The sequence below is a fragment of the Bernardetia sp. genome (genome assembly GCF_020630935.1).
Taxonomy (GTDB): Bacteria; Bacteroidota; Bacteroidia; order Cytophagales; family Bernardetiaceae; genus Bernardetia.
Genome location: NZ_JAHDIG010000030.1, coordinates 1 through 52,398, shown reverse-complemented (window position 1 = coordinate 52,398; position 52,398 = coordinate 1). Strand labels below are relative to the sequence as shown.

The following is a 52,398-nucleotide window of genomic DNA, read 5'->3' as shown; positions in this document are numbered from 1 at the left end:
ATTTTATAGATATGCAAGATGAACAGGCTTTGAGAGATACAGTTAATTCAAATACAAAAATGATTTGGATAGAAACACCTTCCAACCCACTCTTACAAATTATTGACATAGAGAAAACAGTAAGTATTGCAAGAGAAAACAAATTGATTTCAGTAGTCGATAATACTTTTGCCACGCCTTATTTGCAAAATCCGATAGATATAGGAGCAGATATTGTTATGCACTCAGCAACAAAATATTTGGGAGGACATTCTGATGTAGTAATGGGAGCTTTGATGTTAAATGATGATACTCTTGCTGAAAAGATTTATTTTATTCAGAAATCTTGTGGAGCAGTTCCATCTCCTTTTGACTGCTTTTTGGTACTTCGTGGTATCAAAACCCTTCATTTGAGAGTAGATGCAAGCTGCAAAAATGCTGCAAAAATTGCTAATTTTTTAGTAAAACATGATAAAATAGAAGATGTATTTTATCCGTCTTTAACATCTCATAAAGGACATGAAATTGCAAAAAAACAGATGCAACAGTTTGGAGGGATGTTGTCTTTTTCTCTTAAAAACGACACACAAGAAAATGCACGTTCATTCTTTGAAAACATTAAGGTTTTTGCTTTAGCAGAATCTTTAGGTGGTGTTGAGTCACTAGCTTGCTACCCTGCTATGATGACACACGCTAGTATTCCAGCCAAAACGAGGCGAGAAATTGGTATCAAAGATTCACTCATTCGTTTGAGTATAGGCTGTGAAAATGTGGATGATTTATTGAGTGATTTAGAACAAGCTCTTTCTTTTGTGAAAGCATAAGTTTCAGAGCATAAAAAAACCGTTTTTATCATTTCTGATAAAAACGGTTCGTACTTTTGCAGAGGAAGAGGGATTCGAACCCCCGGTACCTCTCGGTACACCGGTTTTCAAGACCGGCGCATTCGACCACTCTGCCATTCCTCTAGTCGATGCTATCTTAAAGTGTTTTGCGTTTTTTTATTGCGTTTCCCTTAAGACGATACAAATGTAGCACGCTTTTTTTGAATATACAACCTTTTAACTCAATTTTTTTTCAAAAAGTTCGATATTTTTTCATTATTTATTATAAAATAATTGACTTTCAATAGGTTAGCTTTTCGTATTTTTTACAAAAAAAATCTAGTTTTTTGAATAACCGAATTTTTGATGAATTAGTTAGAGATAAGAATATACTTTTCTTTAAAAAAACAGGAATAAGTTTATACTAAAATTGCCTTCACAGATTAAATTCTTATCTTTGAAGTAGAAGTATCAGATTCTACTTTTTAGGCTATCTGAAGTATGTCTATGTAAAGAAAAAGAATCTGTACCATTAAGAATTTGAACAACAATACGCAACAAACCACATAAAATAATACGTTCTTATGGCTGAAATCCTTATTATGCCACGCCTTACCGACACTATGGAAGAAGGTGTTGTGGCAAACATACTCGTAAAAGAAGGAGATAAAGTAAAATCAGGAGACCTTTTGGCAGAAGTTGAAACTGACAAAGCAACAATGGAATGGGAAAGTTTCGTTGAAGGCGAAGTTTTATATATTGGTGTAAACGAAGGAGATGGAGTTCCTGTCAATGACCCTGTAATGATTTTAGGAAAAAAAGGAGAAGATATTTCAGACCTAAAAGCCAAATTTGGAGCAGAGGGAGCAAAAGAAACTAAAAAAGAGGAAGAGCAAGAAGAACAACCTAAAGAAGAAATACAGCCTAAGAAAGAAGAGCCTAAAAAGACAGTATCAGCTAAGAAGACCGATACTTCTTCTATCAAAGCTACTGTCTTACGCATGAGGAAGATGACAGACACTATGGAAGAAGGTGTTTTGGCATCTTGGCTTGTAAAAGTGGGAGATAAGGTAAAATCTGGCGACGTAGTGGCAGAAGTTGAAACAGATAAAGCTACTATGGACTTTGATATTTATGAAGATGGAGAAGTACTCTACTTGGCAGCAGAAGAAGGAGATAGCGTTGCTATTGATGCGCCTATCGCTGTAATTGGAGAAAAAGGAGCAGATTATCAAGCTCTTTTAGATAATGAAAGTAGTAGTACGACAAGTGAAAATACAGAAACAGAGGAAAAAGAAAGTTCACAAAAAGAGGCTTCTATGCCTTACGATAGAGATGAAAAACCTAAAAACACAAATTCTGATGCTGATGGACGTATTTTTATCTCTCCATTAGCAAAGAAAATGGCTGAAGACAATGGATACGACATTAGCCAAATAGAAGGAAGTGGGGAAAATGGAAGAATTATCAAAAAAGATATAGAAAACTTTACTCCACAAGAGACTTCTTCAACCAAGCAAGTTTCTGACAAGCCAACAAGCCAAGCACAAACCACACCACAAAAATCTGCACCAGCATTTGCACAAGAAGGAGTACGAGAAGAGAAAGTATCACAAATGAGAAAAGCTATTGGCAGAAGTCTTTCAGATAGTAAATTCAAAGCTCCTCATTTTTATCTGACCATTGCAGTTGATATGGACAAAGCCATTGAAACACGCAAAATGCTCAATGAGCTTTCAGATAGCAAAATTTCTTTTAATGATATTGTTATCAAATCAACAGCATTAGCTCTCAAAAAACATCCTAATATCAATGCTTCTTGGCACGGTGAGACTATCCGTTATTACGACAACGTCCACATGGGTGTGGCAGTAGCAGTAGATGAAGGGCTTTTAGTTCCAGTTGTTCGATTTGCAGAAATGAAAACGCTTTCCCAAATCAATAAGGAAGTAAAAGATTTTGCAGGTAAAGCAAAAGATAAAAAATTACAACCTTCAGACTGGGAAGGAAGTACATTTACTATTTCTAATTTAGGAATGTTTGGAATAGAAGAATTTACAGCAATTATCAATGCTCCGAATGCGTGTATTTTGGCAGTAGGTGCGATAAATCAAAAACCTGTTGTTAAAAATGGTGAGATTGTAGTTGGCAATGTGATGAAAATGACACTTTCTTGCGACCACCGAGTAGTTGATGGAGCAGTAGGTGCAGCTTTCTTACAAACTCTCAAAGAGTATATGGAAAACCCATTGAAGATGTTAGTTTAATCCATACGATTCTATAATTTTTTAGGTAAAAAAAATTAGGGTTTGACTTTTTAAAGTTGAACCCTTTTTTTTAAGTTGTTGTCTCGTACTAGTATAGTGTTACAACAAAACCTTTTATTTTATGAAAAGTAAGTATGTAAAACGCACACAAAAAGACTATACAATGCAACTCAAACTTCAAATTATTTGTGAGATAAAAGAGGGCATTTTTACCGTTACTCAAGCTCAACGTAACTACGATATTGAATCTTGTGCAATGGTAATAAGAAAATATCAAAATTAGAACCTACAAAAAAGCAAAATCAGAGCACCGAAAGACATCTAACTAAAATGTATCTCTAAAACTGTAACACTATTTCAAGACGAGGCATATGTTGGTCTCTGTAACGGTAAGCCAAAACGAAAGACCAACAACGGTAGAAAAATTACTTTATGTTGTTCAATTATTGCAATAGTATAGCCAAGAAAAAAGAACAACATAAACTACGATAGCTGTTAATATGTTAGGTCAAACTCTCCTTCCCTTATTTCAACAACTTTTCCCTCCTCATTAACGGCATCAAATTCAAATTTACCTCCCATTATATTATTTTCAATATCGTGGTATAAAATTTTTAATGTACCTTGATGAATGTTGTTTGTTTTATAATCAGTAATGGTAGGAATATTATTAGTATACTCCCCTTGATTTGGTTCGTTGCCGAGATTATAAATATTGCCAACCATTGAAGATGTTCTACTAATACCAGTAACTACCATTCCGACTGATTGATATATAAAATCTGGAGATTTACCTCTATTTGAAAAAGAAAGGTGCATATAGTCTGTACTATCAAACTGAGGATAAGATAAACCAAACCATATAGAATTAGCTCCTGGGCTTATTACTGGAGAAGGTTTTAAGAGCTTGCCATTCACTTTACACTTGACACCACCCCTACCGTCAAACACATAGTTTCGATTATCCAAATCAACTGATGCCATATCACAAGCAGTAAATGTTATCAACAATAATAAAAAAAGTAATTCCTTTTTCATAGTTCTATTTATTTTTAGATGTAAATCAATTTCCAACTTTACTAGTATTATGACGAACATAACACTAATTCTGTTGCTGGCTGATTAACAAAAAAAGGAAAGCTCCTATTATCTCATTTGTATTTTACTATGCAAATCCCAACTGCTTCCTAACTTTCTGCAAGACTTCAAAAGCTACTTTTCGTGCTTTTTCTTCACCAACTTTTAGGCTTTCTTCCAAATGTTTGTCATCTGCCATCAGTTTGTCAAAACGTTCTCTTTCAGCTTTGTATTTATCCAAAATGAGTTCTAAAAGAGCTTTTTTGGCGTGTCCGTAGCCATAGTTTCCACCTTCATAATTTTGTCTCATCGTTTGGAGTTCGCTCTCAGAAGCCAAAAGTTTGTAGAGTGAAAAGACATTACACGTTTCGGTGTCTTTTGGCTCTTCTAGTGGCGTGCTATCCGTTACGATAGACATAACTTGTTTTTTGAGCTTTTTCTCTGGTAAGAAAATATCAATCGTGTTTCCGTACGACTTACTCATTTTGCGTCCGTCCGTACCAGGGATAGTCATTATCTGTTCATCTACTTTTGCTTCTGGAATAACAAAAATTTCTCCGTATTGGCGATTGAAAGCAGAAGCAATATCTCTAGTAATTTCTAAATGTTGAATTTGGTCTTTTCCAACAGGTACAAACTCGGCATCATAGAGCAAAATATCAGCAGCCATCAAGACAGGATAGGTAAAAAGTCCTGCATTCACGTCTGAAAGCGAATCAGCTTTGTCCTTGAAGGAATGAGCATTGGCAAGCATCGGGTAAGGCGTAAAGCACGATAAATGCCACGCAAGTTCGGTTACTTCTGGGATTCTTGACTGACGATAAAATGTATTTTTTTCAATATCAAAGCCAAATGCCAACCACGCAGCAGCTACAGCATTGGTGTTTTGGATTCTTGTTTCGGCATCTTTTACCGTAGTGAGAGAATGCAAGTCAGCAATAAAAAAATAAGAATCGTTACCAGCTTTTTTAGAAAGCTCAATGGCTGGCAAAATTGCGCCCAATAAATTTCCTAAATGTGGACGACCAGAAGACTGAATACCTGTGAGAATACGAGACATTTTCTAATGATTAGTGATTAATGGTTAGTTATAAATGAAACAACCATATTTTTTATACAAACATTCAAAATTCAAAAAAAAGTTTGAAAAAGCCTAATTGATTTTATGATTCAATAGATAAATTCTGTTATTTCGTTTTTGATTCTAACATAATGTTCAAAGACAAGCCGTTTTACCTACTTTGTCGTTGTTGGTATTTTTACCAATAATTTAAACTTTCTCAAAATGAAAAATTATTTTCGCCTTATATTTTTAGTTTCGTTTCTTTTTTCTTGTGGCTCTGATAAAATGACAGACAAGGAAAAAAATGATGAGTCAGCTATTGAAAAGGAAGCATTAGAAAACCCTATTGATTCTTTAAAGTTGCTTCACGCCAGTCAGTTTGCTTCTTACGATTATGGAGGTTTTAAAACATTGGAAGTTTATGACAAAAATAAGAATCTACAACAGCGTTATCTTTTGTACAAAGGAGAAAAGCCACAGACCAACTTAGAGTATGATTTGGCTCTCCAAACTCCTCTCAAACGTATTGTTTCACGCTCTACCAAGTATGCTACTTTTTTTTCACTTTTAGAAAATGTAGAGAATGTAGTGGGTTTTGTGGGTTCACAGTATGTTTCAAACGAAAAAATTAGGCAACATTTAGAAACAGGAAAAATTAAAGAAGTAGGAAATGATGATGGCTCTGGAGTAAACTTCGAAGGGTTGGTTAGTCTAGAACCTGATGCTATTTTTACGTATGATGCTAGTCTGTACGGAGGGACAAGCGATACACAGCAAAAAATGAAAGAACTTGGTTTGCCAGTCGTGATTTGCAATGAAACTTTGGAAAGTTCGCCACTAGCGCAAGCAGAATGGATAAAATTCTTTGGCGTTTTGTTTGAAGAAGAGGAAAAAGCCAGTCAAATTTTTGGTGAAGTCAAATCAAATTACGACGCTCTCAAAAACTTGACAGCAAACATCAAAAAGGAAAACAAACCCACACTTTTTTTTAATGCGTGGTACAATGAAACATGGTTTATGCCCAATGGAGATAGTTATGTAGCGCAGTTTGCCAAAGATGCAGGTGCAATATATTTATGGGAAGATTTGGAAGGAAGTGGAGCTTCGCCATTAGCTATAGAATCTGTGTATGACAAGGCAGAACAAGCCGATTATTGGTTTCATGCCAGCGACTGGACAAATATGAATCAGCTTATCAGTGCAGACAGACGTTTTGTTTCTTTCAAATCAGTCAAAAATACAACTGTATTCAATCACAACAAAAGAAGACTCAAAAGTGGTGGAAACGATTATTTTGAAAGTGGTGTAGCTTTTCCAAACAAAATTTTGGAAGACTTTATCAAGATTTTACACCCTAATTTAATAAAAAACAAAGAGCTTTATTTTTATGAGAATTTGAAATAATCATTTAGAGTACTGGACATGAACAGATAGTTGCTGTTCTGTGAGTTACAGAATAGGGGAAAAATACCGTTCGTTGGTATTTTAGCATAGTGACACCAACAACTTTTTATCTTGTGTCTAGTACTCTAATAATAATTATTTTTTAACTCTCGTAAAACGCAAAAAAGGTTGGTTATTGAAATCTCCTCCCATATAGAGAAGGTCATCAGCAGTAGTTTCACCAATAGCAATAAAAACATTAAAACTTTCTGCATCTCCTAATGGGTCGCCATTTCTTTCTCTAAACCAAACTATATGAGGATTTCCACTCAAAACAGTTAAAAAATAGGGCGTATCTTCAGCATAAACTTTTGTTTCTGACTTTATCGTAATATAACCTGCTGAATAAATGGTTTTGTCTTCTAAAAAAGGATAATACTTTGAGGGAATTTGTTCTAAAACAGTTGTATCTTTTTTAAAAATGAGAGTATAACCTTCTTGCTTAGAAAACCACTTCCCTTCCATTGCAGAAGAGACTACATTTTCTTTGTCATTGACACAAACTAAAGGATTTTTAGATTCGTCTTGAGCAAAACCCTTAAACGAGATAAAACTAAGAACTAAAAATATAACAGATTGGTAAATTAGATAATTCATAATATTTTATTTGAATGAAAGAGATGCTGCTTTTTCTTTAAAAAAAGTTCAAGAATGGCATTTAAGAGTCTTGTTGCAATTCTGCTAAACCAGTAAAAATACGTTCTTTCAACAAGTTTATAATTCTTCTGTCTGTTCCAGTTTTATTTTGAGCATATAAGTTATACTCTTCCAAATCGAAATGTCCGATTATCATTCCTAACAACTGACTTTTAAATTTTATATCTTTTTGAAAAACGGTATCGATAAACTCTCTTTGTTTGGTGGCTGAAAGTCTAAAATACCCTCGTTGTTTTTCATTATTTTTAGTCTTCTTAGCTTCTTTTTCTGAAATGTAATCTCTGAAAATAGCGAGTAAAATCTTGTTTTGAAGTTTCAAGATAGGACGCAAGGTAACATTCTGAAAACGCTCTTCTCCTGTCATCGTCTCTGAAAGAACTACATTTTGAATTTCTGGACGAATAGATTTTTTAGGTGTTATGTTTTGGTCAGACAATTTTTTTAGTGATAAGAGTTAGCAATGAATGAAGAATTTTAACTGATAAATATTAGATAAGCATTTGAGCAAGTAGGTAGTCAGCCAAAAGAATAGCAATACAACTTGTTGTTACGGCTTTTGTACTTGCCTCTCCTACTTCTAATGCTCCTCCTCGTGTATAAAAACCCTTGTAAGCCGAAATAGTAGTAACTAAAAAGGCAAAAACAACTGATTTGATAAGCATAAAGGTAATATTAAACTCTACAAAATCTAAACGGATTCCATATACATACTCTACTGCTGTAAGCTGTCCAGTGAGCGTTCCAGCTAAATAACCACCACCAATCGCCAAAAAAGCTGCTAAAATTACAAGCAAAGGATAAGTAGCGATTCCAGCCAAAATTTTTGGAAAAACAAGATAAGAAGTAGCATTAATTCCCATTACCTCAATCGCATCAATTTGTTCTGTGATTCGCATTGTTCCCAAACCACCAGCGATATTAGAACCTACCTTACCAGCAAATACAATGGCAGTAATAGTTGGGGCAAGTTCCAAAACTGTCATATCACGCACAATCGTACCGATAAGAGATTTTGGAATGAGTGGACTCACAAGGTTATAAGCCGTCTGTACAGCCGTTACAGCACCAATAAAAGTAGATATAATAGTAACAATATAAACCGAACTGATACCAATTCGCATACATTCATCTACAAAAAGGCGAATATAGACGTGCCACGGTTCCATATCTGTTACCGTTCTACTCAAAAAAATCATGTACTTACCAATGCTTTTCATATAGGATAGCTTAGTTGAAAAAATGTGGATGTATTTTCTGTCTTTAAATAAACGAATAACTCAGCCTCAAATATACAAAAACTGAAGTTTATCTAAAGAAATAGAATTAAGAGAACTTAGTCAAGGCAGCTTTAAAACGTTCTTAGACCAAAACAGTTTATTTTTTTTAAATTTCTCTGATAAAATGGTTATTCTTTTTCTCAAAACCAATGCTTGTTGGATTTCCGTGTCCACAATAAATTTTTGTATCATCGGGTAGTTTATACATTACATTTTGAATCGTATCTCTCAAAACTTCCATATTCCCACCAGGTAAATCTGTTCTGCCAATGCTTTGAAAGAATAGAACATCTCCATTGATACAGAATTTTTGTGCTGCCGAATAAAATGCTAAGTGTCCAGGAGAATGACCAGGAACGAAAAGAGTTGTTAAGGTTGAATTACCAAATTTTATTTCTGTATTTTCATCTATAAAAACATCTACCGTAGTGGCTTCATACACTCCAAAACCATAAGATGGAGCATACAAGGGAACTTGGTTGAGTTGTTCTGATTCAATTCGGTGCGCTTCTAACTTTACATTGTAAGTGTCTTTTACAAATTTATTTCCCAAAACGTGGTCTATATGACAATGCGTATTGATAAGTCGTACAACCTTCAAATCATTTTGGCTGATAAAAGATTTCAAAATTTCTTTTTCATGTGGAGTATAACACCCAGGGTCAATGATAATGGCTTCTTTTGTTTCGTCGAATAAAATGAAAGTATTTTCTTGGAAAGGATTGAACGTAAATTGCTGTATAGAAATCATAGAAATATAAAAATTGGAGATGTTAATTTTTAACCATCTCACTTTATTGGTATCTTGTTTTGAATTAATAATTTACAAAATAAATGCTTCTATTATGAAATTCAAACTTTTACTTTTGGGCTTATCGATATTTTCTGTAATTAGTTTTTCAGCTTGTAAAACAACTGTTAAAAACTACTATGGCTCTCAAGACAAACAGCCTCCACTTTTAGGTTCTTGGGAAATGGTAGAAGTGCATTGGAAAACTAAAGATACCATTTATTCTATTCCAAAGGCTCAATACGGTTTGTTTATCTTCGAAAAAGACCGTTATTCTATTATGTGGACTCCTATAGACAAACCTAGAACTCCTTTCGCAAACCTTTCAAAGCCAACAGATGAAGAAAAAATGGCTGGTTTTAGCTCTGTGGTTTTCAATGGAGGAACTTATACCATGACAGATTCAACTGTAATTACCACAGCACGTATAGCCAAAGTACCTGGATTTGAGGGAGGAAAACAGTTTTACAGATACACTATAAAAGATGATTTGTTGAGGCTTATTTTTTTCGATGAAACCTATCCAAACGGGCAAAAACCAGAGTGGTATGGAAAATATGTTACTGAATTTGTAATGAGGAGAGTCAAATAAACAGAACTAAATAAACCTAACAAAGAAGTTAGAGCTTTTAAACTCTAACTTCTATAGTTTTATTTTACATAATTTGTTCGGCGTGTTCTTTTGTTTTGACTTTTTTAATCACGTCCTCAATTTTTCCCTCTTCATCAATGACAAAAGTAGTGCGCTGTGTACCCATATATTTTTTACCAAACATATTTTTTTCTTTCCAAACACCATATGCTTCATTGATAGAATGGTCTTCATCTACCAATAAAGGAAATGGTAAATCGTATTTTTCAGCAAATTTTTTATGAGAAGCAGCACCGTCTTTACTCACTCCCAATACTTCATATCCTTTTTCTTTGAGTGTAGTATAATTATCTCTTAGGTTGCAAGCCTGTGCCGTACAACCAGGAGTATCGTCTTTTGGATAGAAATAAAGTATGACTTTTTTTCCTTTGAGCTGAGAGAGTTTTATTTCGTGTCCGTTTTGGTCGTGAGCTGTAAATTCTGGTGCTTTATCACCTTTTTTAAGTTCCATAAGTTATATGAGGTTTAATTGAATAAACTAGAAAGCTATCGAACTAAAAAGCATAAAACAAAGTTTTGATAAAAAAATAATTGCTTGTTAAAATGCTGATTTGCAACAGCTTTCAACAACAAACAAAAATAATGAGACACTTTTTCTGTTTTTTTCTCTTAAATTATTTGGAAAAATAAAAAAAACACGTACCTTTGCACTCGCAATAAGGGAAAAGAAAATCACTTATTCATAAGATAAATAGTAAATGGCGAGGTAGCTCAGTTGGTTAGAGCGCAGCACTCATAATGCTGAGGTCGAGAGTTCGAATCTCTCCCTCGCTACTAAAATTAAAGTCTTTATTCTAAAAATGAATAAAGACTTTTTTTTATTTTAACTATTTTTATTCATAATCTTGTAATACCAAGTAAAAAACACTACTTTTGCAGACCAATCAAGAAATCTGTATTCAATTATAAAAATGTTGCCTACAAACTTTTTTACATCTTCTCGCAACCACTTTATGGGCTATTTTATGCTCCTATTAGTTGTCTTTTCGACAACAATGCGTTTTGCTAATGGAGAGGAAAAAACAGATGTAGTAGGAAATAATTTCATTAGCTTACTTGAAAATACAGAGGCTGATAACTATTCAGATACACAACTATCTGATGAAAACAAAGAGCAACGAGAAAAAGAGCCACTAACACTCAAATCAGCAACTTCTTCAGAAGCACTTCTGCAAGGATTTGTAATTACAGAATTATTCTATAACATAATTCTGACACCAAGCATAGAGTTTATATTTCCTTCTTTTTCTATTCAAAAACTCAATAGTGTAACCTACTACTTTTCTAGTTCAGGGTTCTTCAAGACACTATTCAACTGCTTTATTTCCCCAAATGCACCATAGTCAGTTGTCAGTAAACAGTTACCAATAATCAGTTAAATGCTTTTAAATCATTTAAGTGCATTATGTATCTGTTTTATCCCTATCGTAATTTTATTTCACATTTATATATTTCAATTTCAAACATTGAATTACCTATTGATTATGTTCGAAACATTATAATTGGCTATGCCAACTGTATTCGTAATTTTTAATTTGTAATTCGTAATTAATTAAAATCATGCAAAACAGAGGTTTTATTATATTCCTTGCTATCCTTTTTGCTGTTTTGTGCTTGTTTTCTCTCTCTTTTACACTTGTTTCTAACAATATAGAGAGTGAGGCAGCCGAATATGCTCAAGGTGATGAACAACTCAAAAAACAGTATTTAGACTCTATGTGGTCACAGCCTGTTTATCCAATTTTTGATTTTACTTATCAAGAAGTAAAAGAAAAAGAACTCAATTTAGGACTTGACCTTCAAGGTGGTATGCACGTAACACTTGAGGTTTCTCCAGTAGATATTTTGAAGTCTCTTTCTAACAATAGCCAAAACGAAGACTTTTTGGCAGCTCTTGCAGAAGCCAACAAACAACAGGCTTCTAGCCAAGACCGTTATGTAGAACTTTTCTTTGATGCTTACCAAGCGAAAGCTGGAGAAGGCAAACTCAAAGACGTTTTTGCTACTTCTGCAAACAGTGGAAAAATCAATTTCCGTTCTTCAGATAAAGAAGTAGAAGATTTTATCCGTTCAGAAGTAGATGGTTCGGTTCAAAGAGCTTTCGAAATCATTCGTACTCGTGTAGATAAGTTTGGAGTAACTCAACCAAATGTTCAGCTTATTGAAGGAACAAGCCGTATTCAAGTAGAATTACCAGGTGTGAATAATGCAGAACGTGTACGTGATTTATTGCAAGGTGTTGCAAAATTAGAGTTTTGGGAAGTATATCAGCCACAAGAATATCAACAAGTTCTTACTCAAATCAATACATTTTGGGTAGAAAATCGTATGGAGAAGGTTGAGACTCCAAATACAGATGATTTGACTCTTCAAGATACTACAAATACAGCAAGCACAGGAGACGATTTGATAATGGACACAAATGACAGTACTGATATAGCTGCAAATGAAGGTGATTCTTCTAAAATTGAAGATTCTTTAGCTGATACAGATACTACTCAAAATCAACAAGTTTCTCCTCTTTTCGAAAAACTTGTTCCAATCAGTCAAAACTACTTTACACTCACGTATGAGGCATTAGATACAGCTTCTATCAATCAGATATTGAATGACCCAGACGTAAAATCTGTTATTCCTAAAGATATGAAATTCTTCTGGAGTGTAAAACCAGATGTAGAAGCAGACGGAAAAGCATTCTACACGTTACACGTTATCAAGACAGCAGTAGGTGGAAAAGCTCCAATGACAGGAGAAGTTGTAACAGATGCTCGTCAAGACATCAATCCAAACGGACAAGTTGAGGTTTCTTTAGCAATGAACGGAGAAGGCGCACGTCTTTGGAAAAACCTAACAGGAAAAAATGTAGGTCGTCAGATTGCTATTGTTTTGGATGACTATGTGTATTCTGCTCCTAATGTAAATGAAGAAATTGGTGGTGGACGCTCATCTATCTCTGGTAGTTTTACAGTAGATGAAGCAAAAGACTTAGCTAACATTTTGAAAGCTGGTAAACTTCCTGCTCCAACTCGTATCGTAGAAGAAGCTGTTGTAGGACCTTCTTTGGGTGCTGCTGCACAATCTCAAGGTATTATTTCTATCTTGGTTGGACTTGGCTTGGTAGTCTTGTTTATGATTATCTACTATGCTAAGGCTGGTATTGTGGCTAACGTGGCTCTTGTAGCTAACATCTTCTTCATCTTTGGTCTTTTGGCTCAGCTTGGTGCTGCCCTTACACTTCCAGGTATTGCAGGTATCGTACTCACAATCGGTATGTCAGTAGATGCCAACGTTCTTATCTTTGAAAGAATCCGTGAAGAACTCGCACTAGGAAAAGGTTTGATGGCTTCTATTGAAGATGGTTTCCAACGAGCTTTGATTACTATCATTGATGCCAATGTAACAACACTTATCACTTCGGTTGTACTTTATGTTTTGGGAGCTGGTCCTATCAAAGGTTTTGCAGTAACTCTAATGATTGGTATTGTTTGTTCATTCTTTACTGCTGTTTATATCAGTCGTCTGATTATTTACTTAATGAGCCGTAAAGGAGATGAGAGCAATATGTCTTTCTCTACTCCATTTACTAAGAGCATGTTGGCAAATACGAACATTAACTTTATGGGCAAGCGTAAAATAGGTTATGTTCTTTCTGGTGTTGTGATTGCTGTTGGTGTAGTTGTTTTGTTTGTAAATGGATTAAATATGGGTGTAGATTTCACAGGTGGACGCTCGTATGTAGTAGCATTTTCTCAAAGTGTAACTCCTTCTGAAATTGAAGCAAGCATTGAGCAAAAACTCAATACATCAGTAGAAGTAAAAAGCTATGATGGAGATGACAAAGTAAAAATTACTACAAGTTACCGTTCGGAAGAAGAATCTACTGATGCAGATGAGCAAATTCAAGGTGAGATTATGGCTAGTTTGGGAGACAAATACACTGCTCTTAGTCCAGAAGTTGTAAGTACATCAAAAGTAGGTGCAACGATTGCAGACGATATTGCAGATTCGGCTCGTACGGCTGTTATTGTAGCGTTGATTTTGATGTTTGGTTATATTTCAGTTCGTTTTAGCAACTGGCGTTTCGGTGCTGGTGCTGTGGCTGCCCTTACACATGATAGTTTGATTGTAATTTCATTCTTTGCAATTGCTTATCTTTTAGGGTTTGCTGTAGAGATTGACCAAGTATTTATCGCAGCTATCTTGACTGTAATTGGTTACTCACTCAATGATACCGTAGTTGTATTTGACCGTATTCGTGAAGCTCTTAATGAAAGAGTAGAAGAAAGCCTACAAGAAACTATCAATGGTGCTGTAAACCAAACACTTAGTAGAACGCTCATCACTTCTGTAACGACGCTTTTAGTAGTCTTGATATTGTTTATTTTTGGTGGAGAAGCTCTCAAAGGGTTTTCTTTTGCTCTCCTTATCGGTGTAATTGTGGGTACATACTCTTCTGTTTTTGTTGCAACTCCTTTAGTTTTAGACTTATATTCTAAAAATGCTATTGAAAATGAGCGTAAGGCAATGGAACAAAGAAAAGAAAAATATGCTCAACAGTATGCAGACAAAGAGGAAATGGCTCAATACTTAAAAGAAATGGAAGAGGAAGCTAACAATCCTCAACCACAGCAAGAAGCACAGCCTCTTCGTAAGCCTAAAAAACCGAAGAAATACTAAATAATGATTAGTTGTTAATTATAAATGATTAATTAACTACTGTATTTCTCATAGTTAGAAAATCCCTTTTTACAATTTTTTGTAGAAAGGGATTTTTTGTGTATTTACAACGAAATATCTTGAATTTCTAATATTCCAATCCAAAAATAGAAATATCATCTATCTGTGTTTCCTCAGCCTCTTCCATCCAGTTTGTTATGGTAGTTCTTAAAAACTCTTCTTGTTTTTTCATAGGTTGTTGATGAATTTCTAAAAAAGTTTTTGTCAAACGCTTTGAACCAAATTTCTTGTTTTTTACTCCTCCAAACTGGTCTTGATAGCCATCTGTGGTTTGATAGATATATATTGTGTTTTTTGGAAAAATAGTATGAGTTGTAAAAGTTTTATTCCCTTGATTTCTCCAACCTCCAATGCTAAACTTGTCACCTTTTATTCTCTGTATTTCTCCATTTTCAATCAAATAGACAGAATTCATTGCTCCTGCAAGTTCTATTTTACGCTCATTTTTATACAGACAAACGATACTCATATCCATTCCGTCTTGTCCTTGGTTTTCTGATTGTTTTAAAGAGTATCTTACTAAATTATCCACTTCTGTAAGAATCTGACTTGGGTCTGTAATTTTTTTCATATTGACTATTTCTTCTAATATATTAATACCAATAACAGACATAAATGCTCCTGGAACGCCGTGTCCTGTACAATCTGATTGAATGGCAATTATCTTATCTCCCAAATCTGAAAACCAATAAAAATCGCCTGAAACAATATCTCTTGGCATATATAATACAAAATGGTTTTTCATTGATTCAGCCATACGTTTTTCAAAAGGTAAAAGTGCTTGCTGAATACGCTTTGCATAGTTAATACTAGACGTTACACCCTCGTGCAGGCGAGTTATTTTATCGTTTTGAGTAGTAATTATACTCAAAGATGTTTCTAGCTCTTCCACAGTATCTTTTAGCTCAATGGTGCGCTCCTCCACTTTTTGTTGTAATTCTTCTTTTTGATTTTTTATTAGGTCTTGATTTAATTTAAGCTGTTTGAGTTCGTTTTTCTGAGCAATAGCTTTTTCTTTTCTGTATTTATTTATTCGCATAGCTAGTGCAATAGAAAATAAAATAACTTCAGTAGCAGAACCTATAAAAATGGCATTTTTAGTAATAAAATTGGAAGGTATTGCTCCATTGATTTGTAAAATAAGTAATGAAATGCCTGTTAAGTATCCTGTCCAAGCCAATACGTAGATTCTTGCTTGTTTTTGTTTCTTAAAAATAAGTAGATAAATGCCTAGTAAAATAAGGTACAGGCTAATAATTAAGCTCAACACTTGAGATAAAGCAATTAAAACGACATTATCTAAAAATACATCAGCTAAACCTAAAATCAAGCATAAAAATACTATGAACTTAGATACCCAATAATTTTTCTTACTATTTTCTTTCACTTTTAAATATTGGGAACAAAACTCTATGATAAAAACCATTCCTACAGATAAAATAGTAACTAAATAAGAATTGAATTTTGTCTGATTAGGAAATAAAAATGCTTGTGCATATCCTGTAAGCATTGCATAAAATAAGCCCACAAATACTAAATAACCCAAATAATAAATATAAACTTTCTCTCTGACAGAAAAGAGTAAAAAGAAATTATACATAAAAAGGGCGAACAAAATCCCAAAGTATGCTCCAAAGAAAAAATTACTAGCCGTTTGGTTTTTATTGAACTCTTTTTGGTTAGTTAGATTGATTGGAATTTCTAGGGGAAATCTTCCACTACACATTAGATAAATTACTTCGCTATCATTTACATCAAATAAAAACGTGCGAGTTTCATATTCACCTTTACTGAAAGGGAGATACACACCATAACGTTCTTTTTCAAACTTTCCTTCTATTTTTCTATAAATATCAAGTGTATCAAGTAAGGGGTTGGCGACTTCTAAAAGAGTATTTTTATTATTTTGTGGTAGTTGTATCTTTATCCAAATGGCATCATTTGTATTGGCAAAGTTGAGCTGATTAGTTTTTGCTTCCTCAAACTGTACTTGATTTACCTTTTCTATTGTCATTTGATGCGAAGCATCTACATAGTATGAAATTTTTAATTGTTGTCCTTTGGTATTAGAGACTAAACTAAAAAAAAGTAGAAAAAGGAAGGATATTCTTATTATCATCAGAAAGTAAAGTATAATTGATACCACCAAAACGTTTTCTAATGTAAGAAAATAAAATGTATTTTCAGTAGGTTACTTAATTTTTATTCATTTTGGTAAAATGATAAAAAGAATAAAATATTATAAGTTTGAATTCTATTAAATTTCAAAACCAATTACAAGCACATCATCAATCTGCTTTTCGCTACCTTTCCATTCAATAAAATTGCGTTCTACTTCGTGCTTGAGTTCGTAGATATGATGTTTCTGTATTTTTTCTATAAATATTTGAAAACGTCTAGCAGAATATTTTTTACTATGTTTTCCTCCAAATTGGTCTAAATAGCCGTCAGTAAGAAGATAAAAACGAGTTCCCTGCTCTAGTTTTAGAGTGTGGGCTGTGAAGTTGCGTTCTATTTGTCTTGCAACCCCTCCTACATGCAAACGGTCACCTTTAATTTGATTTACTTTTCCGTTCGGCATAACATAAAGCAAAGAATTTTTTGCACCCGAAAACTGAATTTCATTCGTGTTTTTATCTAAAACACAAAGAGACATATCCATACCATCACGGTTTTCAGTTTCTTCTTGTTTTAGCGTCTGAACAATTCCATTATGAAGCTCATTAAGAATCATGTTACTTTCTGTGATGCCTCTCCATACTACAATTTGAGTAAGCAAATCATTTCCAATAACAGACATAAATGCCCCTGGAACTCCGTGTCCTGTACAATCTACGGCTGCAATGACAATTTTGTCATCTTTTTCTGCAAAAAAGTAAAAATCACCACTTACAATATCTCTAGGATTAAAATACACAAAAGACTTAGGTAGAATTTCTTCCAAAAGATTTTGGCTTGGGAGCATTGCATTCTGAATGCGCTTGGCATAATTGATACTTGCTGTAATATTTTTGTTTTGAAGCTGAATTTTTTGCTGTTGTTCCTCTAAATATTCGTTTTGAGCATATATAGACTGGTTTTGAGATTCTACTAAATCTCTTTGAGCAAGAATTTCTTCAGTTTGTTGTTCTAGTTCTGCTTTTTGTGCCTGCAATTCCTCATTCTGACTAAAAACTTCGGCTGTGCGTTCCAAAATTCTGCTGACAAGTAAGTTTACATCTCTTGAAAGTCTTCCAATTTCATCTTTATGACGTATGGGAATAGGCTTCCATTCTGCTGAAAAGTCATTTTCAATAACATTATGAATAGTTTCTGAAATTTGTTTTATAGGCGTTCCAAGTTTTCGTATCATCCATAATCCTAAAATTAGATTTAACAAAACACTAGCACTTACTACCCAAATTAGACGTTCTCGGCTTTGCTTTCTAAAAGCTTCACTATCTTTTTGTACTTTTCTATTAATACTTTCTATGTCTCTTTCTATTTGGTTGGAAAGTTTATTGAGTTTTCCCTTCAACCCCAAACGACTTCTATATCCAATTTTTCTTTCTGTTCCTGCCAGTCTTCGCCAAAGCGTTTCATATTTGTTTGCCCAGTCTTTCCACTGTGTTCTTTTTTCTGTTCGCTCTGCAATATTTCTATAGTTTTTTTGTGTAAAGTCTTCAATATGGCTTTTGAGTTCTATCAGAAGTGCATTTACTTGTTCTATTTGAGATTCCTCTTTGTAAAGAAGAAAACGCTGTTCAGCTTGTCTGATTTTGTAAAGTAATAATTTATCTAAAGGAGTTTCAAGTAGTGAATCCAAATGCTCACTCATTTTACCTTCATAGCCTTGATTCTTAAATCCTCTTTGGTATATTTTTGTAACCAAATCATCAAATGTAACTTCATATTTTATAACCGAACGACGCAGTGTGTCTATTCGGTGGCGCAGTTGAACAGAAGGGATAAGTGGATGTGTACGGAGGTCTAGTAAATCTTTTCGAAGTTTAGTGGTCAGTTGTCTGTGTTGAAGTACATAATAACTATCGCCTGTCTCATAAAAGTCTAAATTGAGAGCTTCTGAGCTAAAAAAATCACGCTCTAATTTGTCGGTTTGACGAATATCCAAGTCTATTTGAGAAAGTGTAGAAGTGAGTTTCTCAATACGGTGCATCTGTGCATCATACCACAACAGCATAGCTGCAAGTGTGATAGTTGCAAAAAGAAACACCAAAAAAGAAAGTAATAACTTGGATTTTATGGTAAAAAGAAACTTCACGAAAAGGGAATAAGAGTTAGTTTTTTATAGTAGGATTGATATTTATGCTTTAAAAATACAGATTAAAAACTTGTAGGACAAATTTTTAGCACGAAACGAATTACCTATTTAATTTTAGTTAAAACGTTTACTTTTTAGAATAAATTATTTTAAAACGTAAAATCTTCGCTACTTCTATATTATTTCCTATCTAAAACCCTGTTTTGAGTAAGCTCTTTTTCTGTTTTCTATGTTTTGTGAGAACACATAGTGTAAAGAAAAAACAGTTATTAGAAAAGCTAAAATATATTTTAGATGCTTCATTATTGTAAAATGATAGTGTGTGATTGAATAAACTTTGGCTAAATTCTACTTTTTGATTTTCTTTATCTAATAAAGGTTATCACGGTTATTTACGTAGGTCAGACTGGAAGTCTGACGACAAAGACTAAAAAGACTTTATTTCAATCCAAAACCTATGTTTTGGATTTTACAGACCAGTCTGGAAGACTGGTGTACAAAATTAACCGTGATAACATTTAATACTTTACACCAAAAGCCATTTTGAGAGGACGAAATGCAAACAAACTAACCCAAACCATTTATTTTTCGTTAGATTTCTAGTATATTTCTCAAAAAATTTACCTTCACAAATCTTACGTTATATTATGAGTAGTTCAAGAAATAAATCTTCCGTATCACCAAAAACAGTTTTTATTGGGTTAGGTACTTTTATAGTCATCATTGTTGCAGTCGTATTTTTATTCAGAACATTTGTTGTAGTTGATTCTGGAAAAGTCGGAGTAGTAGCTAACTTTGGAGCTGTTCAAGAAACTCTACTCCCAGAGGGAATGCACGCTGTCAATCCATTTGTTTCAACCGTTATTCAACTTGATGTGCGTGTTCAGAAAATGGAAGCCGATGCTTCAGCTTCTTCAAGAGACTTGCAGCCTGTTACTTCGAAAGTGGCTCTCAACTTCTTTTTATCTAAAGAAAAAGCAAATATTATTTATAGAGATTTGGGACTCAACTATAAAAAAACGATTATAGAACCTGTCATTCAAGAATCTATTAAGTCGGCTGCTGCTCGCTATACAGCCGAAGAACTCATTACAAAACGTCCACAGGTAAAAGATGATGTATATGAATATATAAAGAAACGACTGGCTCAAAATAATATCATTGTTACAGACTTTTCTATTGTAGATTTTAATTTCTCAAAAGAATTTAACTCTGCCATCGAACTCAAGCAAATTGCAGAACAAAAAGCACTTACTGCCAAAAATGATTTGGAGCGTATCCGTACAGAAGGCGAGCAAGAAAGAGTTAGGGCGCAAGCACAAGCCGACGCACAAAAATTATTAGTTCAATCTTTAGATGATGAACTTTTGAGATTAAAAGCCATTGAAAAGTGGGACGGCAAACTACCTGTTATTTCTGGAGGTGGCGAAACTTTTGTCGATATTGCTGATATTATGAAATCTAGCAAATAAATGTAGTGTGTGAACGCATCAAAAACTTCATTTTTGTAAGTAAACACCATTTCATTATCCCAAAAAATACTAAAACCTAACAGTAAAAAACACACGCTAAAGCGTATGCTATACAAAAAAATCCTCATAGAACTTCATCATCTTCCTTGTTTAGATTATTGGAAAACTATCTTGGAGGCTGATGAAGTTATTTTAGAAGCCAGCGAAAACTACAACAAACAAAGCTATCGAAACCGTACCTATATTTTAGGTGCAAATGGAAAAATAGCTCTCACTGTGCCTGTTCAAAAGGGAAGTCAGCGAACTCCCATAACAGAAGTAAAAATAGATTATTCTACTGACTGGAACAGGCAGCATTGGCAAAGTATAAAATCTGCGTATGGAAAAAGTCCGTTTTTTATTCATTATGCCGATTTTTTAGAACCTATTTATCAGAATCCACCTGCTTTGCTTTGGGAATTTAATTACAAACTTCTGACTATCTGTCAGAAACTTCTAAGAGTATCTATTGCAATACAAAAAGCAGAATCTTTTGAAAAACAGTATGATAACGAAATTTTAGACAAACGAAATACTATTTCCCCAAAAAAAGCTGCCATTTTTTCACACACGCCTTACTATCAGACCTTTGGCAATAAGTTTGAAAATAGTGATACTCCAAAAGATAATCAAGAATTGACAAATTCCACTTTTGAAAATAACTTGAGTATTTTGGATTTACTCTTCAATGAGGGAACAAATGCGCTTTTAATGATTAATGATAAGTGATAAATTATTAATTTAATACTCTAAAAAAAGAAAGGATTATAATCATTTGAAAGGGAAGAAATTCAATACATTTAATTCTATTGAAAAATATAATTTTGTTATTGAATTTTCTTATCAAGATTTACAACTAAACATTTTATCACTTAACGCCGTTCTAAACTTGTAAATAACAGATATTTTTTGCTTATTTATAAAACAGAACTCAAAAAATAATTACTCATAAAAAATACTTTTTACGGTAATTGAAGATACATTTTTACAAAATCAATATACAACCTGCTTATGGAAGCCAAATTTTCAGACAGAGTCAAAGAAGTTATTTCTCTAGCTAGAGAAGAGGCTTTAAGGCTTGGACATGATTATATAGGTACAGAACATCTTCTTTTGGGAATGATACGAGAGGGAGAAGGAAGTGCCATCAATATTTTAAAAAAATTAGGAGTTACGATTGAGGAACTTAAAGCCGAAATCGAACGCCATTCACAAGGAACAGCCACTTACAACGTTCGAAATCTTGCCAATATTCCCCTTACTCGTCAGGCTGAGAAAGTCTTGAAAATCACATATTTGGAAGCGAAAATTTTTAAAGCTGATTTAATCGGAACAGAACATTTGCTTTTATCTATTTTGAGAGATGAGGATAGTATTGCTACTCATATTTTAGAAAAATTCAACATAACCTACGAAGTAGTAAAAGAAATGCTCCAATATCACAACGACAAACCCATCACTTCTGCCGCAGAAGAAGATGATGATGAAGGACGTATTTTCGGTGGTGGAAGAGAATCCTCTGGAGGAGGTTCTTCTCAAGGAAAATCAACTGAAAAATCACGAACTCCTGTATTAGATAACTTTGGTAGAGACCTTACTAAGCTCGCTGAAGACGACAAGCTAGACCCTATCATTGGGCGTGAAAAAGAAATTGAGCGTGTAGCTCAAATCCTTTCTCGTCGTAAGAAAAACAATCCTATCTTGATAGGTGAACCAGGGGTAGGTAAAACAGCTATTGCAGAAGGATTAGCCCTTCGCATCGTTCAGCGCAAAGTTTCTCGTATTTTATTTGGTAAGCGTGTTGTTACGCTAGACCTTGCCTCTCTTGTAGCTGGCACGAAATATCGTGGACAGTTTGAGGAACGTATGAAAGCTGTGATGAGTGAGCTTGAAAAAAATAGAGATATTATTCTCTTTATTGATGAGCTTCACACGATTGTTGGCGCAGGTGGTGCATCGGGTTCTCTTGATGCTTCCAATATGTTTAAGCCAGCACTTGCTCGTGGCGAAATACAGTGCATCGGTGCAACAACACTAGACGAATACCGTCAGTATATTGAGAAAGATGGTGCATTGGCTCGTCGTTTCCAAATGGTTATGGTAGAACCTACTGATGTAGAGGAAACTATACAGATTTTAGAAAATGTAAAAGATAAATACGAAAATCATCATCACGTAAAATATGATGAAGAAGCTATTAAGGCTTGTGTAACACTTTCAGAACGTTATATTACAGACCGTTTCTTGCCAGATAAGGCGATTGATGTTTTGGATGAAGCTGGCGCAAGAGTGCATATAAATAACATTCACGTTCCAGAAGAAATTACAAAGCTAGAAGCTGACATTGAAGATGTAAAAGTAGAAAAAAATCAAGTTGTGAAAAGTCAAAAATATGAAGAGGCTGCACAGCTTAGAGACAAAGAAAAACGCCTCATTGAAAAATTGGAGCGTGCAAAATACAAGTGGGAACACGAAACACGCAAAATGACTTATCCAGTTACAGAAGATAATATTGGAGAAGTAATTGCGATGATGACAGGAATTCCAGTAAAACGTATTACGCAGAGCGAAGGACAGAAAATTTTGGGAATGAAAGAAGCCTTGACAGGAAAGGTTATCGGACAAGACCAAGCTGTTGTAAAACTGACAAAAGCAATTCAACGTACTCGTGTAGGCTTAAAAGATCCAAATAAACCGATTGGTTCGTTTGTTTTCCTTGGTCCGACAGGTGTAGGTAAGACAGAGCTTGCAAAGGTTTTGGCAACTTATTTATTTGACCGTCCAGATGCGCTTGTTCGTATTGATATGAGTGAGTATATGGAGAAATTCTCTATCTCTCGCTTGGTTGGTGCGCCTCCGGGATATGTTGGATATGAAGAAGGTGGACAGCTTACAGAAAAAGTACGTCGCAAGCCTTATAGTGTTATCTTGCTTGATGAGATTGAAAAAGCACATCCAGATGTTTTCAATATTCTATTACAAGTATTGGATGATGGAATCCTTACAGATGGCTTAGGTCGTAGAGTAGATTTCAGAAATACAATTATTATCATGACTTCCAATATTGGAGTTCGTCAGTTGAAAGACTTTGGTGCAGGTGTTGGTTTTTCTACACAATCTAAAGAAGATATGAGTGGAGAACTAATGAAAAACACTATCCAAAAAGCTCTTAAAAAGGCATTTTCTCCAGAGTTTTTGAACCGTTTGGATGATGTGATTGTCTTTAATTCGCTTGAAAGAGAAGATATTCATAAGATTATTGATATTTCTTTAGACAAACTCTTCCACAGAATCAAACTTCTCGGATATGAGATTAAGCTAACAGAGTCAGCTAAAGATTTCTTATCAGAGAAAGGTTTTGACCAACAATATGGAGCAAGACCTCTCAACAGAGCTATTCAGAAATACTTGGAAGACCCAGTAGCCGAAGAGCTCTTGAAGGGAGAAGTGCAGGAAGGCGACACACTTCTTGCTGACCATAAAGAAGGAGAAGCAGAGCTAACTATCAAAATCAAGAAACAAAAAGCTAAGAATACAGAAGAATAAATAGCTTTTTTTAAAATTGATTCATAAAAAAATCAGATAATGAATTTATTTATTATCTGATTTTTTTTTATTGTGTGATAAGTATTCTAAATAAAGAAGTTGTTTAAGACCTGAAAGCGAGCGAAGATAATGTATTTTTCAACCGTAAACGAAGGTTATATTACAGCCTTTTTAGATTCTTTTACTCATTCTCAAAAAGCTCATGGAGTTTTTGTTGTAATATCTTTTTATCTAATAGCTTGGTTTCATATTCTGAAACTAAGGTAGGCGAAAGATTGCGACTTAACGCATATTCTACTACTTCGCTATCTTTAGTCTTGCAAAGAATAATTCCTACACTTGGATTTTCGTGGTCTTTTTTCACTTCTCTATCTAAGGCTTCCAAATAAAAATTCATCTTACCTAAATATTCTGGTTTGAAGTCTGTGATTTTAAGTTCTATTGCCACCAAACAGCGCAATTCCCTATGAAAAAACAGTAAATCAATATAAAAATCTTGATTTCCTACCTGTATTTTGTATTCTTCATCGATGAGTAAAAAATCTTTTCCAAACTCCAATACAAATTTTTTGAGATGTTTTAATATAGATTTTTGTAAGTCATATTCAGAAAAATCATCTTTCAGATTGAGAAATTCCACTACATAATTGTCTAAAAAAACTTCTTTTATGCGTGGATAAAGCTCTTCTGCTGTAATGCTACTTTGCGTGTTGCTCAACATTGTTCTCTCAAAATAAGCACTATCAATCTGCCTTGCTAGTTCTCGTTTACTGTATCTTTCTTGCAGACATTTTTTGAGGTAAAACTCTTTCTCTTCTACTGTTTTTGTTTTAGATAAAATGAGTAGATTATTTGTCCAGCTAATTTCTCGCACCAGTGGTGCGAGTTTTTCATTTTGAGAATATTCTTCATAAAACTGCTTCATTCTCCATAAGTTACTTGCTGTAAAACCTCTCAACTTAGGTTCTTTTTCAGAAATATAATTGGCTAGTTCTTTGACTGTTCCTTTTCCCCACTCAGTATTTTGTGTTTTGAGATAGATAAATTCTCCCACTTTCCAGTAGAGTTCTACCAAAGCCTTATTTATGATGGAATAGGTTTTATTTTTAGATTGTGTAATTAGCTCTACTATTTTCTCAAAATCTTTATCCATAGAAGTCATTTTTTGTTTCTCTATCAAGAACGATGTTTTTTGGATAAAAGCAAAATCTAAATTAATGGATAATTAGAATTATACAAACGGCAAGAAGCCTAAACGACAATTTGAATTATGGATAAACTATTTTTGTGCTATCGTTTAGAAAAATAGCGTTTTCTATGATTTCTTGGTAAGACTGCTCTACTATTTCAGCATCTTTTTTTATCAAAAAAATTTCCCTTCCGTCTTTCAAGACTATTTTGGTAAAATTCCCTAGTTCTGATGAAGTCGTAAGGGATTCAATTTGGTAATCTATCATCAAGGTAGCGATTTCTTTCATTGCTGGTTTGAAGTCTTCCACTTCTGCGTGTTCTATAGAAAAATCTTGAAAAGATGCGTGTGCCATCTGAAAAGATATAATGCCATTGTAAATTGTGTATCTTGAAGGTGAAAAATCTTTATACAACTCTTCCATTCTGTCCTTTCCTATTATTTCCACCAACACAGAATCTCTAAAAGGATTATGGTTTGTAAATCCTAATTCCCTATGCAGCTTCATATAGGTTTTGTCTTCGCTGTGATTTACCACAATAGAATCTGTGTGGATATTCTCCAATTTCCATAAACTGGCTAGTTCTGATTCTGAAAAAGAGCTTGTAGAAATCGTTTTTGGTCTTTTTAATGGCTCTACTGCAATTTCTTTTGTTTTTTCCTCTTCTATACTTTCTACTTCTTTTACTTCCTCTATTTTTTCGCCAGTATCAAAATTGATGTAAATAGTAAAAATAAAGATGCAAAGCAGCAAGATAACACCAACGGCAGACGAAATTTCTTTTGATGAATAATTCATATTAAATTTTTGTTTAGTAGAGATAAATCACTTTTGTGCTATCATTTAAATACTCTGCATTTTCCACCACTTGTTTATAATACCTATTCTTTATTTCAGTATTTTTTTTCATTAGAAAAACGCTTCTACCATCTTTGAGTTTGATTTGAGTGAAGTTTCCTAGTTTAGATTCTGTAATAATGGAATCTATTTGATAATCTAATATCGTATTTCCTATTCTACGTAATTTGATAGCATCAGCAGATTGAAGGTTATAATATTCCACTCTGAAATCGGTAAAGCCATTTATTCGACCTTTATTATGAGAATTTATAAAATTTAATATACCGTAGTTGATACTATTATCTTCATCGTTGTTACTATGTATTTCATCAACTGGTTGTTTTGTGAAATTATTTCTTTGACTATAAGTAGTATTATCTCTATTTATAACTTCTAAATTTTTATTAATGTGTATTTGTGTCTTCTGTTTATTACGATTTACATTTATAAACTTAGTTTGTAAGCCTTCTAGCTTCCAAAGATGACTTAAAACTGTAGAATCTAAAACCAAATATTCTTCTATAACTTCTGACTCTGTTTTTATTTCTTTGGCTGGTTCTTTAGCAAAGAAGTTTATGAAAATAGTAAAGGCAATGACTAAAAATAGGAGTATAACCCCAACAAAAGAAGAAACTTTATTTGAATTAGAACTCATAGACAAATAGTTTATTTAAAAATCAGCTTTCCAAAAATAACAAAGTGTTGCCAAATTGCCCCTATAAAACCGATATGCTTTTGGAAGATTTTGAAGCGTTCTTTGAGAGAATTTTTTTTCTGTGAAGTAGAAATTCCACCAGCCAAAAAATGAACAACCACAGTTTCGGTGCGCTTTACTCTTATTTCCTGTTTATTTTTTTTTCGCTTTTCTATTTCTTTAAACAAACGAATAGACCAATCTATATCGCCAGCCAATCTAAACTCTAAATCATACAAAGGAGCAATTTCACGTCGTACCCACATTCCTTGATGACAAATTACCATTCCTTCCAAAAAGTTTTTGTAGCCTCGTTTTGTTAGTTTTTCTTCGGTAGGAGCTTCTTTGTGATAGTTTGAAAACGAATTATCCAAATGCTTAATTTTCACTTCTCCATATATGAAATCTAAATTCTGAAAAACTTCTTTGCTTTGATTTTCAGATTTATTTATAATTATTTCATTCACTACATTCTCTACTGTATCATAGTTAGGAATCGTATCTCCAGCGTGCAAAAACCAAACAAAATCGCCCGTACTTCTCTGCAAACCTTTGTTCATTGCATCATACAGGCTTTTATCTTTCTCACTTATCCACGTTGTGATATGTTCTTGGTTTTCTTCGATGAGCTGTTTTGTTCCGTCAGTAGAATTTCCATCAATGACAACATATTCTATATTCTGATACGTCTGATTCTTGACAGACTCAAAAGTTTGCAAAAAAAGGTCTTTTGCATTTCGGACAACGGTAATAATAGTAAGTTTCAAGTTTTTTAGTGATTAATGTTTAGTGATTAATTGATATAATTCATTAATCTAGCTTTTACTCGTTGTTACAAATTACACAGCCTTCAATGTGAAGATAAATTTGATGTTTTTCACATTTTTGATATTTATTTCCAAAAGGTATTATTTCAAATATTTCTTCCTTTTCAATATGCTCTAAATTGAACTCTTCAATCATTCTCTTAAATGTCTTTAAACTACTCATTATCCAATCTTCTCTTGGTTCATAACTCAACTGATTCCAATTTGCCTTTTCTAGAGCTCTTTCTATCACCTTAAGGATAAACTTTTTTTGGTGCTGAAATAAAGATTTATCCCAAATGATTTCTGTTATATCAAAACCTATAATACCCAAACCTAATAATGACCAATCTCTTTGAGCAAACCAAATCATTATATCTTTCTGATATTCTTCTTTTGCAATATCACTGCCAGCAAGACAAAGTGTATCTATAAAAATACCTGTTAAACTATTACTCATATTCAAATAGTCCCTCTCTCTAACATTATCATTTGAAATAGTATTTGCCATTTTAAACTGATTATATATTGGGCGAATAATTTTATGTACTGGCAACTGATAACTGTTTACTGGTAACTGAAAATTAGTCTATCTTCACTTCTGTCTTACGGTGCATATCTAGTTTTACCAAAATAAAAAGTAGCAAAGTAAAGCCCCAAAGCGATGAACCTCCATAACTAAAAAATGGCAACGGAATACCAATTACAGGAAAAAGTCCGATAGTCATTCCAATATTGACGACAAAATGATAAAATAAAATAGAAACTACACCATAAGCATACACCCTAGAAAATTTAGATTTTTGCCGTTCAGCTACGTGGATAAGCCTAAAGAATAACAAAACAAACAACACCAAAACACCAAAACTTCCGACCCAGCCTTGTTCTTCACCGATGGTACAATAAATAAAATCTGTACTTTGGTCAGGAACGTAATTGAGTTTTGTATGAGTTCCCTCTAAAAATCCTTTTCCAGTAAGCCCTCCAGAACTGATAGCACTTTTTGAGTTATAGACTTGCCAACCAAAATCTTGTTTTCCTTGTGTTGGGTCGACCAAAACCTCCAATCTTTTGCGCTGATATTCTTTCAAAACATCTTTTACAAAAAAGTCTAGTCCTCCCACAATCGCTACTGTCGCCATTACAATAAAGCCTGTAAGCCAAATCGGTTTGTATTTTTTATCTACTGTAAGTGAAAAAATTCCCTTTATAATGAGCCAAATTCCAAAAATTCCTCCTAACCACATTAAGTTTTGTTTGAAAGATTCAGATTTGATAAGAGCTGTATTTTTTTCTGCTTCATATTCTTGTACAGGAAGCCACCACGGCATGGTAAGCAAAGCAACATTTAAACCTACTTCTATCACAAAAACATACCATTTTGGACGGTCTTCTGTTCGTCTTCTCAAAAAATCTACAAGTTGAATAACTAATAAAATCGTTCCTCCAGCAACAATTATTCTTTGCATCAATCCCCACAAATCGGAAAGCATAACAAGCGTTGCCACCAAAAGTATTATGGCTGAAAGTCCAATCACCATAATGAAAGAAGGAAGTCCTTCACGGTAAAATACGATAAAAAAACTAGCAAAAACCATTGCCGAGCCTGTATCACCTTGCAGAATTGTCAAGACGGCAGGAATACCAATAATGACCATCAAAACACCAATATATCTCCATTTTTCAGCACTCACACGCTTATTTCCTAAGAAAAAGGCTATCATTAGAGCAGTTCCTACTTTGGCTAGTTCGGCAGGTTGGAAGCGAATACCACCAAAATCAAACCACGACTTAGAGCCTGCGACTTCTCTTCCAAAAAGTAAAACTCCTACAAGCAGAGCCATCGTTCCTATGTAGAAAAAGGGGGAAACCGAAGCAAAAAGCCGAACATCTAAAAGTGTCAAGACAAAAGCCAAAAGCGTAGCTAGTCCAATCCAAACAATCTGTTTTCCTGCATTCGTTTTAAACAAAAATTGAGTGATGGTATAAGTTTTTTCAGCATCATAAATGGCTGCATAAATACTAATCCATCCCCACGACAAAAGACCAAAAAATAAAAGTATTGTTAGCCAGTCTAGTTGAGCAAAAGGAGAACGAGAAGAGGAAGAACCGTACATTTTTGAATTACGAATTGATTAATTAAAAATTACGAATGAAAAGCAATATTTTAAAAAATCAAATTATTGAACTTTTCCACTATAAAATTGCACTACAAAGATACAAAATTTGAACAGAATAATAAACTGCTGTATTTGATTTGTTTAAACTATTTTTGGAAAGATTGCAACCACTCAAAATCTTTTTCATCCATTTTTTCTAATTTCTCTATGTTCTTTTGAGGAATAGCGTCTATATTTCCATAACTTTCTATAGCTTTTGTTACGCTCTCTTCCTTCAAAATATGCAACATTGGATATGGCGAACGATTGGTGTAATGACTTTTAGAGTCTTTTTCTTCCCCTTCAAAAATATAATTAGGATGAAAAGCCACCAGTTGAAACTCACCTTCCAAATTATTTTGTTCCAAATACAAATCCAAAAGAGCTACAAAATCCAAAAAGTCGTTGAATGACTGATTTTCTTCGGTTTCTTCTGTTGTCTCAACATTGATAAAATTATGTGGAAAAATAAGAAGTGTTGTATCAATGTCATTTTCAAATTCATTTTTTTGTAATGATTCTATTTCAGTTACAGCCTTTTCTACACACTTTTTAAAGTCATTACTTTCTTCTACCTCAAAGCGAATTTGATTATTTTTATAAACTGAATGGGCAAAGGGACATAGATTGAGATTCAAAATCCATTCTTCTAGCCATTTTTGTGTTATTGATTTTGCGTTTTCCATAGTTTTGTTTTTTCACACTCTGAAGAGTGTGCTACATAGCTTTTAATTTTTCTATGAGTTTGTACTGCTCCAATGAAAGCGCAATTCCTTCTGTAATGCAAGATTCGTAGAGCGCAACAATTTTCTTATTTAGATGATTTACATTTCCAAAATTGAGGTAATATTGATACAATACATCTGTCAAGACATGAAGTTGCTTGGGCGTAAACTCATTTTTTTCTTGTAGATTTTTTAAAAAATTTTCTTCTCCCATTTCCAAAATCGTTTGGAGGTTTATGGTAGTTTGTTCTTCCAAAATTTGGTCAAATTCATTAGAAAATTCATCTTTTGTAAAAGCAACCTCATTTTTAGTTACCTTGGCTAAAAGTTCTGCCAACACTACGGCAAGTTTGTCTATTTTTTTCTTTAGATAATCTTTTTCTCTTTGCATTTTTGATTATTGATTAAATGTTATTCAAGTTCTTAAATCGTCTCAAATAGAATATGTTGTAGTAAAATAATGAATAATACTTTTCCAGTTTGGATATTTTTCTTTGCCAAAATGTAGTAATGTTCCCTCAAAACCTTCCTGTCCTTTTCCTTCTGTAATATCATCTATCAAATAATCTCCTTTCAAAAGTCCTTTGTTGGGAGAAATAATAAGTTTTTCCACAAATTCGAATCCCAAATGGTCTTCTATCCAAAGTCTTTTTTCTAAATAACTAATAGGGTTGAATAGTGAGGGAGCAGTCAGAATATAAACTTCAAAAATATCTTGTTTCCTAAGAAATTCTATAGCTTCAATGCTGCCAGTTATGGGTTTTAGTTTCCTAAAAAAATCAAATTGACTTTGTGGATACTGAATCTCTGGATTTTTTTCAATTGCCTTTGTAAAAGCTGCTTTATAATCACAAAGAACATCATCCATATCTACATAGATAATTTTTTTCATCGCTATATTTTTTCAAATTTTGTGTAGCTTTATTTCTTAATTCAAGATACAAAAATAATACTTGATAATACAGAATGGACAGACTAACACAACTTTTAAGCTTTTTAGAAAAAGAACCCAACGACACATTTTTACTATATGCTCTTGCTACCGAATATCTCAAAACAGACGTTCAAAAAGCCTTAGAATACTTTGAAAATTTACTTCAAAATTACTCAGAGTATATTCCTACTTACTATCACGCTGCTGAACTTTACACGCACTTAGAAAACTATGAAAAGGCGAATCAAACCTATTTAAAAGGCATAAAAACTTGTCAAGAACAGATTGAGAAAGCCAAATTAGAAAATAAAGAAGCAGATAAAGTAACTCTAAAATCACTTCAAGAATTAAGTTCTGCTTACGAGCTTTTTTTAATGGAGTTTGAAGATGAATTTTAGAACATAAAAAATGAATATAAAAGGTTTATGATAAGCATAAAAGCTAACGTTAGGGCATACAAAAACGAAATCATACTGGCTTTGATGGTAGTTTTGAAAAACCCTTGCTGATAGACTCTTTTAAAAGCAATCCAAACATAAATAATCAATATCAAACATAAAACTATAACCATAAAATAAATACTCCAATGAAAAAATATGGCTGCCAACGTCAGAATTACAAATGTAAAGGCTTGTAAATGGAGAGTAAAGATAAGATGGTCTATATAATACTTATTTCTTCGGATATAAAAAGGCACAAAAAAGAAAGCTAGTATTGGAAGTGTAAAGAACATTAGTGTACCAATATTATTAACTATATCAGCTAAGAAAATGGCAGGGTCATTTCTTCCTATTTTTAAAAGCTGTTCGGCAATCTGAATATTTATTTCCTTCTTACTTTCGGTATTTAAAGAATCTAAAAGAGCATTTGGCGTCATGTTTCTGTCTTTAATCAACCTAAAGAACCTACGTAATGCACCTTGTTTCTTTTTTGTTTCTCTACTAGCAAGTAAAATTGCGTTAGAGAGCATGGCACTATCTTGTAGCAAATTCTCTAAAGAATCAACATTGACATTTTGATTTTTTAATTTTCCTTTATTAAAATTTGCAATGATTTTAGAAATTGAATCTTGAATAACTTTTTGTTTTTGAGCAATCTGAAGTTCTAACTCTTTAGAAATAGAATCACTTGAGGTATTTTTTTCCTTGTCATGCATATTCCATCCCTCTTCAAAATCTTCTTGAACACTTTTAACAGTACTGTTGTCCTCATTACTAGCCACAGTAGAGTCATTCATTGTAATGTCCATATTCGTACTATTAACCTTCGTGTCTAAGTTTCGAATAGCATTCTCAATACTGGGTGTAAAGAGCTTAATAATTACAAAGAAAAAAAGAATACTAGAAAGTAGATAAATTTTGAAAGGGTGCATATAACACACTCGCTTTCCCTCTAAAAACTGTTTGGTTAGTTTCCCAGGGTAGAATAAAAACAATGGAATTGTTTTAAATACCCTTGATTCAAAATTAAATGCTGTTGCAAAAGCATCTTGCAACAGCATTGCAATAGAAATGCGTTTGTTAGCATTTTCTTGTCCACATTTGGGGCAGTATTTATTTTCTTGTTTTACTTCGTAATTACAATTCAGACACTTAGGCTGAGTAGGAAGTTTAGTTGGCATAAAGAGAATTTAGTGATAGATAAGTTTTAGTAGTTGGTATTACCTAGTACGTGTACTTTCAATAAAATGTTAGCCTTTCTCTATTCTTTTATTGCCATCATCAGTCCATCACGCAAAGGCAAAAGTGTATGAAAAACTCGCTCGTCTTGATGAATTTTCTGATTGTATTCTAACAATGCTCTCGTGCTTTTGTCATTTTTCTTTAGCTCTGAAGGCTCTTTCAAAACCTTTCCACTCCAAAGCACATTATCGGCAATGATAATTCCTCCCTTTCTGACCTTATCAAAAACTAAATCGTAATACAAGCTATAATTTTCCTTATCTGCATCCACAAAAACCATATCCCACTCTTCATTATCTGATAAAATAGTAGGTATAATTTCAGCAGCATTTCCTAAATACAGTTTTACTTTGTCTTTCAAATTTGCTTTTTCTATAAACTCTCTTGTAATGGCTTCTTGCTCTGGATTGTTGTCAATGGTATGTAAAGTTCCACCTTCTGCAAGTCCTTGTGCTAGACAAATGGCTGAATACCCTGTATAAGTTCCAATTTCTAAAATACGCTTAGGCTGCATAAGCCTAGAAATTAGTTGCAAAAAATTTCCTTGCAAGTGTCCTGAAAGCATACGAGGTTTGTTGGCTCTCAAGTGAGTTTGTCGATCTAATTCTTTCAAAACAGATAATTCGTCTTGAGAATGGTTGAGTGCATAGTTTTCTAATGCTGGCAAAAGTTCTGGGGGGAGGAAGTCCATGATTAGTGATTAGTGATTAGTGATTAGTGATTAGTGATTAGTGATTAGTGATTAGTGATTAGTGATTAGTGATTAGTGATAAATTCTTTTAGGTATTGATTGTTTTATTTAATTTTGTAAAAAACTAAAGTACAAAATATGAGTAAAGGTGTTTTAAAGAAAAAAAGTTTTCATTTTGCTGTTCGGATTGTAAATTTATACAAATACTTAACTATTAGCCAAAAAGAATATGTTTTGTCTAAGCAAATTTTAAGAAGTGGAACATCAGTAGGAGCTAACGTAAGAGAAGCCGAATTTGCTCAAAGTAACCTAGACTTTATACATAAACTTTCTATCTCACAAAAAGAAATCAATGAGACACTTTACTGGCTTGAGCTTTTGAAAGAAACTGACTTTATAAAAAATGAAGAATTTGAAAGTTTAAATTTTGATGCAACTGAACTCTTAAAAATAATTACAAGTAGCATCAAAACAATGAAGTCAAAAATCAAATAGTATTTCACTAATCACTAATAGTTAATAATTTATCACTAAAAATAAATGAACTTCGAACTCCACACCACTGACCAAAACAGTTCTGCAAGAGCGGGCACAATTACCACTGCACACGGAAAAATACAGACTCCTATTTTTATGCCTGTCGGAACACTGGGAACAGTAAAAGGTGTACCACCAGAAGCCTTAAAAGAACAGGTAAAAGCACAGATTATTTTAGGAAACACCTATCATTTGTATTTGCGTCCGAATACAGAAATATTGGAAGCAGCAGGAGGATTGCACAAGTTTATGAACTGGGACAGACCCATTCTTACAGATAGTGGAGGCTATCAAGTGTATTCTTTGGGACAGATGCGTAAGATAAAAGAAGAAGGCGTTGTTTTTAAATCGCATATAGATGGCTCAAAGCTAAATTTCACACCTGAATATGTAATGGACATTCAGCGCAGCATTGGTGCTGACATTATTATGGCTTTTGATGAGTGTCCTCCTTATCCTTCTGATTATGACTATGCAAAAAAATCAATGGAAATGACGCATCGTTGGCTCAAACGCTGTATCGATCGTTTTGATTCTACGGAAGGAAAATATGGCTACGACCAAACACTTTTTCCTATCGTACAGGGAAGTACGTACAGAGATTTGCGTAGGGCTTCTGCTGAATTTGTAGCCGAACAAGACCGTGAAGGAAACGCTATTGGAGGACTTTCAGTAGGCGAGCCAGCAGAGAAAATGTATGAGTTTACAGAGCTTGTTTGTGATATTTTACCGAAAGATAAACCTCGTTATTTGATGGGAGTAGGAACGCCAGCCAATATTTTAGAAGGAATAGGACTTGGCGTAGATATGTTTGATTGTGTGATGCCTACACGTAATGCAAGAAATGGAATGCTCTTTACTACAAAAGGAATCATCAATATAAAAAACAAGAAATGGGAGAAAGATTTTAGTGTTTTGGATGATGGTTTTGATTGTTATGTAAGTAATACATTTTCAAAAGCCTATCTAAGACACCTCAACAGAGCCAATGAAATTTTGGGAGCTTACATTGCCTCTACACATAATTTAGCCTTCTATCTATATTTGGTTGGAGAAGCTAGAAAACACATTTTGGCTGGAGATTTTGCTAGTTGGAAAAAAGAACAAATGGAAATATTGATGCAGAGATTGTAAAATATAAAAAACCGTCTTTCAAAAAATTTTGAAAGACGGTTTTTACTTTTTCTAAACTCGTGTTTTAATAGAGCTTAAGCAGCTTTCTTTTTCATACTTTCAGCACGTCCTAATGCACGTTTTGCTTTGTTTACCATATCTGACTTTTTGTGGTTTTCTATGATAGTTTCATAAGCCTGTGCAGCCATAGCAAAATCATTTTTCACTTCGTACGCTAAAGCTAATTTCATTAAATATTCTGGCGTAAAAACATCATTTGGATAATGATTAGCAGCTTTTTTGTAATACGTAATTGCTTCATCTGCATTTTCAAGCTCCATATACGCATCACCAATCAAAGAATAAGCTCTTGCTTGAACCAAATAATCATCTGCGCTAAATTGTTTGAGGCTTTCAATCGCTTCATTGAACTTTCCTTCTTTCAAGTAAGCAACTCCTTCATAAAAAGCAGCCAAATCGCCTGCTTTTGTTATAGAATAGTCATCTGCAATTTTCTCAACTCCAGAAGTTGTTGAAGCATCGCCTTTAAGAGCTGCATTCAAAGAATCTTTTTCAAAGTAAAACTGTGCTGGGAAAAGCTCTTTTTGTGCTTTTACTTCTTGTTTTTCTACATACCACTGATAACCAAAAAGACCTACTACTGCAACGGCTACCAATCCTAAAATACCAAAAATAGCATTTCTAAGACCTTTGTTTTCACTAACTTCCAAAATGCTTTGTTGCAAACGGTCAGCCTCAACAGTTTTGTAGAACTGTTCTGCACCAGCTTCAATATCTGGATTGATTTCTTGAACTTCGCTTGCCTCTCCTTTTTTGGCTTGTGTTTTTATTGTCTTTTTGTCTGATGTTTTTGCCATTTTGATGTTGTATTTATACGTTAAACCTTAAACTTCTCAAAACCTTTTAGATTTTTGAGAATAAAATTTGTTTGTTATTTCTTTTTTGTTGTGAAATTTGTTCTTTATTGAACAAAATTTTAGGCTGCAAAGGTAACAAAAATATTTTTTAGGTTGCTAGTTTTGGATTTAGTTTTTTCTAAAAAAACAATATCTAACCATTCCCTTCTTTAGCAGGGTTAGACTTTCCTTCCGAACGAAAAGTAGATGAAGGAGAAGGAGGCGTTACACGAGTACGAGAACCGACGTGCTGAATCACCCAAGATTTCCCCCAGTTTTCCAACTCTTCTTCACTCCAAAGCGATGGATAAAAAACTTGTCTCTGAAATCTAGGAGGAAGATATTTTTGCCAGTTTGTTCCACCTGTGGCAGAAACAGCATCTACATCTTTGTTCAGATAACGGACTGCAGCTTGAAAGTGTGAAAGTCGCCAATCTATATTAACAAGAGCATCCAAAGTTCGGAGTTCATGGACGATTTTATCTTTAAGTTTTGAGTCCTGCAAACGATTTGAAAAAATAAACCACAAATTGCGAGTTCGGCAGCGTTTGGTTAGCTTTAAAAGGTCTTCTGAATATTTTCTTTCAAACTGTCGCAATGTAAGAGTTTTCATTCCCGATTCTGTTTCGATAGCTCCTCGTTTCCAATACGCATAACCAAACATTTCCTCAATACGAGAGTGTTCATCAAATAAATCTCTTTGGCTTTCTTCTACCAAATACTGAAAATCGGTACACAAAATTTCTATTTTTCTGTATTGAGCCGACTGAAACCCACTTGCTGGTAAGAGCGACATTCTAAATTTTAAAAACTCTGTATAATCCATTCCCTCCACCATTATTTCAAAAGAATTGACCAAATGTCTAAAATAACGGTTTACTCGGCGTACTTTTTCTAAAAACACCTTTCCATTTGCATCTTTGAGCCAACTTACTTGGTCTAGCTCATGCATAATGAGTTTGAAATAAAGCTCTGTGATTTGATGGTAAGTAATAAAAATCGTTTCGTCTGGAAAATCTGTTTTTGGGTCTTGAAGGCTCAAAAGCGTATCTAAGTGGATATAATCCCAGTAAGTAAGATAGTTGGCATACAAAAGACCATCTAGGTAGGAAATCAAATCTTGTCCCATGGAGTCGTATTTGACAGCCAATAATTTTATCTTTTCTTCTATCTCTGGTGTAAGTTTGAAGTCCATACTTTGCATTGAAAATGTGTAATCTTTGATATTTTGAGTTTATTTTAAGATAGTAAAATTAGTAAAAAATGACTTATTTTGTTCCCTTATAACGTATTTTTTTAAGAGAATTTTGTCTCAGCAAACAGAAATAAAGTATATTACGTTTATAGTCGAATCGAATACGACTTCTATACTCCTACTTTTATGAAGCAACCCTCATTATCCAAATTTGAATCTATCTTACCCCAACTGCACTACCAGTTACGTCTTTTCCTAACAGCTTTGATGTTCTACACTCGTATTCCTGTTCCCAGATGGGTAGGATATAGCGATGAGCAACTCAATAAATCTTCTGTTTATTTTCCCTTTATCGGCTGGATAGTAGGAGGCTTTGGTGCGCTTATATTTTTGGGTAGTGAGTTTTTGTTTTCGCATTATGTAGCCATTATTTTGAGTATGATAGCTACTATTCTCTTGACAGGAGCTTTTCATGAGGATGGTTTTGCTGATGTTTGCGACGGTTTTGGAGGAGGATGGGAAAAAGGAAAAATCTTAGAAATAATGAAAGATTCTAGGATTGGAGCGTATGGAATGATTGGAACTGCCATGCTTTTGCTTTTGAAATACACAGCCTTACTTACACTTTTTGAGTTTATGGAAGCTAGTTCTCTCAATTCTTTTTGGATTATTTTTTTGATAGGGCATAGCCTAAGCCGTTTTACAGCGCTAACTTTTGTCTATACACATGAGTATGCTCGTGAAGATGCAAAAAGTAAAGTCAAACCGATTGCCAAGCAGCTTTCTGCTACTGAAATTATTGTAGGAGCTATTTTTGGATTCTTGCCTATTTTTCTCTTTTCGCCATGGTCGGTAGGTGCACTTGTGATTGCTCCCTTGTTTGCTTTGAAATTATATTTGGGCTATTATTTTAAAAAATGGATTGGAGGTTATACAGGCGACTGTTTGGGTGCAACACAGCAAATTTCGGAAGTTGTGATTTATCTTTACTTTATTGGTATTTTGAAACTTTTGGGAAGTTTGTAATAGACATTAATTAAGAAGTTGTTTAAGACCTAAAAGCGAGAGAAGCTAATAGAAAAAAGAGTCTTAAATTAAGTATAGAGTAGGTTCTACTCATTTTATCTCGTTCAAGCATTCTGCTTGGACGCATGTTTTGGCTACACCGACTTTCAGTTCGTCAGCATATGCTGACAAAACAGTAAGCACAAGATGGAATCTTGCGCTAGAAAGACATTCTTAAAACAACTTCTAATCTAGAATTGTAAACTACACAGCTTCTTCTGTGCATTTTTCAGTTTACGCTTTTAGAAATAAAGAGTTAGCTTCCTTTGCTTGTATTTTTTGTATATCGGTACTGCCCTATCGGTCTGACCTTAATATAAGTTAGTTCAGTCTCGTTAGAGCAGACTAAAAACTATGAAGTTGTTTAAGAATGGAAAAAAGTAGCTTGAATGAAGTGTAGAGTAAATTTTATTTATTATTTCTCGTTCAAGCATTCTGCTTGGACGCACTTTTTTGTCAGCATATGCTGACGAAACGGTAAGCACAAGATGGAATCTTGCGCTAGAAAACCATTCTTAAACAAGTTCTATATCTAATCTATTTTAAACAAATAAAAACCTTATTGTTAATCCCAAATTCACGTTATTTAGAGGTTATACTAACCAAAAACAGTGGAATAACACTTCCTACATAAACATGCTTGATTATTAACATTTTTAAACAAGGTTTAGATTAAACTTTTAAGATTATTTGGTGTCATAGAGAAGCATTATTTTTTTACATTGATACCTTATTTTTTTATGAAATCTTTTTTCTGTGCTTTTGTGTTTTTATTTGTGTGTACATTGAGTGTCTCTGTTATGGGGCAAACTTATAACCTTGAGGGTAAAGTTTTAGAAGAAGAGACTAACGAGCCTTTGATAGCTTCCAATGTAGTCTTGCGCTTTGCTAACGATACATCAAAATTCGTTTTTGCTACCACCGACTTGGAAGGCAAATTTTATTTTAAAAATCTTTCACAAAAAGAATATTTTCTTCAAATTAGCTTTGTAGGGTATCAAAACCATTCCCAAAAAATTATTATCTCTCAACCCAATACGGTTCTAGAGCCTATATATTTACAAGCTAGTACACTTCTAGCCGTAACTATTGAAGGACAGCAGGTCGTCTCTGAACAATTAGGTGATACCACACAATATAATGCCTCTGCCTTTACTACCGAAAAAAATGCAGATGCAGAAACACTACTCAAAAAAATGCCAACCATTACTACGGAAAACGGACAAATTCAAGCACAAGGCGAACAAGTTGGACGAGTTTTGGTAGATGGAAAAGAATTTTTTGGAAATGATGCCAGTGTAGCTCTCAAAAATTTACCTGCCGAAATTATAGAAAAAGTACAAGTCTTTGACCAAGAAAGCGACCAAGCACGTTTTTCAGGAGTAAGCGATGGAAATACGGTCAAGACGATAAATATTGTTACTAAAAAAGATAGCCGAAACGGACAGTTTGGAAAAGTTTATGGTGGTTATGGTACAGATGAGCGTTATATTGGAGGAGGAAATATTAATTTCTTTAATGGAAAACAACGTATTTCTGTTATCGGAATTACAAATAATGTAAGTCAGCAAAATTTTTCTACCCAAGACCTTTTGGGTGTGGTGGGTTCAGAAAACAATACAAGACGTTGGAGAAGAAATAGAGGAAATCCAAGCGATGTAAATAATTTTTTAGTAGGTGGACAAAATGGAATTACTCAAACCCATAGTATAGGTATTAATTATAGCGACGAGTGGGGCAAAAAAATACAGCTTTCAGGAAGTTATTTTTTTAATTTGAGTCAAAACGATGCTTCTACCAACCTAACTAGAGATTTTTTCCTTCAAGAAGATAATAATTCATCGACTCAAAATCAGTTTTACCGACAAAATCAAATCAGCAATAGTAATAATCAGAACCATCGTTTTGCTCTTCGTTTTGAATACAAAATAGATTCGGTCAATGAACTCATACTTACACCACGTCTGAATATTCAAAATTATAAGAGTGAAAACTTGACTGATGCCACAACTAGCACCACAGATAATTTTTTACTCAACCAAACCACAAACAATTTAAATAGTAATTCCTCTGCCCTCAACTTTGAAAATGATGTTCTTTTTCGTCATCGTTTTAAGAAACGTGGACGCACTATTTCTGCCAAACTGAATACACAAGCCAACATACAAGACGGAGAGAACACACTTTTTGCCAATGTAGAAACCTTTAAAAGTGCTGATACTCTTCAACAAGAAACATTCAACCAACAAAATGATATTCTTTGGGCAACTGAATTAGAATATACAGAACCTCTCTCTGAAAAATCTAGTTTACAATTAGAATATGAATACTCTAACAATCAGTTGAAAAATGAAACTGAAACTTTTGATATCTTTTTAGAAAATCAAACTGAAAGACAGCTCAATAATCAGCTCTCTTCTACTCTTGAAAGCAATTATTTATATCATCAAGCAAGCGCAGGGTATAGTTACCGTACCAAAAAGCTCAATATTAATACTGCTTTTACTTACCAAAATGCTTCTTTGAAAGGAGGACAAATTTTCCCTTATGAAACAGACTTCAACAGAAATTTTCAAAATATCTTGCCTAGAGTTGTTATTAGGTACAAAATTTCTGAAAATAGTAATTTGCGCTTAATTTATCGTTCTTCTACTCGTAATCCTCAAATTACGCAACTTCAAGAAGTGCTTAATAACAGTAATCCTTTACAGCTTTCTACTGGAAATGAAGACCTCAAACAGCAGATAGAAAACCGTTATATTGCTCGTTATTCGTATAATAACCCTGACAAACGTATCAATTTTTTTGCCTTTGCTTATATCCGAAACACCAACGACTATATTACCAATTCTACTTGGATAGCTACACAAGATTCGCTAACAGTAGAAGGAGTTTTACTCTCAGAAGGAGTACAGCTTACTCGTCCTGTCAATATAGATGGATACGTTACCAGTCGTATCAATGCTATGATAGGCATTCCTTTTTGGAAATTTAATCTTAATTTTAATAATCAATTTTCATATAACCGAACACCTACTTTTATTAATGGTGAGGAAAATATAGCAAACAATTATGTTGTTACAGAAGGTATCACACTAAGTAGCAATATCAATGAAAAAATAGATTTTGGAATTACTTATAACTTAGGATACAATATTGTAGAAAACACTATTCAACCTCAAGCTGACAACAACTTTATTACACATAATTTAGAATTTAGAAACCTATTCTTTTTAGGAAAGGGATTTTTATGGCAAAATGACATAAGTTATCAGAGTTATAATGGTTTGTCAGATAATTTCAATCAAGATTTTTTACTTTGGAGTATGGGAATAGGCAAACGTTTTTTGAAAAATGAAAGAGCTGAAATAAAGTTAAATGTATTTGATTTATTGGGACAAAATAATAGTATTGCTAGAAATGTTACAGAAACCTACATTGAAGATATACAAACACAGGTTTTACAACGTTATTTCATGGTAAGTTTTACCTATATGATTCGTAACTTCAAAACAGCAAAAGCCATAGAACTAGAAAAACAACAAAGAGGAAGTGGCAGAACTAGAGGTAGAAATAATTAGAGTACTGGACATTAATAGATATTTGCTGTTCTGTGAGTCACAGAACAGGGATAAAATGCCGTTTGTTGGTGTTTTAGTGTAGCGACACCAACAACTTTTTATCTCATATCCAATACTCTATAGAGAAATATTATTTTTCCTACTTTGTTTCTTTTTTACTCTTCTTCTGTTCCTTTTATTTTTAGTAATTTTGGCATACTTTTAGGGAAATTGATAGGTAATTTTCATTAAGAATTATCCTATAAAAATAGCTTTTCATACGGACAAATCATTACTCAATCATAATCAAGATGATAAATTGCAATTCATTGTGTTATTCTACTCATATATTTTTACGTTCTCAAAAATTGTTGATTAGTCTTATTTTTTTATTCTTTTCATGTTGCATTTCTACCACTTCTTGGGCGCAGTTCAACTTTAAAAAAGATTCTACCAACAGGCTTACTATCAATAGAGGAAGTCATTATACACGCACACCTTTCGTTACGCTTCAAATTGCAGCGTATGATGTTACGCAGATGCAGATAAGCAACCGTCAAGATTTCATAGATGCACATTGGATTCCTTATCAACCAACTGTTTATGGTTGGAAACTTATTCCAGAGGATGGCGACCAAAAAGTGTATGTTCGTTTTAAAGATGCTAAAGCAAACATGATGGCAATAGTAACAGCCAATATTCATTTGGATATGACTGCTCCGAAAAACCCAAAGCTCAAAATTGATGTGGAAGGAGAAGCCATTAAAGATTCGACACAACTTGTAAAACTTTTGGTAAGTGCTGAAGAACCTGATAGGCGTTATTATGTAATGGTTTCAAATCATCGTTCATTTTACCGTCAGCGTTGGCAAATTGTTACTCCAGAGATAGCAGATTGGCAACTTGGAAACAAATTAGATGGAGTTAAGATGGTGTTTGCCAAATTTAGAGACCGTTCTGGTAATATTTCAGAAGTAGTTTCAGACAAGGTAATTCTTGATACGCAAGGTCCTGTGCGCCCATCTATAACCATCAATGGAGGCGAACCAGCAACTACAAAACAATCAGCAGAAGTACAGCTCGCACTAACAGCAGGAGGAGCAACTGAAATGATGGTTGCAGACAACGAAAATTTTGAAGGAGCAGAATGGCAGCAGATGCAAAGGTATTTGAAATGGACACTTTCAGAAGGTGATGGAGAAAAAACACTATATGCCAAGTTTAGAGATAATGCAAAAAACACAACAGAAGTAGTCTCGGCAAGTATAGATGTAGATTCAACGCCTCCTTCAAATATAAGCATCATTATAAATGGTGGTGACCAAACCTCAAGACACATTGATGGAATTGTTGAATTAGTTATCAAAGCAGAAGATGCAAAATATATGATGATTTCAAATTCAGAAAATTTCAGAGGTAGTCGTTGGTTGCCTTACGAAGAACTTATCAGTGATTGGCGTTTGGTAGGAGAAAATGGCAAAAAATCGGTATTTATAAAGTTTAAAGACGATGCTGGAAACGAATCAGAAGTAATTAGCGATGAAATTGTCTTGATACGATAAATTGAAAATTACTTAATAAAATAAAAAAGCGACATTCTACAGTAGAACGTCGCTTTTTTTACGTTTCTATCAAGCAATTATTTTTTCCATTTGATAGAACAGCCTACTGCTTTGGCTTCTTTCTTTTTTACTTTTTTACCAGCCAAAAGAGCATTTACAGCATTCTCTACATACATTTCTTCTGCTTCTTCTGCACTTTTTGCATTGTCGTCGATAGCTCCAATGTATTCTACTTTTAGCTTACCATCATTTTTGCTCAATACGTAAACGTGTGGAGTTTTTGTAGCACCATACGTTTTGGTAATATTTTGGTCTTCGTCTGCAAGATATACGAAAGGAAACTCTTTCTCTGCAGCACGCTCAATCATTTTTTCGTAAGTGTCATCTTCTTGTGTCAAAACATTTGGATTAATAGCCACTACTGGATAGCCCTGCTCTGCAAACTGGTTATGAAGTTCTATTAGACGGTCTTCATAAAGTTTTGCATACGGACAGTGGTTACACGTAAAAGTAACAATATAGCCTTTAGCATCTTTCATACTAGCTAGTGAAACCATTTTGCCATCAATATTTTTCAAATTGAAATCTGTTGCCTCATCACCAACAGCGTATCCATTTTCATCGGTAGCAGCAGCAAATAAGACAACCACCAACATAGCTACTAACACAGAAATAGAAGTAAAAAACTTGTTATAATTCATAATAAAAATAGAAATTTGAGAATTGAATAAAATTTGAAATATAGAAATTAAAACTTTTCTTATCACAACGCCAAAAGCGAATCAATAGTATGAAAGAGTTCTTCTTCATTGAAATCGCCTTCATGGAAGTGATAAACATTTTTAGTTTTGTTGTAAAAAAGCGTGGCTGGTATAGAGCCTGACCAGTTTTTATCTATTTTGGGCATCCAGTCGTCATATTTCATAGACGTAATCAAGTACTTATCCATTGCATACTCTGAAAAGTTTTTTCGCTGAAAAAATGGAATAACTCGTTTCTCTAATTGGTTGTCAAAATCCATACTGACAAGATTCATAGAAATTTGGTCATTGTATTTTTTGTTAGCTTCATTAAAATGAGGTAATTCACGCACACAAGGAGCGCACCAAGTAGCCCAAAAATTTATGATATGCAGAGAATCGCTCTCCTTTTTGGTAAGCTCAATAAGCTGATTTTCGTCTATGGGAATAACTGTATCAAAATTATTCTTTATCACAAATGAAAAGCACATTGAAATAATGAAGGTGGCTGCTAGAAAATAGAATTGTTTTGTTTTTTTCATACTTAGAGTTATTTATTCTAATCAAAGATACTCATTTTAAAGATAGGTTTACATAAAAATACTTCAAAAAAATAGTTATAAAATTCTATTTTTACAAAAATAATCTAAAAAACCACCTTTCATTCGCTTTTTGATGAAGGTGGTTTCAATATTTCTAATAAGAAAAATCATAGAGTACTGGACATCAATATATTTGCTGTTCTGTGAGTCACAGAACAGAGAAAAAACACCGTTTGTTGGTGTTTTAGCGTAGCGACACCAACAACTTTTTATCTCATGTCCAGTACTCTAGAAAAATCAGATATTATATCTACTGTATCAATCTGACTTTTTCTTTGTAGCTTTCTTAGTTGTTGTTTTTTTGGTTGTAGTGGCTTTTTTAGCTGTTGTTTTCTTTGCTGTTGCCTTTTTAGCAGCAGGAGCTTTCTTCGCCGCTGTTTTCTTTACATATCTACCTCCTTTTTTCTCTGGTGCAGCTTCAGCAAGTTCCAAACACTTTTCTAAAGTCAAATCTTTAGGTTCAATATCTAAGTCTTTCGGAATTTTTACATTTTGCTTACCCACAGCGATATAAGGTCCCCAACGTCCGTTCAAGACACGAACTTCTTCATTTTCTGGAAAAACTTTAATGATTTTTTTAGCATCTTTTTCTCGTTTTTCCTTGATGAGTTCGATAGCTCGTTCTTCATTTATGGTAAGTGGATCTTCTTCCTTTGGTATAGAAACAAACTTTCCATCGTGGCGAATATAAGGACCAAAACGCCCAATAGCAGCTACCACTTTTTTATTCTCAAACATTCCTACATCACGAGGCAGTTTGAAAAGTTCTAAGGCATCTTCTAACGTAATTTTATCTAAATATTGCCCTTTCAGAAGCGATGCAAATTCTGGTTTTTGTTCCTTGTCATCTGGGTCTAGTGGTAGTTTTTCAACGAGTGCGCCATAACGCCCCATTCTTGCCTGTATTACTCTACCTGTTTTTGGGTCTTTGCCTAGTTCTCTTGCTGTGCTGGCATACTCTCCATCTTTTCCAACCTTTTCTACTTGAGGATGAAACTCTCCATAGAAAGATTTGAGCATTTTTTCCCAATCTAAATTTCCATCAGCAATTTTATCGAATTGCTCTTCTACTTGTGCTGTAAAAGTGAGGTCAACAATATTTGGAAAGTTACCCACTAAAAAATCATTGACTACCATTCCCATATTGGTAGGAAATAGTTTATTTTTTTCTGCTCCAGTTGTTTCTGTTTTTGTTTTGTCAGATATTTTGTCGCTTTTAAGTGTCAAGACAGAATATTTCCTCTGAACACCATCTCTTGATTCTTTGACAACATACTCTCTTTTTTGGATAGTTGAAATAGTTGGAGCATACGTAGAAGGACGACCAATTCCTTTCTCTTCCAATTCTTTTACTAACGAGGCTTCTGTATAACGAGGTTTTGGACGAGTAAAGCGTTCTGTGGCTGTCATTTGCTCTAAATCTAGCTCTTGTCCGACTTTTAAAGGAGGCAAAACACCTTTTGTTTCGCTGTTTTCCTCATCTTCCTCATCGTCTTTAGATTCTAAATATACTTTTAAAAATCCTTCAAACTTGATAATTTCGCCTGTTGCTTTGAGTGTTTCTTGTATTTTTTTTCCTTCTTTTGTAATGCCTATCGTAACGATAGTACGCTCTAGCTTTGCATCCGACATTTGAGAAGCAATAGCACGTTTCCAAATTAGTTCATACAGTCGTTGCTGCTGCCCATCTGAAACAGGCTGACGATTGGCAAAATTAGTAGGACGAATAGCTTCGTGTGCTTCTTGTGCAGAGTTTGATTTGGTCTTGTACACACGATTTTTCGAATACTCTGCTCCGTAAGAAGCCTTAATTTCATTTTCTGCATTTTGGCGAGCCTCTACTGAAAGATTAACCGAATCGGTACGCATATATGAAATATGACCTGCTTCATAGAGCCTTTGTGCTATCATCATTGTTTGTGAAACCGAAAAACCTAATTTTCTACTGGCTTCTTGTTGCAAGGTTGAAGTAGTAAATGGAGGAGCTGGTGATTTTTTGGCTGGTTTTTTCTCTAAATCCTCAATTTTGAAAGTAGCAGCCACACAGTTTTCCAAAAACTGCTGCGCCAATGTTTTTTCACTCAAACGCTTAACCAGTTCTGCATTTAGCTTTTTTCCATTTTCTACATCAAAAATAGCATCTATTTTATAAAAACTATTGGCGTTGAAGGCATCAATTTCTCTTTCTCTTTCTACCACCACACGCACAGCAGCCGACTGCACACGTCCTGCCGAAAGCCCGTATTTTACTTTTTTCCAAAGTACTGGAGAAAGTTCAAAACCTACTAACCTGTCCAAAATACGTCTAGCTTGTTGAGCATTTACCAAATCATCGTCTATCGTTCTTGGATTTTGAATAGCATTTAGAATAGCCGATTTTGTAATTTCTCTAAAAATAATACGCTTTGTATCTTTTTTGTCAAGCTCTAAAGCCTCCTTTAAATGCCACGAAATAGCTTCTCCTTCTCGGTCATCATCCGTTGCGAGCCAAACTGTTTCTGCATTTTTGGCAAGTTTGCGAAGCGAACGAATTACATCTTCTTTATCTTTAGAAATGACATAGGTTGGATTGAAATTATTTTCAATATCGATAGCATCATTAGATTTTGGCAAATCACGCACATGTCCGAAACTAGAAGTAACGGTAAAGTCTTTTCCAAGATAATTTTCAATGGTCTTTGCTTTGGCTGGAGATTCTACTATGACGAGATTTTTTGACATAAATTTGACTATTCTTATTCTAAAATTATACTATATATACTAGACAAAAAAAGTAGTACAGGATGGATATATTTTGATTTGCCTAACGTACAAATACAAAAAAATGTTAGACTGTTTTATTAAATAAGGTTGTAATACTCATAAAAAATGTGTAGTTCTTTGCAGCAAAGTTACCTATTTTTTATTATTTGCCTAATTTGCGTGGACAACAATTTTATTTTTCCAAATTTTTGATATACTTTTTCACATAATTCTTTGTGAGATAATAGATTGCCATAACCTCTAAAAAAACTATACTTATACAGTCAAAGGTAAGTCATTTGACCTACATGATTACTTGCAGAAAATACTATTACACCTCAATTCTTCCACTGATTTTTTTCTTAGAAAATGGTTTTCTAACTTTTAATGAGAAAGTATGAGGCAGTTTATCATAAGGAGGCTTAAAACGGAACTTTCCTTTTTCTACTTCTTTTAGATTTGGAAAGCAGTTGTAAACACTATACGGATATTCATTGAAAAATTCTAATTGCAAGCCTTGCGCTAACAGAGAATTTATAATTTCGCTTACTGAGTGATTCCAAGAATAAGAAACTTGCTTTTGTTTGTGTCTGTCGCCTGTATAAGACTGTTCTACTTCCTCCACAATAGACGATTCGTTGAAATAAGAATACTGCAAGGCAAAATTATTTCCCCATTCATACATATAAATTACTGGATGAAATTCTACCATATAGAAAAATCCACCTTCTTTTATATAACTTGCCACTATTTCTGCCCACTTATTGAGGTCTGGCAACCAACCAATTGCACCATAAGAGGTGAAAACAATATCAAACTCTCCTTCTAAGTTATCTCTGAGTGAATATACATCAGAAACTACAAAATTAGCAGGTGTTTCTATCTCTCGGCTAAGTTCTCCTGCTAGTTCAATAGAAGCATCCGACATATCCATTCCTGTAACTTTAGCTCCCATATTTGCCCAAGAAAGCGTATCCATTCCAAAATGACATTGCAAATGTAGAAGTGATTTTCCTTTTACATCTCCAACCTCATTTATTTCGATAGAATTTAAGGAGTTTCTATCTTTTTTAAACTGCGCTACATTATAAAAATTAGAGTCTCGGTGAGCTTCTGTCAGCGAGTTCCACATCTTTCTGTTTGCCTCTAAATAATCGTTAGGCTCTTTCTCTTGCTCGTTTTTATAATCTTCGTAATCTTTATCTTGTTCGTTCATTTTCTTAAAATTATGATAGGAATAAAATCAATAGGAAATTAGATTTAGGAAAAGTCAAATATAAAGTTATTAAAAATTGATATAAAACAAAGCCATTTTTTTATCATCCATTCAACTTCTCCAAGCTCAAGCACTAACAACATTTTATAAAAAAACGTTTCCCAATTTTTAAAATCAAGAAACGTATTATTGTATGAATATCAAAAATATCTTTACATAGAAGCTCCTGCTATCATTGCGAATATAATACCCAATACATAGAGAGCTATAAATACAATCGTTGTAACTCCTAAGAATAAAAACATTGACTTCAAGTTTTTGAAAGCTTGTTCTAGTTCTGAACTATCTGAGTTTCGTATAGCTGATTTGGTCTTTGAAGAAAAATTATATAAATATAGTGCAGGAAAAAAGTAAAAAATTGCCAGAAATAGATATAATAGTCCAATCCCAACTCCTCCGAATGCACCAAAAGGATTCATGGTTGTACCTGTTGAAAAGCTATTGCTAATAGCCCCAACAAACATCATTGCTATACCTCCCAAAATCATCAGAGCTGTACCAATAAAACCCATAATAGCCAAGAATTTCCCCCAAGAAGCTGAAGTAGCCAAAAAACTTTTAGCAGCATTGGTTACTTGAAAACCTCCTTCTGAATAGAAAGAGTCTTTATCTAAAAAATCGTCATTTTTCATTTTTTTTATTCTAAGTTTGAGTAAATTTATTAATAAATTCTAATATAAATATATTTATATTCAATAACAAAAAACAATTTATTTAATAGGAGAAGTATGTCGTATTTTTCTAGGGGCAGTATTGAGAAAAGAAATCAGCTCATCTAAGGTGTCAAAATGCTTTGCCCCATTATTTACGACCATTTTGGTAACAGCCTGCATAGAACGCAACTGAACAGCATCAAACTCTTTGTCTCCATCTTTTTTCAAGAAACAAAATAGTGTTTTCTTAGGTCGTTTATTAGAATCATCCACTACTTCGGCAATAGAATATACTCCTTTCATCTTGGGTGTCAAGACGTAGAGACAATAATCGCAGTGTTCCCTTTCATAGAGTTCTTTTTTATAGGCTTCGTCGTTCCATTCTTCTACCACAGGGTCAAAATAATCTATGTGTAAGCGAGGCATTACGTAATCCCTCCATTTTGAGCCATTTACAGTTCCCCCTAAAAATACTTTTGGCATTTTGATTACTAATTTAAAAAAATGAATTACTAATTGATTTTAAGAAAGCTTTTTATTTTCTGTTTCTTCGTCTTCTTTTGTGGTAGGATTTTTTTGTTTTTTGTCTGTTTTCTTGTCAATTTGTTTCCAACGCTGTGTTTCAGAGTTTAGAATTGCTTCTATTTTTTCAACTAAGCGAGGAAACGCATCAGCTTCATCGTAAGGTTCGCTACGTGTCATGTACATATAACGTTCATGGCGCATCATCTCACAAGTAACACGATATTCTTTCCAAAGTTTGTAGTGTTCGTCTAATTCTAAAAAACTATTCATAATTACCAACGCCACACCTGCCAAAGCTGCCACTACTTGTAGATATACTCCTAAATCGTTTTCTTGTACTATTTTAAATGCTCCAAAAGTAATTACAACAGGAATTAGGGCTGCTATAACAGCTTCTGCTCTTTTTATACGTTTATATTTTTTTTTATTCTCACTACTTTTTCTGTCGTACCAGTTCATTTGAGAGTCCAAACGCTCGGCAATATACTGTTTGTCATCTATAAGAGCTACCGTTCTTTCCTGTGGATTTGTATTATAGCCTTCTCCAGAAAACTTTTCAGTAGTGTCTGAGATAAGTAAATTGTTATCTTCCATAAAAAAAATAAACAGTTTTGTAGTTAGTCTGTTGTAGTAAAGTTTTTTTCACAATCAAAATATAGCACAAAATCGTATAAAAAGCCAATTCAAGTTTAGATTTCGGTCATTTTTTTAAAAAAACTTAAAAACTAATAGTTTGAATTCGGTTATCCAATGTAAAATTTAGAAATTCTTTCTGCTCATTGTTTTCTACACCTTTCTTATAAAGGTAGAGCATATTTCGTTGGTCATCAAATACATCCATCAAAATCATATTTTTGATAGAAATAGTTTCATTGTCTTCCGAATTAGATTTTTGTATTGTTCCATACACCCAAACTACATCGCCTTCAAACTCTACTCCGATATAATTTATTTCTTTTCTCTGATTTTTAATTTTTAAATCAACGACTTTTTTTAAGTATTCATACATATACTTTTCGGCCTCCTTGTGTTGGGTTTTGGTAGAAAGATTGGGTTTGTCTTTTTCAAAAACAGTTTTATAATTTTTTCGAAGAGCTTTTTCCAAATCATCTACAAATATTTTATGAGAGATTTGAATTTCTGTAATGTCTCCTTTTTCTTTAAAATCCATTTCCGTAATGCTAAGGTGCATAGCGTGTTTTGGAATAAAAGAAGCAAAGAGAAAAATTATAAAAAAAGAGAAAACAAGTCGTTGGTAAAAACAAGGTAAGTGAAATATTTTTTTCATTCAATTCGTAATTATTTAATTTGTAATTGATTCGTCTTCGTCATCTAGCATTTCAATATCGTGAATCAAGACACGTTTCGAAATTTGTTGTCCTGTCCCAGTTGCTGCAAGACCTCCTAGAGCTGTTTCTTTATATCTGCTTTCCATACTTTGCCCTATTTCGCCCATTGCAGCCACACATTCATCTACTGGAATAACAGCACTTACATTAGCAAGCGAAATTTGAGCCGAAGAGAATGCAATCGCAGCAGCACTTGCGTTTCTGACCACACAAGGTACTTCTACCAAGCCAGCCACAGGGTCGCAGACCAGTCCAAGCATACACTGAATCGTAATCGCCACAGCTCCAAAAACTTGGTTTATATCTCCTCCCAAACAATAGACCATCGCACCAGAAGCCATTGCAGCAGCACTTCCCGTTTCGGCTTGACAACCTCCCACAGCACCAGCGAGCGAAGCATTTTGTTCAATAATTAGAGCAATTCCAGCAGCTACTAAAAGTCCTTCCAAGATTTTTTGTTCTTCTATGCCATGAATTTCTTGCAAAGTATAAAGCGTTCCAGGTAAGATACCAGAAGCTCCAGCCGTAGGAGCAGCCACGATGCGTCCCATACAAGAATTGACCTCTTTTGCAGCCAGCGCACGAGCAATAAGGTGCTGAAACTCCAACGACAAAACAGGCGTAGGATAGCGATAGACTTTCTTTGCTCCGTTGTTTATCATTCCAGAACGAGAAATCATTTCTTCTTTTAGACCCGTTTCGACGGCATCTTTCATCACGCCAAAGGCTTTACTCAAGTTTTCAAAAATCTGTGTTT

The 52,398-nt window shown here is 33.8% G+C and carries 47 protein-coding genes and 2 tRNA genes; 17 read left to right on the top strand and 32 right to left on the bottom strand.

Annotated features, from left to right (window positions below):
• Nucleotides 1-803, top strand: an 803-nt coding sequence (locus tag QZ659_RS10155; protein ID WP_291725643.1) for a trans-sulfuration enzyme family protein, incomplete at its 5' end; no start/stop codon positions are given.
• 59 nt (nt 804-862) lie between these two features.
• On the opposite strand, the gene QZ659_RS10150 is transcribed toward QZ659_RS10155, so the two are convergent.
• Nucleotides 863-947, bottom strand: a tRNA-Ser gene (locus QZ659_RS10150).
• Nucleotides 948-1,387: 440 nt separating this feature from the next.
• Between QZ659_RS10150 and QZ659_RS10145 the strand changes: the two genes are divergently transcribed.
• Together QZ659_RS10145 and QZ659_RS10140 are read left to right on the top strand one after the other, a co-directional pair.
• The gene (locus QZ659_RS10145; RefSeq protein ID WP_291725641.1) at nt 1,388-3,070 is read left to right on the top strand and encodes a pyruvate dehydrogenase complex dihydrolipoamide acetyltransferase; all 1,683 of its coding nucleotides are present in this window, start codon (nt 1,388-1,390) and stop codon (nt 3,068-3,070) included.
• 121 nt (nt 3,071-3,191) lie between these two features.
• Nucleotides 3,192-3,353, top strand: a complete 162-nt coding sequence (locus QZ659_RS10140) for a hypothetical protein (RefSeq protein WP_291725639.1) — start codon at nt 3,192-3,194, stop codon at nt 3,351-3,353.
• A gap of 212 nt (nt 3,354-3,565) precedes the next feature.
• Here QZ659_RS10140 and QZ659_RS10135 read toward each other — a convergent pair whose 3' ends face one another.
• Nucleotides 3,566-4,108 carry a DUF6252 family protein gene (locus QZ659_RS10135; RefSeq protein ID WP_291725637.1) on the bottom strand — a complete coding sequence of 181 codons (543 nt, stop codon included), beginning with the start codon at nt 4,106-4,108 and terminating at the stop codon, nt 3,566-3,568.
• A 127-nt stretch (nt 4,109-4,235) separates the two neighbouring features.
• A complete protein-coding gene (gene trpS / locus QZ659_RS10130) occupies nt 4,236-5,207 on the bottom strand; it encodes a tryptophan--tRNA ligase (RefSeq protein WP_291725636.1) in 972 nt (323 codons plus the stop codon).
• Between the two features lie 225 nt (nt 5,208-5,432).
• Between trpS and QZ659_RS10125 the strand changes: the two genes are divergently transcribed.
• Entirely contained in the window at nt 5,433-6,614 is a 1,182-nt protein-coding gene (locus QZ659_RS10125; RefSeq protein ID WP_291725634.1) for an ABC transporter substrate-binding protein, read from the top strand.
• A 135-nt stretch (nt 6,615-6,749) separates the two neighbouring features.
• Here the strand turns inward: QZ659_RS10125 and QZ659_RS10120 are convergent, their stop codons facing one another.
• The 4 genes from QZ659_RS10120 to QZ659_RS10105 form a co-directional block, all read right to left on the bottom strand.
• Nucleotides 6,750-7,250, bottom strand: a complete 501-nt coding sequence (locus tag QZ659_RS10120) for a hypothetical protein (RefSeq protein ID WP_291725632.1) — start codon at nt 7,248-7,250, stop codon at nt 6,750-6,752.
• A gap of 61 nt (nt 7,251-7,311) precedes the next feature.
• Entirely contained in the window at nt 7,312-7,746 is a 435-nt protein-coding gene (locus tag QZ659_RS10115) for a hypothetical protein (protein ID WP_291725630.1), read from the bottom strand.
• A 52-nt stretch (nt 7,747-7,798) separates the two neighbouring features.
• A complete protein-coding gene (locus tag QZ659_RS10110; RefSeq protein WP_291725628.1) occupies nt 7,799-8,527 on the bottom strand; it encodes an MlaE family ABC transporter permease in 729 nt (242 codons plus the stop codon).
• Nucleotides 8,528-8,693: 166 nt separating this feature from the next.
• The gene (locus QZ659_RS10105; RefSeq protein ID WP_291725625.1) at nt 8,694-9,338 is read right to left on the bottom strand and encodes an MBL fold metallo-hydrolase; all 645 of its coding nucleotides are present in this window, start codon (nt 9,336-9,338) and stop codon (nt 8,694-8,696) included.
• A gap of 94 nt (nt 9,339-9,432) precedes the next feature.
• Here QZ659_RS10105 and QZ659_RS10100 point away from each other — a divergent pair, with 94 nt between their 5' ends.
• Complete coding sequence (locus QZ659_RS10100) at nt 9,433-9,969, top strand: lipocalin-like domain-containing protein (protein WP_291725623.1); 537 nt, start codon at nt 9,433-9,435, stop codon at nt 9,967-9,969.
• A gap of 64 nt (nt 9,970-10,033) precedes the next feature.
• Here the strand turns inward: QZ659_RS10100 and bcp are convergent, their stop codons facing one another.
• Nucleotides 10,034-10,480, bottom strand: a complete 447-nt coding sequence (bcp, locus tag QZ659_RS10095; RefSeq protein WP_291725622.1) for a thioredoxin-dependent thiol peroxidase — start codon at nt 10,478-10,480, stop codon at nt 10,034-10,036.
• Nucleotides 10,481-10,729: 249 nt separating this feature from the next.
• Between bcp and QZ659_RS10090 the strand changes: the two genes are divergently transcribed.
• From QZ659_RS10090 to secDF, 3 genes are all read left to right on the top strand, one after another.
• Nucleotides 10,730-10,803, top strand: a tRNA-Met gene (locus QZ659_RS10090).
• Between the two features lie 137 nt (nt 10,804-10,940).
• On the top strand, nt 10,941-11,372 hold the full coding sequence (locus QZ659_RS10085; protein ID WP_291725620.1) for a hypothetical protein: 432 nt from the start codon (nt 10,941-10,943) through the stop codon (nt 11,370-11,372).
• A 217-nt stretch (nt 11,373-11,589) separates the two neighbouring features.
• On the top strand, nt 11,590-14,706 hold the full coding sequence (gene secDF / locus QZ659_RS10080) for a protein translocase subunit SecDF (RefSeq protein WP_291725619.1): 3,117 nt from the start codon (nt 11,590-11,592) through the stop codon (nt 14,704-14,706).
• Between the two features lie 127 nt (nt 14,707-14,833).
• On the opposite strand, the gene QZ659_RS10075 is transcribed toward secDF, so the two are convergent.
• Both QZ659_RS10075 and QZ659_RS10070 read right to left on the bottom strand, forming a co-directional pair.
• Nucleotides 14,834-16,885, bottom strand: coding sequence for a 7TM diverse intracellular signaling domain-containing protein (locus tag QZ659_RS10075; RefSeq protein ID WP_291725617.1), 2,052 nt, complete (start codon nt 16,883-16,885; stop codon nt 14,834-14,836).
• Between the two features lie 138 nt (nt 16,886-17,023).
• Entirely contained in the window at nt 17,024-18,979 is a 1,956-nt protein-coding gene (locus QZ659_RS10070; RefSeq protein WP_291725648.1) for a SpoIIE family protein phosphatase, read from the bottom strand.
• A 695-nt stretch (nt 18,980-19,674) separates the two neighbouring features.
• On the opposite strand from QZ659_RS10070, the gene QZ659_RS10065 reads away from it, so the two are divergent.
• The 3 genes from QZ659_RS10065 (at nt 19,675) to QZ659_RS10055 (ending at nt 24,084) form a co-directional block, all read left to right on the top strand.
• Nucleotides 19,675-20,499: a prohibitin family protein gene (locus QZ659_RS10065; RefSeq protein WP_291725615.1), complete on the top strand. Its 825-nt coding sequence runs from the start codon at nt 19,675-19,677 to the stop codon at nt 20,497-20,499.
• 105 nt (nt 20,500-20,604) lie between these two features.
• Nucleotides 20,605-21,267 carry a WbqC family protein gene (locus tag QZ659_RS10060; protein WP_291725613.1) on the top strand — a complete coding sequence of 221 codons (663 nt, stop codon included), beginning with the start codon at nt 20,605-20,607 and terminating at the stop codon, nt 21,265-21,267.
• Between the two features lie 282 nt (nt 21,268-21,549).
• Nucleotides 21,550-24,084: an ATP-dependent Clp protease ATP-binding subunit gene (locus tag QZ659_RS10055; RefSeq protein ID WP_291725611.1), complete on the top strand. Its 2,535-nt coding sequence runs from the start codon at nt 21,550-21,552 to the stop codon at nt 24,082-24,084.
• A 181-nt stretch (nt 24,085-24,265) separates the two neighbouring features.
• Here QZ659_RS10055 and QZ659_RS10050 read toward each other — a convergent pair whose 3' ends face one another.
• The 9 genes from QZ659_RS10050 to QZ659_RS10010 form a co-directional block, all read right to left on the bottom strand.
• Entirely contained in the window at nt 24,266-25,237 is a 972-nt protein-coding gene (locus tag QZ659_RS10050) for a PDDEXK nuclease domain-containing protein (protein ID WP_291725609.1), read from the bottom strand.
• Nucleotides 25,238-25,352: 115 nt separating this feature from the next.
• Complete coding sequence (locus tag QZ659_RS10045; RefSeq protein ID WP_291725607.1) at nt 25,353-26,072, bottom strand: hypothetical protein; 720 nt, start codon at nt 26,070-26,072, stop codon at nt 25,353-25,355.
• 13 nt (nt 26,073-26,085) lie between these two features.
• Nucleotides 26,086-26,769, bottom strand: coding sequence for a hypothetical protein (locus QZ659_RS10040; RefSeq protein ID WP_291725605.1), 684 nt, complete (start codon nt 26,767-26,769; stop codon nt 26,086-26,088).
• 11 nt (nt 26,770-26,780) lie between these two features.
• Nucleotides 26,781-27,575 (bottom strand): glycosyltransferase family 2 protein, encoded by a 795-nt coding sequence (locus tag QZ659_RS10035; protein ID WP_291725604.1) that lies wholly within the window; start codon nt 27,573-27,575, stop codon nt 26,781-26,783.
• A 55-nt stretch (nt 27,576-27,630) separates the two neighbouring features.
• A complete protein-coding gene (locus QZ659_RS10030; RefSeq protein WP_291725602.1) occupies nt 27,631-28,125 on the bottom strand; it encodes a hypothetical protein in 495 nt (164 codons plus the stop codon).
• Between the two features lie 73 nt (nt 28,126-28,198).
• Nucleotides 28,199-29,731 carry a rod shape-determining protein RodA gene (gene rodA, locus QZ659_RS10025; RefSeq protein WP_291725600.1) on the bottom strand — a complete coding sequence of 511 codons (1,533 nt, stop codon included), beginning with the start codon at nt 29,729-29,731 and terminating at the stop codon, nt 28,199-28,201.
• A 149-nt stretch (nt 29,732-29,880) separates the two neighbouring features.
• The gene (locus tag QZ659_RS10020) at nt 29,881-30,459 is read right to left on the bottom strand and encodes a DUF1415 domain-containing protein (RefSeq protein WP_291725598.1); all 579 of its coding nucleotides are present in this window, start codon (nt 30,457-30,459) and stop codon (nt 29,881-29,883) included.
• 31 nt (nt 30,460-30,490) lie between these two features.
• Nucleotides 30,491-30,889: a hypothetical protein gene (locus QZ659_RS10015; RefSeq protein WP_291725596.1), complete on the bottom strand. Its 399-nt coding sequence runs from the start codon at nt 30,887-30,889 to the stop codon at nt 30,491-30,493.
• A gap of 42 nt (nt 30,890-30,931) precedes the next feature.
• On the bottom strand, nt 30,932-31,390 hold the full coding sequence (locus QZ659_RS10010; protein ID WP_291725594.1) for a 5' nucleotidase, NT5C type: 459 nt from the start codon (nt 31,388-31,390) through the stop codon (nt 30,932-30,934).
• Between the two features lie 74 nt (nt 31,391-31,464).
• On the opposite strand from QZ659_RS10010, the gene QZ659_RS10005 reads away from it, so the two are divergent.
• Nucleotides 31,465-31,830, top strand: coding sequence for a tetratricopeptide repeat protein (locus QZ659_RS10005; protein WP_291725592.1), 366 nt, complete (start codon nt 31,465-31,467; stop codon nt 31,828-31,830).
• Here QZ659_RS10005 and QZ659_RS10000 read toward each other — a convergent pair.
• Nucleotides 31,827-33,053 (bottom strand): DUF3667 domain-containing protein, encoded by a 1,227-nt coding sequence (locus tag QZ659_RS10000; protein ID WP_291725590.1) that lies wholly within the window; start codon nt 33,051-33,053, stop codon nt 31,827-31,829. The genes QZ659_RS10005 and QZ659_RS10000 overlap by 4 nt on opposite strands.
• Nucleotides 33,054-33,133: 80 nt before the next feature.
• The gene (locus QZ659_RS09995; protein WP_291725588.1) at nt 33,134-33,805 is read right to left on the bottom strand and encodes an O-methyltransferase; all 672 of its coding nucleotides are present in this window, start codon (nt 33,803-33,805) and stop codon (nt 33,134-33,136) included.
• A 138-nt stretch (nt 33,806-33,943) separates the two neighbouring features.
• On the opposite strand from QZ659_RS09995, the gene QZ659_RS09990 reads away from it, so the two are divergent.
• Together QZ659_RS09990 and tgt are read left to right on the top strand one after the other, a co-directional pair.
• Complete coding sequence (locus QZ659_RS09990) at nt 33,944-34,300, top strand: four helix bundle protein (RefSeq protein WP_291725586.1); 357 nt, start codon at nt 33,944-33,946, stop codon at nt 34,298-34,300.
• A gap of 45 nt (nt 34,301-34,345) precedes the next feature.
• Nucleotides 34,346-35,476, top strand: a complete 1,131-nt coding sequence (gene tgt / locus QZ659_RS09985) for a tRNA guanosine(34) transglycosylase Tgt (protein ID WP_291725584.1) — start codon at nt 34,346-34,348, stop codon at nt 35,474-35,476.
• Between the two features lie 74 nt (nt 35,477-35,550).
• Here the strand turns inward: tgt and QZ659_RS09980 are convergent, their stop codons facing one another.
• Nucleotides 35,551-36,333 (bottom strand): tetratricopeptide repeat protein, encoded by a 783-nt coding sequence (locus tag QZ659_RS09980; protein ID WP_291725582.1) that lies wholly within the window; start codon nt 36,331-36,333, stop codon nt 35,551-35,553.
• A 193-nt stretch (nt 36,334-36,526) separates the two neighbouring features.
• A complete protein-coding gene (locus QZ659_RS09975) occupies nt 36,527-37,567 on the bottom strand; it encodes a tryptophan 2,3-dioxygenase family protein (protein ID WP_291725579.1) in 1,041 nt (346 codons plus the stop codon).
• Between the two features lie 186 nt (nt 37,568-37,753).
• On the opposite strand from QZ659_RS09975, the gene QZ659_RS09970 reads away from it, so the two are divergent.
• The 3 genes from QZ659_RS09970 to QZ659_RS09960 all read left to right on the top strand — a co-directional run bounded on the left by QZ659_RS09970 (nt 37,754) and on the right by QZ659_RS09960 (nt 43,754).
• A complete protein-coding gene (locus QZ659_RS09970) occupies nt 37,754-38,593 on the top strand; it encodes an adenosylcobinamide-GDP ribazoletransferase (RefSeq protein ID WP_291725576.1) in 840 nt (279 codons plus the stop codon).
• Nucleotides 38,594-39,372: 779 nt separating this feature from the next.
• Entirely contained in the window at nt 39,373-42,213 is a 2,841-nt protein-coding gene (locus QZ659_RS09965; RefSeq protein ID WP_291725574.1) for an outer membrane beta-barrel protein, read from the top strand.
• Nucleotides 42,214-42,563: 350 nt separating this feature from the next.
• Nucleotides 42,564-43,754: a hypothetical protein gene (locus QZ659_RS09960; protein WP_291725572.1), complete on the top strand. Its 1,191-nt coding sequence runs from the start codon at nt 42,564-42,566 to the stop codon at nt 43,752-43,754.
• Nucleotides 43,755-43,831: 77 nt separating this feature from the next.
• Here the strand turns inward: QZ659_RS09960 and QZ659_RS09955 are convergent, their stop codons facing one another.
• The 9 genes from QZ659_RS09955 to sdaAA all read right to left on the bottom strand — a co-directional run.
• On the bottom strand, nt 43,832-44,455 hold the full coding sequence (locus tag QZ659_RS09955; protein WP_291725570.1) for a thioredoxin family protein: 624 nt from the start codon (nt 44,453-44,455) through the stop codon (nt 43,832-43,834).
• Between the two features lie 62 nt (nt 44,456-44,517).
• A complete protein-coding gene (locus tag QZ659_RS09950; RefSeq protein ID WP_291725568.1) occupies nt 44,518-45,036 on the bottom strand; it encodes a TlpA family protein disulfide reductase in 519 nt (172 codons plus the stop codon).
• A gap of 318 nt (nt 45,037-45,354) precedes the next feature.
• Nucleotides 45,355-47,817, bottom strand: coding sequence for a type I DNA topoisomerase (gene topA, locus QZ659_RS09945; RefSeq protein WP_291725566.1), 2,463 nt, complete (start codon nt 47,815-47,817; stop codon nt 45,355-45,357).
• A 352-nt stretch (nt 47,818-48,169) separates the two neighbouring features.
• Nucleotides 48,170-49,054 (bottom strand): class I SAM-dependent methyltransferase, encoded by an 885-nt coding sequence (locus QZ659_RS09940; protein WP_291725564.1) that lies wholly within the window; start codon nt 49,052-49,054, stop codon nt 48,170-48,172.
• A gap of 212 nt (nt 49,055-49,266) precedes the next feature.
• A complete protein-coding gene (locus QZ659_RS09935) occupies nt 49,267-49,746 on the bottom strand; it encodes a DUF5362 family protein (RefSeq protein ID WP_291725563.1) in 480 nt (159 codons plus the stop codon).
• Nucleotides 49,747-49,824: 78 nt separating this feature from the next.
• On the bottom strand, nt 49,825-50,250 hold the full coding sequence (locus QZ659_RS09930; protein WP_291725561.1) for a nucleoside 2-deoxyribosyltransferase domain-containing protein: 426 nt from the start codon (nt 50,248-50,250) through the stop codon (nt 49,825-49,827).
• Nucleotides 50,251-50,289: 39 nt separating this feature from the next.
• A complete protein-coding gene (locus QZ659_RS09925) occupies nt 50,290-50,886 on the bottom strand; it encodes a DUF4231 domain-containing protein (RefSeq protein ID WP_291725559.1) in 597 nt (198 codons plus the stop codon).
• 124 nt (nt 50,887-51,010) lie between these two features.
• The gene (locus tag QZ659_RS09920; RefSeq protein WP_291725557.1) at nt 51,011-51,580 is read right to left on the bottom strand and encodes a DUF6702 family protein; all 570 of its coding nucleotides are present in this window, start codon (nt 51,578-51,580) and stop codon (nt 51,011-51,013) included.
• 15 nt (nt 51,581-51,595) lie between these two features.
• Nucleotides 51,596-52,398, bottom strand: an 803-nt coding sequence (gene sdaAA / locus QZ659_RS09915) for an L-serine ammonia-lyase, iron-sulfur-dependent, subunit alpha (RefSeq protein ID WP_291725555.1), incomplete at its 5' end; no start/stop codon positions are given.

Coding starts and splice junctions, on each gene's coding strand:
- trpS (WP_291725636.1), bottom strand. CDS start 5,207: ATGTCTCGTATTCTCACAGGTATTCAGTCTTCTGGTCGTCCACATTTA.
- QZ659_RS10075 (WP_291725617.1), bottom strand. CDS start 16,885: ATGATAATAAGAATATCCTTCCTTTTTCTACTTTTTTTTAGTTTAGTC.
- QZ659_RS09965 (WP_291725574.1), top strand. CDS start 39,373: ATGAAATCTTTTTTCTGTGCTTTTGTGTTTTTATTTGTGTGTACATTG.
- QZ659_RS09995 (WP_291725588.1), bottom strand. CDS start 33,805: ATGGACTTCCTCCCCCCAGAACTTTTGCCAGCATTAGAAAACTATGCA.
- QZ659_RS10140 (WP_291725639.1), top strand. CDS start 3,192: ATGAAAAGTAAGTATGTAAAACGCACACAAAAAGACTATACAATGCAA.
- QZ659_RS09990 (WP_291725586.1), top strand. CDS start 33,944: ATGAGTAAAGGTGTTTTAAAGAAAAAAAGTTTTCATTTTGCTGTTCGG.
- QZ659_RS10060 (WP_291725613.1), top strand. CDS start 20,605: ATGCTATACAAAAAAATCCTCATAGAACTTCATCATCTTCCTTGTTTA.
- QZ659_RS09980 (WP_291725582.1), bottom strand. CDS start 36,333: ATGGCAAAAACATCAGACAAAAAGACAATAAAAACACAAGCCAAAAAA.
- QZ659_RS09975 (WP_291725579.1), bottom strand. CDS start 37,567: ATGGACTTCAAACTTACACCAGAGATAGAAGAAAAGATAAAATTATTG.
- QZ659_RS10010 (WP_291725594.1), bottom strand. CDS start 31,390: ATGAAAAAAATTATCTATGTAGATATGGATGATGTTCTTTGTGATTAT.
- secDF (WP_291725619.1), top strand. CDS start 11,590: ATGCAAAACAGAGGTTTTATTATATTCCTTGCTATCCTTTTTGCTGTT.
- QZ659_RS10050 (WP_291725609.1), bottom strand. CDS start 25,237: ATGGATAAAGATTTTGAGAAAATAGTAGAGCTAATTACACAATCTAAA.
- QZ659_RS09925 (WP_291725559.1), bottom strand. CDS start 50,886: ATGGAAGATAACAATTTACTTATCTCAGACACTACTGAAAAGTTTTCT.
- QZ659_RS10125 (WP_291725634.1), top strand. CDS start 5,433: ATGAAAAATTATTTTCGCCTTATATTTTTAGTTTCGTTTCTTTTTTCT.
- QZ659_RS10015 (WP_291725596.1), bottom strand. CDS start 30,889: ATGCAAAGAGAAAAAGATTATCTAAAGAAAAAAATAGACAAACTTGCC.
- QZ659_RS10135 (WP_291725637.1), bottom strand. CDS start 4,108: ATGAAAAAGGAATTACTTTTTTTATTATTGTTGATAACATTTACTGCT.
- QZ659_RS10100 (WP_291725623.1), top strand. CDS start 9,433: ATGAAATTCAAACTTTTACTTTTGGGCTTATCGATATTTTCTGTAATT.
- QZ659_RS10000 (WP_291725590.1), bottom strand. CDS start 33,053: ATGCCAACTAAACTTCCTACTCAGCCTAAGTGTCTGAATTGTAATTAC.
- QZ659_RS10005 (WP_291725592.1), top strand. CDS start 31,465: ATGGACAGACTAACACAACTTTTAAGCTTTTTAGAAAAAGAACCCAAC.
- QZ659_RS10110 (WP_291725628.1), bottom strand. CDS start 8,527: ATGAAAAGCATTGGTAAGTACATGATTTTTTTGAGTAGAACGGTAACA.
- QZ659_RS09950 (WP_291725568.1), bottom strand. CDS start 45,036: ATGAAAAAAACAAAACAATTCTATTTTCTAGCAGCCACCTTCATTATT.
- QZ659_RS10020 (WP_291725598.1), bottom strand. CDS start 30,459: ATGGAAAACGCAAAATCAATAACACAAAAATGGCTAGAAGAATGGATT.
- QZ659_RS09970 (WP_291725576.1), top strand. CDS start 37,754: ATGAAGCAACCCTCATTATCCAAATTTGAATCTATCTTACCCCAACTG.
- QZ659_RS10040 (WP_291725605.1), bottom strand. CDS start 26,769: ATGAGTTCTAATTCAAATAAAGTTTCTTCTTTTGTTGGGGTTATACTC.
- QZ659_RS10145 (WP_291725641.1), top strand. CDS start 1,388: ATGGCTGAAATCCTTATTATGCCACGCCTTACCGACACTATGGAAGAA.
- QZ659_RS10065 (WP_291725615.1), top strand. CDS start 19,675: ATGAGTAGTTCAAGAAATAAATCTTCCGTATCACCAAAAACAGTTTTT.
- QZ659_RS09920 (WP_291725557.1), bottom strand. CDS start 51,580: ATGAAAAAAATATTTCACTTACCTTGTTTTTACCAACGACTTGTTTTC.
- rodA (WP_291725600.1), bottom strand. CDS start 29,731: ATGTACGGTTCTTCCTCTTCTCGTTCTCCTTTTGCTCAACTAGACTGG.
- QZ659_RS10105 (WP_291725625.1), bottom strand. CDS start 9,338: ATGATTTCTATACAGCAATTTACGTTCAATCCTTTCCAAGAAAATACT.
- QZ659_RS10055 (WP_291725611.1), top strand. CDS start 21,550: ATGGAAGCCAAATTTTCAGACAGAGTCAAAGAAGTTATTTCTCTAGCT.
- QZ659_RS10030 (WP_291725602.1), bottom strand. CDS start 28,125: ATGGCAAATACTATTTCAAATGATAATGTTAGAGAGAGGGACTATTTG.
- QZ659_RS09955 (WP_291725570.1), bottom strand. CDS start 44,455: ATGAATTATAACAAGTTTTTTACTTCTATTTCTGTGTTAGTAGCTATG.
- topA (WP_291725566.1), bottom strand. CDS start 47,817: ATGTCAAAAAATCTCGTCATAGTAGAATCTCCAGCCAAAGCAAAGACC.
- QZ659_RS09935 (WP_291725563.1), bottom strand. CDS start 49,746: ATGAAAAATGACGATTTTTTAGATAAAGACTCTTTCTATTCAGAAGGA.
- QZ659_RS09940 (WP_291725564.1), bottom strand. CDS start 49,054: ATGAACGAACAAGATAAAGATTACGAAGATTATAAAAACGAGCAAGAG.
- QZ659_RS09930 (WP_291725561.1), bottom strand. CDS start 50,250: ATGCCAAAAGTATTTTTAGGGGGAACTGTAAATGGCTCAAAATGGAGG.
- QZ659_RS10085 (WP_291725620.1), top strand. CDS start 10,941: ATGTTGCCTACAAACTTTTTTACATCTTCTCGCAACCACTTTATGGGC.
- QZ659_RS10120 (WP_291725632.1), bottom strand. CDS start 7,250: ATGAATTATCTAATTTACCAATCTGTTATATTTTTAGTTCTTAGTTTT.
- QZ659_RS10045 (WP_291725607.1), bottom strand. CDS start 26,072: ATGAATTATTCATCAAAAGAAATTTCGTCTGCCGTTGGTGTTATCTTG.
- bcp (WP_291725622.1), bottom strand. CDS start 10,480: ATGGAACTTAAAAAAGGTGATAAAGCACCAGAATTTACAGCTCACGAC.
- tgt (WP_291725584.1), top strand. CDS start 34,346: ATGAACTTCGAACTCCACACCACTGACCAAAACAGTTCTGCAAGAGCG.